Below are 57671 nucleotides of genomic sequence, written 5' to 3' on the forward strand. Positions count from 1 at the left end.
GCCCCGGACGTCCCGGCTGCTCGCCTCGCGCCTTCTTCACCATCTGCCACCTCGTGTCCGCATGCTTCGATCAGAGCATAACGCGCGAGATGTTGTTTTCGTCTACACCCTCTGACGGACAAGGAAACAATCCTCTTCAGCTTTGCCATGGCTCGGGATGGCGTTTGCCTGATCGTCCACAAAGACAACCCGGTCCAGCGTCTTAGCAATCAACAAATCGCCGATATTTTCACCGGCAAGGTGAGCAACTGGAGCCAAGTCGGTGGACGCAACGCGACGATCACCGTGCTGGCCGCTCAAGACGGCTACAGCTCAACCGAGATCTTCACCCATTTCTTCAAAGTCAAATATCCGGACGTCAAGGCCTCCATCGTGCTTGGCGACAATCCCACGCGCATCAAGGCCTTGCTCGAAAATCCGAATGGCATCGCATGGATATCCGTCGGCGAGGCGGAACGCAAGGCGATGGCAGGCGTGGCCATCAAACCGCTTCCCGTGGAAGGCGTGGCCGCCACCAGAAAGAACATCCGCAGCGGCGACTTCCCCATTTCCCGCCCGCTTCTGCTGCTCACCAAGGAGCGCCCGACGGGGCTGGTCAAAGAGTTCATCAACTTCTCTCTGTCCCCACAGGTCACCGACATCATAGAGAAACATGACTTCATTCCCTACGTAGACTGATCTGCTCCTAGGCCGAGGGGAGGCCGGACTCGCGAACAACACAAAAAACGTGATGATCGAGCCACATACAAGAAAAGCCTGGTCCGACCGCTTCAGCCTGCGGGCCCAGTTGGCGGCCGGGTTCCTCGTTGCGATCGGCCTGAGCCTCGCCGTGGGGCTCGCTTCCTGGATGGCTCAAGAGCACTCGGTCAAAGCGGTCGACAAGCTGCTGAAAATAGATAACCGGATTGCCGAGCTCAGCGCGAGAAGCAATGTCGCGATGCTCAAGGCGCGGAACGCGGAAAAGGATTTCCTGCTGTCCCAGAGCGAATTCGGCTTCTCTGAGGCCAGATCCCGCTACCTGACCTTTGTGCGAACCAACGTTGCTGATATCCGGCAGCACATGGCGGAGATTCGCGAGCTGGTCGACGAGGCGGACGCGACCCAGCAGACGCGGGCGATCGAGCAGGCCGTCACTCAATACCAGGCCGGCTTCCTGAGGGTCGTCGATCTATACGGGCAGCTTGGCCAGGTGGATACCGGCTTGGCGGGGAAGTTTCGCACGAAGAGCCACGAGATCGAACCCATCGTCAGCTCCGGCAAGCTCGACCCGCTCATGATCGACCTGTTGACTCTGCGGCGGAACGAGAAGGACTTCATCATGCGCGGCCAGGGCAAATACGCCAAGGCCTTCAGGCAGAGCATCGATCAGTTCAAGGCGGATCTCGACTCGACCAGCGCCGCACCCGCGGTCAAGGGAAAACTCCTGGGCCTGGCCAACGAATACCAGTCCCTGTTCGAACAGTATGTTCAGGCTGTCGATCGGATCGATGTCGAAAAGAAAAATTATCTCGCCGCCACCCAAACCGTCGAGCCTCTGCTGGACAAGCTCCACCTCAATGCCACCCAGCGAGCGCTCGCAACCCGCGAAGGCCTGCAACGGGCAGCGCGGCTCGCCACCTGGACGGTTCTGGGCGCCAGTGTCGCCGCGCTGTTGATCGGACTGAGCATCGCCTCCCTGGTTTCCCGAAGCATCGCCCAATCGGTTTCGGAGTGCCTCGGGTTTGCCGAGCGGGTCGCCGAGGGAGACCTGGGGATCCGCATGCCGCCGCGAGGCGCACATGAATTCGGGACGCTGGCTGTCGCCTTGAACAGCATGACAAGTGCCTTGCAGAGGTGGCGCCAGTCCTCGGCACGGCGGACAGCCGAATTGGCGAAAGCCAATGAAACGCTGCAAGAAGAAGTCGCCGAGCGCCGGCTTGCCGGACAAAGGCTTGCGCGCTTGAACAAGTTCTACGCCGCGCTCAGCGAGACCAATGAAGCCATCGTGCGCACGGCGGATCGCGACGAGCTGTTTGAGAAGGTGTGCCGCATCTGCGTCCAGCTTTGCGGCACAAGACTGGCATATGTGGGGCTGCGCGATGCGCAAGACCGCGAGCTGCGCCCGGTCGCGCGCTTTGGCCCATGGGAAGACACCCTCGGCGCGCTGCCCATGCCCTTGGGTGCGTGGGGGCGGAAAGGCCATGATCCGTCCGTCGCCGCGATTCCCGTGGACAGGCCATATGTCTGCAACGATGTCTTGCAGGATCCCTCGACCCGTCCTTGGCGTGCGGTGACCGAGAAGATAGGAACCCGCGCGGCCGCGTCATTCCCGCTGCATCAGGCCGGCCGCGTGGCGGGTATTTTGTGCCTGCACGCCGCGCAGACGGATTTCTTTGATGCGACGGCAGTGGATTTGCTCACGGAAATGGCGATGGACATCTCGTTCGCCATGGACAACTTCGAGCGCGAAAGAGCGCGCGGACAAGCAGAAGCAGCGCTTCGGCTCAGCCAGCATGCCATAGACTCCAGCGTCAACGCGATCATGATGATCGATCACACGCAATCGGGCAACCCGATTGCGTTTGTCAACCCGGCCTTTGAGCGAATGACCGGTTATTCGCCCGCGGAGGCGCTCGGGCGAAACCCCGCTTTCCTGCTGGGCGGTGACACGGCCCAACCCGGGGCCATGGCGCTTCGTGATGCGCTGAGGGAAGAACGCGAAGCTCATGCATTGCTGCGCAACTATCGCAAGGATGGCAGCCTGTTCTGGAATGATCTGCATATAGCGCCGGTCCGGGACGACACGGGCAAGATCACCCATTTTGTCGGCGTTTTCAACGATCTCACCGAGATCAAGAACTACCAGGAGCAGCTTGAGCGCCATGCGAACTCCGACATCTTGACCGGGCTGGCCAACCGCAATCTCCTGCAGGACCGTCTTAGCCAGGCGATCACCTATGCACACAGGCACAATCACATGGTGACGGTTGCCCTCCTGGACCTGGATCATTTCAAGTTCGTCAACGACAGCCTCGGCCACAGCACGGGAGACGAACTGCTGAAAATGGTGGCCCAGCGCCTGAGCGACTGCGTCCGGGACAGCGACACGGTGGCGCGCCTGGGCGGGGATGAGTTCGTGGTGATTTTCTCGAGTCACGCCGAGGTGGAGAACATTCCCGACATGGCGCGGCGAATCTCCGCCTCGGTCGCCACCGACCCACGCATCATCGACCTGCTCCAAAGGATTCATGAGACGGTTTCACAGGCCGTCGTCCTGGCGGATCGGGAACTCCATATGACCTGCAGCATCGGTCTGAGCCTGTATCCCCAGGATGGGCGGGACGCGGAGACTCTGCTGAAGAATGCGGACGCCGCCATGTACCGCGCCAAGGAGCTGGGCCGAAACAATTTTCAGTTCTACACGGCCGAACTGAATGCCAAGGTCGGTGAGCGGCTCGCGCTGCAAGCTCGCATGCGGCATGCGCTGGAGCGGGGCGAGTTCTTGCTGCATTATCAACCCCGGGTGGAGATCGAAAGCGGACGAATCTCCGGTGCGGAGGCGTTGATCCGCTGGAACAGTCCGGAGTCGGGCTTGGTGCCACCTTCCGAATTCATTCCCATCCTGGAAGACAGCGGGATGATCCTGGACGTTGGCAGGTGGGCCATGGAGGCGGCCATGTCCGACCATGGGCGATGGACGGCACAGGGTCTCCACCCCCCGCGCATCGCGGTGAACGTGTCTCAAGTTCAGCTTGCACATCAAAGCTTCACGGCCATGATTGACCAGGTCGTCTCCACCGTCTCGGGCGACATTCCCTTGGAGCTTGAGATCACGGAGAGCCTGATCATGAAGGATCTCGAGGCGAACATCCCCAAACTCACGGCCGTCGGAAAATTGGGCATCGACATTGCCGTTGACGACTTTGGCACGGGGTACTCGTCCTTGAGCTGCCTTGCCCGGCTGCCTCTGAACGTGTTGAAGATCGATCGGGCCTTCATCACCGATCTAGCGACCAGCGCCGAAGATCAAGCCATCGTCGCGACCATCATATCCCTGGCCCATTCATTGAAGCTGAAAGTCGTCGCGGAGGGGGTCGAAACAAAGGAGCAGGCCCATCTTCTGGAGACGCTCAAATGCGACGAAATCCAGGGTTATTTTTTCAGCAAGCCTTTGCCATTCGAGGAATTTGCACGATTTCTGGAATGGAAAGGCTTGGCCTCGCTCGTTGAATAGCGCGCTCTTCCCGGACCGCGGACTCGATCATCAGCCCGCCGCCTGAGCGAAAACGGTTGCCGCGCGGCCCGCGGCTCGCTTACGATGGCCTTCCCGTTGCTCAAGGGGAAGCGCCATGCCCGTTGCCGCAGAGATCGCCCAGATCCGCACCCTGGCCCTGGTCGGGCCGGCCGCCGCGGGCAAGACCAGCCTGGTCGAGGCCCTGCTGTGCCAGGCCGGCGCGATCGGCGCGCCGGGCAGCGTGGAGAAGGGCAACACCGTCAGCGACCATGACCCGCTGGAGCGGCGCGCGCTGCGCTCGCTCAATGCCTCGCTGCTGCACTTCCGCCATGCCGGCATCCACACCCATCTGATCGACACGCCCGGCTCGCCCGACTTCCTGGGCCAGTCGCTGCCCGCGCTGGAGGCGGTGGAGACGGCGGCCGTGGTAATCGCCGCGCCGAACGGCATCGAGCCCATGGCGCAGCGCATGATGCAGTGGGCCGCGCAGCGCGAACGCGACCGCCTGATCGTGGTCAACAAGATCGACGCGCCGGGCCTGGACCTGCAGGCCCTGGTGGCGCAAATCCAGGCCGCCTTCGGCCGCGAATGCCTGCCGGTGAACCTGCCGGCCGGGCGCGGCGAGCGCGTGGTCGACTGCTTCTACAACCTCGCTGAGGACGGCCCGCCCACCGACTTCTCCTCGGTGGCCGAAGCGCACCGCGCCCTGGTCGAGCAGGTGGTCGAGGTCGACGCGGCCCTGGTCGAGCGCTACCTGAACGAGGGCGACGTCGACCCAAGCGAGCTGCACGCGCCGCTCGAGCAAGCCCTGCGCGAAGGGCATCTGGTGCCGATCTGCTTCGTCTCGGCGCGCACCGGCGCCGGCGTGACCGAGCTGCTGGAAGTGATCGAGCGCCTGCTGCCCGACCCCAGCGAGGCCAACCCGCCGGCCTTTCTGCGCGGCGAGGGCCAGGGGGCCCGGCCCATGCAGGCCCAGCCCGACCCGGCGCGCCATGTGCTGGCCCATGTGTTCAAGATCGCCCAGGACCCCTACGTGGGCAAGCTGGGCATACTGCGCGTGCACCAGGGCACGATCACGCCCGGCAGCCAGCTCTACGTGGGCGACGGCCGGCGCCCGTTCAAGGTCGGCCATCTGTTCATGCTGCAGGGCAAGGACTTCACCGAGGTGCCGCGCGCCTTGCCCGGCGACCTCTGCGCGATCGCCAAGGTGGACGAGCTGCACTACGACGCCGTGCTGCACGACGCCGCCGAGGACGAGCACATCCACCTGCAGCCGCTCGACTTCCCGGTGCCGGTGCACGGCCTGGCCATCGAGCCCAAGCGCCGTGGCGACGAGCAGCGCCTGCACGACATCCTGCTCAAGCTGGTCAGCGAGGACCCCTGCCTGCGCCTCACGCATGTGGCCAGCACCAACGAAAGCGTGGTCTACGGCCTGGGCGAGCTGCACCTGCGAACCCTGCTCGAGCGCCTGACCGAGGTGCACAAATGCGAGGTCGCCACGCGCCCGCCCCGCATCGCCTACCGCGAGACCATCGCCGCGCCGGCCGAGGGCCACCACCGCCACAAGAAGCAGACCGGCGGCGCCGGCCAGTTCGGCGAGGTGTTCCTGCGCGTGGAGCCGCTGCCGCGCGGCGCGGGCTACGAGTTCGTGGACCAGGTCAAGGGCGGCGCGATTCCCTACAACTTCATGCCGGCGGTCGAGAAGGGCGTGCGCCAGGCGCTGGAGACCGGGGTGATCGCCGGCTACCCGGTGGTGGACCTGCGCGTGGTGGTCTACGACGGCAAGCACCACAGCGTGGACAGCAAGGAGATCGCCTTCCTCACGGCCGGGCGCAAGGCCCTGGTCGAGGCCGTGCAGGCCGCCCGCCCCTGCGTGCTCGAGCCCATCGTCGACGTGGAGATCAGCGCGCCGGAGGCCAGCATGGGCGACATCACGGGCGACCTCGCGGCGCGCCGCGGCCAGGTCAGCGGCACCCAGGGTTCGCCCACCGGCGGCCTGGTGGTGCTGGCCCAGGCCCCGCTGGCGGAGCTGGCCAGCTACCAGACGCGCCTGAACGCCCTGACCGGCGGCCAGGGCCGCTACACCCTGGTCTTCAGCCACTACGAGGCCGTGCCGCCCACCCTGCAGGCACAGCTGACCGCGCAGTACAGGATCAGGGACGAGGGCTAGGCCCCGAGCCCGTCGCGCCTGGCCAGGGACGGGAACAGGCGGCGCCACAGCAGGGCCACCAGCACCGTGCCCAGGCCGCCCACGACCACCGAGCCCACGGGCCCAAGCAGGGCCGCCGTGGCGCCGGACTCGAATTCGCCCAGCTGGTTGCTCGCGCCTATGAACAGGCTGTTGACCGCGCCCACCCGGCCGCGCATGGCGTCGGGCGTCTCCAGCTGCACCATGGTCTGGCGCACCACCACGCTCACCATGTCGGCCGCGCCCGAGACCGCCAGCGCCAGCAGCGAGAGCCAGAAGCTGGTCGACAGGCCGAACACCACCATGCACAGGCCGAACAGCGCCACCGCGCCAAGCAAGGTGCGCCCCACGCGCCGGCGCAGCGGCCAGCGGCTGAGCACCACCGAGGTCGCCAGCGCGCCCACGGCCGGGGCGGCGCGCAGCAGGCCCAGGCCCTCGGGCCCCACCTGCAGGATGTCGCGCGCGAACATCGGCAGCAGCGCCGTCGCCCCGCCCAGCAGCACGGCGAACAGGTCCAGCGAGATCGCGCCCAGCACCACCTTGCGCTCGCGTATGAAGTGCACCCCGGCCAGCAGCGTGCCCAGCGTCACCGGCTCGGGCAGCGGCGGCGAGTGCTCGTAGCGCAGGCCGAGCAGCAGCATGACGCCCAGCGCCAGCAGCACGGCGCAGCTCGCGTAGACCGCGCCGGCGCCGGCCGCGTAGATCAGCCCGCCCAGCGCCGGCCCGCCGATCACGGCGGCCTGCATGGCCGAGGCGCTGAAGGCCATGGCCCGCTGCAGCAGGGCCGGCGGCACGAGCAGCGGGGTCAGCGCCTGCTGCGCCGACATCTGGAAGGCGCGCACGCCGCCCAGCACCAGCGACACGCCCAGCAGCAGCTCGCGCGAGGCCCACAGCGCGCTGCTCGCCTGCAGCAGCGCCAGCGCCACCACGGCCTGCACGGCCAGGCAGGCGGCGAGGATGCGCCCGCGGTGCCAGCGGTCGACCGCCTGGCCGGCCGGCAGGGCCAGCAGCAGCGCCGGCACGAACTGGTACAGGCCGATCAGCCCCAGGTCCCAGGCGCTGCCCGTGAGCTCGTACATCTGCCAGCCCACGGCCACCATCAGGATCTGGTTGGCCGCCGTGCCCGCCAGGCGCGCGAACCACAGGCGCATGAACGGCCGCTGGCCCAGCAACTGCGAGAGCGTGGAGACAGCGTCCGCTTCGGTCGAGGCCAGGCCGGAGGATGCGGGGCGCTGGCCCGGGATTGTTTCAGGGGGCGGCATGGCTCAGGCCGACAGCGCGCCCACGCGCGATGCCCCGCCTTCCTCCTCGTCCGCCCCGCGCTCCCCCGCCTGCTGCTGCAAGGCCCACATCTGGGCGTAGCGCCCGCCACGCGCCAGCAGCTCGGCATGGGTGCCGCGCTCGACGATGCGGCCGGCGTCCAGCACCAGGATCTCGTGCGCGTCGACCACGGTGGACAGGCGGTGGGCGATGACCAGGGTGGTCTTGTTCTGTGCGGCGCTCTTGAGTTCGGCCTGGATGGCGCGCTCGTTGGCGCTGTCCAGGGCCGAGGTGGCCTCGTCGAAGATCAGGATGGGCGGGTTCTTGAGCAGAGTGCGCGCGATCGCCACGCGCTGCTTCTCGCCGCCCGAGAGCTTGAGGCCGCGCTCGCCCACCGTGGTCTCGTAGCCCTTGGGCGTGGCGGCGATGAAGTCGTGGATGCGTGCGGCGCGCGCCGCGGCCTCGACCTCGGCGCGGCTGGCGCCGGGGCGGCCGTAGGCGATGTTGTAGGCCACGCTGTCGTTGAACAGCACGGTGTCCTGCGGCACGATGCCGATCGCCTGGCGCACGCTGGACTGGGTCACACTGCGTATGTCCTGGCCGGCGATGGTGATGCGGCCCGCGGGCACCGAGGGATCGCCGGGGATGCCCACGTCGTAGAAGCGGTAGAGCAGGCGCGCCAGCGTGGACTTGCCCGAGCCCGAGGGTCCGACCACGGCCACGGTCCGGCCGGCCGGGATCTCGAAGCTGATGTCGTGCAGGATGGGGCGCGCGGCCTCGTAGGCGAAGTGCACATGCTCGAAGCGCACGCTGGCGTCCGGCCGGCCCAGGCCCTGGCCCAGCGGCGCCGGCAGCAGCGGGAAGGTCAGGGGCCGGGCGCCCGGCGCATCGGCGACCTCGCGCTCCTTTTCCATCAGCACGAACATCTTGTCCAGGTCGGTCAGGCTCTGCTTGATCTCGCGGTAGATCACGCCCAGGAAGTTCAGCGGGATGTAGAGCTGGATCATGAAGGCGTTGACCATGACCAGGTCGCCCAGCGTCATGCGGCCGTCGACCACGCCCTGGGTGGCGCGCCAGAGCATGGCCACCAGGCCGATGGCGATGATGACCTGCTGGCCGGTGTTGAGCAGGGACAGCGTGGTCTGGCTCTTCAGGCGCGCGCGGCGCAGGCGCTCCAGGCTCTCGTCGTAGCGGCTGGCCTCGAAGGCCTCGTTGTTGAAGTACTTGACGGTCTCGTAGTTGAGCAGCGAGTCTATGGCCTTGGTGTGGGCCGCCGAGTCGAACTCGTTGGCCTGGCGGCGGAACTGGGTGCGCCACTCGGTCACCGTGACGGTGAAGGCGATGTAGCAGGCCAGGGCCGCGATGGTGATCCAGGCGAACCAGGCGTCGAACTTCACCGCCAGGATGGTCAGCACCAGCGTGACCTCGATCAGCGTGGGCACGATGCTGTAGAGCGAGTAGGAGATCAGCGACTCGATGCCTCGCACGCCGCGCTCGATGTCGCGCGTCATGCCACCGGTCTGGCGCTCCAGGTGAAAGCGCAGGCTCAGGGCATGCAGGTGCTCGAAGGTGGCCAGCGCGATGCTGCGCGCCGCGCCCTGGGTGGCCTTGGCGAACACCAGCTCGCGCAGCTCGGTGAACAGCGAGGTGCACAGGCGCAAGCCCCCGTAGGCCAGCAGCAGGCTGGCCGGCACCACCAGCAGGGCCTGCGGGTCGCCGGGCCGGATGGCCATGGCGTCGACCAGGGTCTTGAGCAGCATGGGCACGCCCACGTTGGCGAGCTTGGCGCCGACCATGAAGGCCAGGGCGGCGAGCACGCGCCACTTGTAGCGCCACAGGTAGGGGAACAGGCGGCCGAGGGTGCGCCAGTCGGAGCGCGGCGCGCCGGCCAAGGCAGGTGCGGGAGGGGGGGACGAATCGCCGTAGCGGCGCATGGGTGACAATCCTGAAGACTACAGACTCCGAGATTGTGCCCATGTCCAAGGAATCCGGCCGCGCCGCCCACGGCGCCATCCACGCCAACCCCCTGCCCGCGAGCGGCCCCAGGGTGGACCTGCCCGAGGACGAGGAGCTGGTGCTCAAGGTGATTCCCATGCCGGCCGACTGCAACGCCAACGGCGACATCTTCGGCGGCTGGGTCATGGCCCAGGTGGACCAGGCCGGCGCAGTGATCCCGGCGCGCTACGCCAAGGGCCGCATCGCCACCGTGGCGGTCAACGAGTTCATCTTCAAGCAGCCGGTGCGCGTGGGCGACATCCTGTCCTTCTACGCGCGCCTGGTGCGCGTGGGCCGCAGCTCGGTGACGGTCAAGGTCGGCGTCTACGCCGAGCGCTTCAGCACCCAGGGCCAGTACATCAAGGTCACCGAGGCCATGCTGACCTACGTGGCGATCGACGAGCAGGGCCGTCCGCGCGAGCTGCCGCCGGCCTAGGGCTCTGGTGTTGCGCGCCCTCCACGAACCGGGCGCCGAAAACGGGCCTTGCCGCTTGCCTGATTGGCCAGCGGCAAGGATACTTGTGCGCATGCCCAGCGCTCAGGGCATGGCGGGCATGCCATGGGGTGGCCCGGCTGGGTGCCTGAACCGAAAAGAAACGAACCAAGAACAGGTGAAGGGGGGTCCCCATGAAAAGTACTGTATTTCCCGCTGCCAGGAGAAGGCCGGAGGACCGTCCTGCCGCCCTGCCCGGCCGTCTCGCCGTCGCCGCCTGCATGGCGCTGGAGATGTCCGCGGCGGCGGCAGCGAATGCGCCGGCAGACCTGTCGCGCCTGTCGATCGAGGAGCTGGCCAACATCGAGATCTCCTCGGTCTCCAAAAGGCCCGAGCCGCTGAGCGCCGCCGCCGCGGCGGTGTACGTCATCACCAGCGAAGACATCCGCCGCTCCGGCGCCAACAGCCTCCCGGAAATCCTGCGCCTGGCGCCGAACCTGCAGGTCGCACGCGTGGATGCCAGCACTTACGCCATCACGGCGCGCGGCTTCAACGGCAGCAGTTCCAACAAGCTGCTGGTGCTGATCGATGGACGCAGCGTCTACTCCACGCTCCAATCCGGCGTGTTCTGGGATATGCAGGACACGCTGCTCGAAGACATCGAGCGCATCGAGGTCGTCAGCGGCGCCGGCGGCACGCTGTGGGGCGCGAACGCGGTCAACGGTGTGATCAACATCCTCACGCGCAAGTCGGGCGACACGCAGGGCGGGCTGGTCAGCCTGAGCGCGGGGAGCCCGACCGACCGCGATGCGGGCATGCGCTACGGCGGCAAGCTGGGCGAGGACGGAAGCTACCGCGTCTACGGCAAGCGCCTGCAGCGGGACCACACGGTCAGCGCCAGCGGCGCGCCGGTGCCGGACGCATGGGACAAGGGCCAGGTCGGATTCCGCATGGACTGGGCCAGCAGCGGCGACGCGCTGACGCTGCAGGGCGACGCCTATGACGGATCCATCGATCAGCGGGTCAACGACGACAAGACCCTCTCCGGCCACAACCTGATCGGACGCTGGAGCCGCGACTTGCAGGACAGGGGAAACCTGCAGGTCCAGGCCTATTACAACCGCGCCAGGCGAGTCCACCCCGGCACCTTCGGCGAGGTGGTCCATACCTACGACATCGACTTGCAGCATCGCTTCCGCTGGGGCAGCAACCACGACATCGTCTGGGGGGCTGGCCACCGCCAGACACGCGACCAGTTCGCCAACACCGCGGTGCTGGCGTTCTTTCCGGAGCGCTTCACCATGAAATTGTCCAGCGTCTTCATCCAGGACAGCATTGCCCTCAGCGAGCGCCTGGAGCTGACGCTGGGCGCCAAGCTCGAGCACAACAGCTACACCGGGCTCGAAGCCCAGCCCAATGCGCGACTGGCCTGGAAACTGGACAACCAGGCGCTGCTGTGGTCGGCGATCTCGCGCGCGGTGCGCACGCCTTCGCGCCTGGACCGCGACCTGTTTTCCCCGTCCACCCCGCCCTTCCTGATCGCCGGCGGACCGGATTTCAGATCGGAGAAGCTGACCGCGTACGAAGTCGGCTACCGCGCACAGCCCTCGGCCGCGACCTCGTTTTCGGTGTCCGCCTTCTACAACGACTATGACCGCTTGCGCAGCATTGAGCTGCTGCCCGGCGGCACGCCGAAGGGCGGGCCCTTCGTGTTCGGCAACAAGATGCTGGGCCATACCCATGGCCTGGAAATGTGGGGGAGCCACCGGGTGTACGACTGGTGGCGCCTGAGCGCCGGGCTCAGCTATCTCAAGAAGCATCTGAGGCTGGCCGCCGACAGCACCGACATCAGCGGCACGCGGCTCGCCGGCAACGATCCCGAGCACCAGGTGTCGCTGCGCTCGAACATGAGCCTGCCGCACAATATGGACCTCGACGTCGCGCTGCGCGCCATCGGTGCACTGCCCAACCCCAGAGTGCCCAGCTATGTGGCCGTCGATGCGCGGCTGGGCTGGCGGGTCGAAAAGGACCTCGAGCTGTCTCTGGCGGTCACCAACCTGCTGGACAAGGCCCATCCGGAGTACCGGAGCTCGGCGACAGCCACCCCCAACGAACTGCGGCGCGTCGTCAGCGTGAAGATGCTATGGAACTTCTGAACGCCATGCTGCACGCGACCAGCCCTCTGCGCTCGCGCATCCGGGCGGCGATCACGCTTGCCCTGTGTTTCGTGCTGTGGCCGGCATCGGTGGGCGCAGCCGAGACCGAACTGCTCGAATACGACGTCAAGGCGGCCTACCTCTACAAGTTCGGCCTGTTCATCGAATGGCCGAGCGCTGCCTTTGCCTCGCCCGCCAGTCCGCTGAATCTGTGCGTGGTCGGAGAGGGGCCCATCGGTCCGATACTGGACGCGACGGCCGGCAAGCAGCGCGTCAATGAACGCGAAGTGAACGTCCGGCGCCTCAAGACGGTGGGGCGCGACGCTGGCTGCCATATCCTGTACATCCAGGACAGCGACGCTCAGCCGTCTGGCCAGATCGTTGCGGCGCTTCGAGGCAGCTGGGTGTTGACGGTGACCGACAGCCGCGCCGCGTCCGGCGCCGGCAGGGGCATCATCAACTTCGTGCTCAAGGACAACCGCATGCGCTTCGAGATCGACGACGAGGCCGCCGCACAGAACAATCTCGGCATCAGCTCCAAGCTGCTGAGCCTGGCCCTCAGCGTCAAACCCAGACAAGCCCGGGGGGGTGCCAAATGAGACGGTTGAAGGATCTTCCCATCCGGGGGAAGCTGATGCTGTTCACCGCGCTCACCAGCGCGATCGCCCTGCTGCTGGCCGGTTCGATCGTCATCGTCTACGAGAACCTGGCGTACCAGACACAAAAGACCCGGGAAATCTCGGTGCAGGCCGAGATTCTCGCGGCCAGCGTGGTGGCATCGCTGACCTTCAGCGATGCCAAGGCGGCGCAGGAGTATCTGAACGCACTCAAGGCCAACTCTGAAATCGACGCGGCTGCCGTGTACAGCGCGGACGGCGCCCTGTTCGCGAGCTATTCCCGAGCCGGCGCGCCAGCGTCGCCGCTGCCGGCACGGGCCCGCTCCGATGGCCTGCAATTCGAGGGCCATGAGCTGGGGGCATTCTGGCCCGTCAGGGCCGGAACGGGCCAGATGGGCAGCGTCTACCTGCGCATCAGCGTCGAGCCGCTGGCGACGCGCCTTGCGCGCTACGGCGGCATCATGCTGCTGGTGATGGTCTGCTCGCTGCTGCTCACGCTGCCGATTTCCAAGCGCCTGCATGCCACGATCGTCGATCCGATCCGCGACATCGCCGACATTGCCCGCCAGGTGATGGCCGGCGACCTGACGGTCAAGCTGACGGCACAGGAACGCGCCGACGAAATCGGCGTACTGATGGAGGTTCTTGGGCAGATGCTGCAAAGCCTGAGAGAGATCACGCGCCAGATCAGCAGCGGCGCCCAGGTTCTGGTGTCGTCCACGGGCGAGATTCTGATTTCGACGACCCAGGTGGCCGCGAGCTCGGCCGAAACGGCCGCCGCGATCAACGAAACCACCGTGACGGTCGAGGAGGTCAAGCAGACGGCCCAGCTCGCAGAGAAAAAGGCGCGCCAAGTCTCCGAGAGCACGCAGCACACGGCCAAAGTATCGCAAAGCGGCAAGAAGTCGGTGGAGCAGTCGATCGAGGCAATGCAGCGTATTCAGGAGCAAATGGAGTCGATCGCCGAGCGCATCGTGCGCCTGTCGGAGCAGGGCCAGGCGATCGGCGAGATCATCACCACGGTGAGCGACCTGGCCGAGCAGTCGAACCTGCTGGCGGTGAATGCGGCGATCGAGGCGGCCAAGGCTGGCGAACAGGGTATGGGATTTGCCGTGGTGGCCCAGGAAGTGCGAAGCCTGGCTGCGCAGTCCAAGCAGGCGACGGTGCAGGTGCGTTCCATTCTGGGCGACATCCAGAAGGCGACCAGTGCGGCCGTGATGGCCACCGAGCAGGGAAGCAAGGCGGTGGAGGCCGGGGTGAAGCTCTCCGGCGAGGTGGGCGAATCAATAGGCGTGCTCGCCGAGAGCATCAGCGAATCGGCGCAGGCCGCGATGCAGATCGCGGCCTCGGCGCAACAGCAGCTGGCCGGCATGGACCAGGTGGCCATGGCGATGCAGAAGATCGGGCAGGCCAGCGCGCAGAACACCATGAGCACCCGGCAAACCGAAGGCTCCGCCAAGGAAATGCATGAGCTGGGCCTGAAACTGAAGCAGGTGGTGGAGCAGTACCGGGTGTGAGCAGGCGGCGTCCGCGCGAACTGCCGCCAGCCTGAGCGCCACCTCAGGCGCCGCTGCCCAGCTGGGGCCAGCGGCGCTGCTCCCAGTCCGCGACCCAGGCCTGCACGTCCCCGCCCGGCATGGACCGCGCGATGAAGTAGCCCTGGGCCTGCTCGCAGCCGACCTGGCGCAGAAAACTCCAGTCGTCCAGGTCTTCCACGCCCTCGGCCACGGTCTTGATGCCCAGTTGCCGCGCCATGTTCAGGCTGGCCTCCAAGATGCTCTGCAGCGCCGCGCTGCGGCTGGCGCCCTGTACGAAGCTGCGGTCCACCTTGAGCTCGTCGAAGGGAATGTCGCGCAGCTGGGCCAGCGTGGAGTGGCCGGTGCCGAAATCGTCGATCGACAGGCCCACGCGCTTGAGGCGCAGGCGAATGAGGATGTCCAGCGAGGCCAGCGGGTCCTTCATGAGCCGGCTTTCCGTGACTTCGAGCACCAGGGCGCTCAAGGGCACCCCCGCCGCGCGCGCCGTGCGTGTGACGAAGTCCGGAAACTCCAGCACCGCCAGGTTGTCCATCGAAACGTTGACCGCCAGGTGCAGGTCCAGGCCCGCGTCGCGCCAGCGCCGCGCCTGCCGCAGGGCATCGCTCAGCACGACCCGCGTCAGCGCGTCGATCAGCCCGTGCTCCTCGGCCAGGCCGATGAAGCGGTCCGGATAGACCAGACCGTCCTCGGGATGCTGCCAGCGCACCAGGGTCTCGACGCCGGTCACATGGCCGGTGGCGATGTTGACCTTGGGCTGGTAGTGGTTGACCAGTCTCCCCTGCAGGATCGCATCGCGCAATGCCTCGGGCGCATAGGTCTTGGCCGGGGTTGCGGCCGCGACCTCCACATGCGGGCGCTTTCTCGCCAGCAGCATGCCCAGCTGCTTGTTGGTCACGGGCTTGCGCAGTGCGCCCAGCACGTCGAGCCGGTGCACCTGGGCCAGTTTTTCCGCGGTCTGCAGCACGCGCAGGTCCTCGCCGCTGATCAACACCAGCTCGCCCTGGTAGCCGATGCGCGCCAGGTTCCGCAAGCATTCGATGCCGTCCATCTCGGGCATCTGCAGGTCGCACAGGATCAGCTCGGGCTGCAGCTGGCCGGATTCCAGCAAGGCCAGCGCGTCCTGGGCACGCGTCTCGCACTGCACATCGGTAAAGCCCAGGCGCGCCAGCTGGCGCGTCAGCAGCCGCTGCGAGAACGGTTCGTCGTCGATGATCAGAATTTTCATGTTCCCTCCCTTGTTTACTCGGAACGCGTTCAGGATTCGGCCAGCAGCCTGGCGATGTCGGCCTCGACTTCGGCCATGGCGGTCTCGACATGGGCCAGGTCCTGCGCAACGGCCTGGGCACCGCCTGCCCGGCAAGTGTTCTCCAGCCCGGCGCACAGATCGCCCAGCGCCAGCGCGCCGACGGCGCGCGACGAGGACTTGAGCTTGTGGGCCGCGGCACAGGCCTGCTCGGCATCCGCGGCGCCCAGCGCTGCGCGCATGTCAGCGGCCAGCCGACGGGCCGAGGACAGATAGTCCGCCAGGAATTCCCGCCAGGTGGCTGCGTCGTCGCCGACCAGGCTTTGCAGCACGCTGATGTCCACGGCCCGGCCTGGTGGCGACGCGGCGGCACCCGGGAGCGGCTTGGGATCCGTCGCCACTGCGCCGGGCGACCTGGGCAGCCATTTGTCCAGCATGTCGCCGAGCACGCGCAGTTGCACCGGCTTGGTCAGGTAGTCGTCCATGCCCACTGCCTGGGCACGGCGAGCCTCGCCGCGCAGGGCGTTGGCGGTGAGTGCCAGGATGGGCATGCGACTGCGACCCGGATCCTCCTCGCGGCGTATGGCCTCGGTCAGCATGTAGCCGTCCATCTCGGGCATGTGCAGGTCGGTCAGCAGCAGGGCATAGCCGCCCTGGCGCCACAGGCGCAGCGCCTCCGCGCCGTTGTCGGCGATCTCCGCGGCATGGCCGAGCAGCGCCAGCTGGCGCAGGATCACCTTCTGGTTGATCTCGTCGTCCTCGGCCACCAGGACCAGCCGGCCCTGGGCGCGCGCCTCGGCGATGGTCGGCGCCTGCATCGCGGTGGTCCGGGGCGGTTCGGACGCCTCCTGAAAGACTTCGGGCGAGGCGCGGCCCGCGGCCACCGCCACGGCGCGCAGCAGCACGCGCCGACGCAGCACGTCGCCGTCCATGGTCACGGTGTGCGGGTCCTGCACCCGGGGCCAACGGCGCCGGCCGCGCGAGACCAGCAGGACGCGCAGGTCGCCACCGTCGCCGGACGGCGGCCAGGACGGCGACGCCTTCGATCCGCCCAGGATGAGCACCGTGGGCCCGGCCAGGCCGGCCGCGGCGCTGCGGGCCGCGTCGAGGTCGGCCACGCGCTGCACCCTTGCCCCGGCGTGGACCAGGTAGGCCATGAGGTCCTCGGCCTGGAACTCGGGGCTGTCGAGCACCAGGCAGTCCAGCCCCGCGAGCTCGGGTGCACCGCGGCGCGGCTGCGCCTCGGCCCGCTCCATGGGCAGCGCGATGGTGAAGCAGGTGCCCGCGCCCAGTGTGCTCTCGACACGGATCTCGCCCTGCATCACGTCGACCAGGCGCTTGCAGACCGCCAACCCCAGGCCGGTGCCGCCGAAGCGGCGCGTGGTCGACACCTCCCCCTGGGTGAATGGCGTGAACAGCCTGGCCACGGTCTCGGGCGCCATGCCGATGCCGTTGTCGGCGATGCGCAGCGACAGCCGCAGGGGCAGCTCCTGCTCGACGGTTACACGCAACGAGACCTGGCCGCGCTGGCCCGGCCGCCCGCCCGAGAACTTGATGGCGTTGCCAAGCAGGTTGTAGAGCACCTGACGCAATCGCACGTCGTCGGACAGCACCCGTTCGGGCAACTCGGGGTCGATGAACGGCGAGATGTCCACGCCGGCGCGCTCGGCCACCGGGGCCAGCGAATTGCACAGCCCCTCGACCATGTCGGTCAGCGACAGCGGGATGCGCTCGAGCGTCATGCGGCCGGCCTCGATCTTGGAGAAGTCCAGGATGTCGTCGATGATGGTCAGCAGGGCCTGGGCCGACTCGCGTATGGTCTTGACCAGGTCCGCCTGGTAGTCGCTCATCTGGCTCTCGGCCAGCACCTCGGCCATGCCCAGCACGCCATTCATGGGGGTGCGGATCTCGTGGCTCATGGCGGCCAGGAAGGCGCTCTTGGCGCGCGAGGCCTCCTCAGCCACCGCCTTGGCGCGGGTCAGCGCCTCGTTGACTTCGGTCAGCTCGGCCGTGCGCGCCGCCACGCGCTCGGCCAGATGCGCGCGCTCGTCCTGCAGCGCGGCGTTGCTGTCCTTCAACTCGGCGGTCATCTGCTCGAGCTGGTGCAGGCTGCGCTGGCGTTCGGTCAGGTCGCGTGCAATGGTGGAGAAGAACGCCACCTGGCCTTGCGCGTCCTTGTGTGCGATGACGACCTGAGAGACGGGAACCTCCGTGCCGTCGGGACGCAGCAATGCGGTCTCGCCGCTCCAGAAGCCCTGGGCGATGGCCTGCGGAATGCCTTGTTCGAACACCAGCCGGGCCGCCCATTCGGGCAGCGTACCGCGGATGCTGGCACCGTAGACTTTCTCGGCCGTGGCGCCCATCAGCCGCAGGCCCGCCGCGTTGCTGTAGAGCAGGCGCCCGTCGGCGCCGATCGTGGCCACGAGGTCGGGCGTGGCCTCGACGATGGCGGTCAGCCTCGCCTGCGCTTCCTGGAGGCGCTCGCGCTCGGCAATTTCTGCCGTGAGCTTGGCGGTGCGCTCCGCCACTGCCTGCTCGAGATGCTCGTGCAGCATGGCGCGCGCGAGCGCCAGCGCGACCTGGCTGCCGACGCTGGACAGCACCGCCAGGGCCTCCTCGCCGAACAGCCCCTGATCCAGCGCGAACAGGTTGAGCAGGCCCAGCACGCGGCCGTCGCCCTGGCGCAGCGGAATGCTGGCGTGGCTGCCCCGGCCGTGTGCCGCGCCCGTGGCCAGCACCAGGCACTCGCAGCCGACGACATTGGCTGCCGAATCGAGCTCGCCGGCCAGCAGCCGTCGCTGGCAACTGCATGGCTGGGCGAAAGCCGGCGGCTGGTCCCAGGCCGGCGCCATGCGACGCAGGCCCGCGAGCCGGAAACCGCCCTCGGGCTTACACAGGAAGATCCAGCCGGAGTGGACGCCCGGCAGCTCCAGCGTGCGGTCAAGCGTCGTGGCCACGACGGCGCGCTCGGTGGTCACGGCGTTGAGGCCCTGAGCGATGCGGTTGAGCCCCTGCAGCATCAGGTTGGAATTCGCCAGGTCCCTTTCGCGCCGCTTGAGCTCGTCGTTGACATGAACCGCCTGATCGTAGGTCGAGACCAGCAGGTCCAGCATCTGCTGGCGCTCGGCCGTGATGACATGGGTCTGGCCGCCCAGGCGGATCTCCAGCGCCAACTGCATGGCCTGGTTCTTGCGCAGTTCGAGGTTGATCAGCAGGTGCTCGATGCGCGACAGCAGGTATTTCTCGTCGTAGGGCTTGCGCACGAAATTGTCGGCGCCGCAGGCCAGGCCACGGATCACGTCGGCCGGGTCGGACAGCGTGGTCACCAGCATCACCGGCAGATGCTTCAGTGCGTCATCGCCCTTGATCGCCTGGCACAGGCCATAGCCGTCGAGCCGCGGCATCACCACGTCGCTGATGACCAGCGTGAACGGCTGTCGCCGCAGGCGCGCCAGCGCGTCCATGCCGTCGGGCGCCACCGTGACGCGGTAGCCATGCTCCTCCAGCAGGAAGCGCAGCTGCTCGGCCTGCGTCGGGCTGTCCTCGGCGACCAGAATCTCCACCGTGCTGTTGTCGTCCAATCTCATGCTTTCCTCCAACGCGGGTGTCCCGGGCCGGCCAGGCTGGCCAGCACCGCGGCGATTTTTTCCGGTGGCAGCACCAGCTGGGCTGCGTCCAGCCGTATCGCCGCGCCTGGCATGCCATGCACCACCGAGCTGTGCTTGTCCTGGGCCAGGGTGAACGCGCCCTTGTCCCTGAGCAGTCGCAGCTCCTGTGCCCCATCGCGGCCCATGCCGGTGAGCAGGCCCGCGACCGCGTCGGCGCCATAAACCTCGGCGACCGAGCGGAACAGGTAGGACACCGAGGGACGCAGTCCGTGCTCCGGCGCATCGTGGCTGAGCATGACCAGCCCCGGATGCACCAGCTTCATCTGCAGCCCGTCGGGCGCCAGGTAGACGTGGCCGGGCCGCAGCAACTCGCCCTGCGCCGCCAGATGCACCGGCAGCGCGCAGGACTGGGCCAGCCATTCGGCAAAGCCCGCACTGAAACCGGGCGCCATGTGCTGCACGATCACCAGCGGCGCCGGAAAGGCCGCTGGCAGGGCCGCGAGGATGGTCTGCAACACCGGCGGCCCGCCGGTCGAGGCGCCCAGGACCACGATGCGCGCCTGGGACGGCAGGGCCACCGGCCCGATCTCGGCCGGCCGCGCCGCCGGGGGGCTCCCGGGGGGGCGCGGCCAACGGCGCACCACCTTCACCTCGGCCATCAACCTGACCGTCTGCAGCAGCTCGCGCGCCTGCGCCTCGTGCTCGGGGTGGCCTGGGGGCTGCGGCCGGTGCAGCACCGCCAGCGCACCGGCTTCCATCGCGTCGAAGCTGGTCGCGTCATCGCGCGGATGGTCGCTGACGAGGACGATGGGCGTGGGCGCTGCCTCCATGATCTGGCGCGTCACCGCAATCCCGCCAAGCCGGTGCGTGCCCATCAGGATCAGCTGGGGGTGCAGGCGACGCACCGCCTCGAGCGCCCCCTCGCCCTCGCGCAGAACGCCAACCACCCGGATCTGCGGATCGGCTTCCAGCATGGCGGTGAGCAGATCGCGCGCCGCCGAGGAGGCCTCCATCACCAGGACATTGATCACAGGTCGAGCTCCATGCAAGTTGTGGGCCGGTCCGGACATCGTCAGAGCAGGCGGCCAACGGTCTCCAGCAAATTTCCCTGGTCGAACCGACTTTTCACGATATAGGCGCTGGCGCCCACGTCGACGCCCCGCTCACGGTGCTCGCGCGAATCGAGCGCGGTCACCAGCACCACCGGCAGCTCGGCCAGCTGCCGGTCGGCACGGATGCAGGCCGTGAGCTCGAAGCCGTCCATGCGTGGCATTTCGACGTCGGACACCACCAGGTCGAAGTCCGCCGCCTTGAGCTCGGCCAGGGCCTCCAGTCCGTCCACCGCGGTGCTGACCGCATAACCGTCCGACTCCAGGATGCTCTTGAGCAAGGCGCGCGAGGTGACCGAATCCTCCACCACCAGTACCGAGCGCTTGGGGGCGGACGGGGTGCTGCCTGCGGAAGGCGCGGCGCCCGTCGCGGCTGAATGAAGCAGGTCGGCCACGTTCAGCACCGGCACCACCTCGCCGGTACCCAGCAGGCTGGCGCCCGCGACATGGCGCACGCGCGCGAGCTGCGGGCCCAGGGGCTTGAGCAGGATCTCCTGCTCGCCCAGGATGGCATCGACGCGGAATGCGACGCGCGCCGCGCCTTGGCCCAGCACCAGCACCGGCCAGGGGGCTGCGGCGGCGCCGGCCGCGGGCCGCGGCAGCGCGAGCACGTCGGCCATATCCACCAGGGACAGCACCTGGCCCTCGAGCAAGATGGTGGCGCGGTTTTCCACCGTGCGCAACGCCGCCCCGTCCACCCGGGCGACGCGCTCGACGCTGGCCGCGGGCACCGCACAGAGCCGGTCTCCGGCACGCACCAGCACGCCGCGCAGCGTCGCCAGCGTGAGCGGCAGGACCATGCTGAACACCGTGCCGGCACCGGGCTGCGTGTCGATGGCGATACGCCCGCCCAGGCGCTCCACCTTCTCGTGCACGATCGCCAGACCGAGCCCACGCCCCGAAACGTCGGTGATGATCGGACTGGTGGACAGGCCGGAGCGCAGCACCAGCCCAAGGGCTGCCCGATCGTCGAGCTGCTCGACCGCCTCGGCGGACAACATGCCCTTCTGGCAGGCCACGGCCTTTACCCGCGCCACGTCGATACCTGCGCCGTCGTCGGTCATTCGCAGCTCGACCTTGCCGCTGTCGCTCTGCAGTACGGCCAGCGTGACCGTGCCCTGCGCCGGTTTGCCCGCCGCACCGCGCGCCGCAGGCGACTCGATGCCATGGTCGATCGCATTGCGCAGCAGATGAATCAGCGGGTCCTTGAGCTCGTCGAGGATGCGTCGGTCGATTTCGATCTCGCCCCCCTGCAAGCTGAGCGTCACCGCCTTGCCCTGATCGCGGGCGAGGTCGCGCGCCAGCCGCGGCAGAATGTCGAGCAGCGAGGCAATCGGCATCAGCTGCATCTGCTTGATCCCGTCGAGCAGGCTCTCGCTCATGCCCGCCAGCATGCGCTGGTCGTTCGCGGCCGCCTGCTGCAACTTGGACAGACGGGTGTCGAGGGTCGCCATGAACAGCGCCTCGCCCTCCAGGTGCCTGAGCAGTTGCTGCAGGTCCTTGCGCTCCTGCGGCGAGCCGTTGCCCGACACGCGCTCGATGCGCCGCAGCGCCGTCAGCAACTGCGCGCGCTGTTTCTTGCGCGCATGCACCAGGTCCGCCGTCTCACGCAAGGCCTCCACGCGCTGCTGCGCGGCCAGGCGGGGGCCCAGCAGTTCCTCGGCCTGGCGCATCACGGCGTCGAGCTTGGCGGCAGCGATCCGCACGGTGTCCACGGCGGTAATGGGCGCGGCCGCCGGCTGTGGCGCGGCGATTTCTTGCGCCACTCTCGGTGCCACGGCCTCGAACGACGGTTCAGCGCCGCCGGACAGCGCTGAACCGGCAGCCGCCGCCTCCAGCCGTCGGATCAGCCCTGGCAACGCCGCCGGAACGGCGGCCGGTTCCGGCCCACGCAACAGCGCGTCCAGCATGTCCAGGGCCTGGTGCAGCAGATCGAGCAGCGCCGGCGACACCGGCTGGCGGCCCTGCTGCAGCGCCGCGAACACGCTTTCGAGGGCCTGGCACAGCGACTCGACGGACGCGAGGTCCACCGCCCGGGCCGCCCCCTTGAGACTGTGCGCCTCGCGGAAAATGGCCTCGACGATGCGGCCCGCCTCGGACCCCGCTGGCGCTTTCTCCAGCGCCAGCAGGCCGGCGGCCAGCGCCTGGAGGTGCTCGTCCGCCTCGACCCGGAAGGTGGCGAGCAGCCGCTTCAGCAAGGCCTCGTTCTTACTGGCCATGTCCTGGCTCCTTGCCCCGGCCCCCGCATGGGCGGTCGGCTGGCACTGCCCCGTCTTTCGGTGTCATGACGCGTGCCTCCTCGTCACAGCCTGTACAGCGCGACCTGCTGCCTGAGCCGCGCCCCCAGCTCGTGCAGGCCCTGCGCCGCCGTCTCGGCCTGGCGCGTGCCGGCCGCATTCTGCAGGCTCGCCTGCTTGATGCTCTCCATCGCCTGGCCGACCTGGTCCATGCCCACCATCTGCTGCTGGCTCGACGCGGCAATCTGCGTCGCCGCCCGCGCCGCCTCGTCGATGCTCTCGGCCAGCAGGTGTATCGCCTGTGCGGCATCGGCCGACTGCTGGACGCCGGCCGCCACCGCCTTGTGGCCCTGCTCGGTGGCCAGCACCGCCGCGCTGGTCGCCTTCTGGATGTCGCCCAGGATGGTGCGCACCTGCGCCGTCGCCTGCTTGGACTGCTCGGCCAGGCTCCTGACCTCCTGCGCCACCACCGCGAAGCCCTTGCCCTCCTCGCCCGCGCGCGCCGCCTCGATCGCCGCGTTCACCGCCAGCAGGTTCGAGCGCTCGGCCAGTTCGTTCACCGTGGCGATGATCTCGCCTATCGCCTGGCCCTGCTCGCTCAGCCGCACCACGCTGTCGGCAATCGACGCCATCTGCTCCTGGATGCGGTGCATGCCGGCGATCGCATCCTCGACGGCCTGGCGTCCGCCCTGCGACACCTGCGCCGCGCGCTGCGCGCTGTCCGAGACATGGCGCGCCTTCTGGCTCGACAGCTGCGCCGTCTGCTTGACCTCCTCGACCGTGACCGTGGTCTGGCTGACCGCCGCCGCCGTCTGTGCCGCCCCCGCGGCCACCTGCGAGGTGGTGGCCAGGATCTCGTTCGACGACGACGCCAGCACGTTCACGCCCTCGTGGATCTCATGGGTCATCTTGCGCAGGTTGTCCAGCATGGTGGAAAAGGCGTTGCCCAGGGCATCCTGCCCGGACCGCACCTGGACCTGCATGCTCAGGTCGCCGCCGGCAATGCCCTGGGCCACCGCCGCCTTGTCCCTGAGCGAGATGGCCATCTGGTTGAAGCGCTCTTCCAGCTGGCCGATCTCGTCGGTCCGTTGCGCGGTGGAGGCCTGCACCACGATCTCACCGTCGGCAATGCGACTCGCCCGCGCCGCGATGTCCCTGAGCGGGGCAGCAATCATCCGGCTGAACAGGATGACCAGGGTCAAACCGGCAGCCAGCGCCACCGCCCCGCACAGCCCAACGATTCGCAGTGTCTGGAGCGCCTGCGCCTCGGAGTGGGCCACGGCAAGACGCATCTTCTCCTCCACCAACCTGACCAGCTCCTCGTCCAGGGCACGGATCTGCTTCGCGCGCCCCTGCTGCACGCCCACCGCCAGTTGCTGGGCTTCGGCCAGCTTGCCGGCGAGAATCAGCGGGATGATCTCGGCATCCTTGGTCTGAGCAAAGGCGTCCCACACGGATTTGAGTTCCGTCAGCCGCGACGACAGACCGGGGTCGTCCCTGGTCCGCTCCTGCAGGCCACGCAGGGCCTGATCGATCTGCTTCGACCCCTCGGTGGCCTGCCTCAATAAGGGCTCCTGATCGCTGCGGCTCTTCATCAGTTGTGCCTCGAGCATCAGCACCCGGATCTGGTTGAACTGGGTTCTCAGACCCGCCATGTCGCGTACGTTGCGATAGTCGTCTTCGTAGAGTGCCCTCTCGGACGCCAGCATCGACCCCATCCCCCAGTAGGCGCTGCCGATGACACCCAGCAGGAAAGCCAGCATCAGCCCAAAGCCGAAGACCAGCTTGCCGCGAGTGGAGAGATTGAGCAGCCAGTTCATGGTGTTTTTTTCCTTTCAGGCCTTCGGCCGTGCAGCGCCCCGCAAATGCTCGATGTCCTCACAACTGGTACAGCGCGACCTGCTGCCTGAGCCGCGCCCCCAGCTCGTGCAGGCCCTGCGCCGCCGTCTCGGCCTGGCGCGTGCCGGCCGCATTCTGCAGGCTCGCCTGCTTGATGCTGTGCATGGCCTGGCCGACCTGGTCCATGCCCACCATCTGCTGCTGGCTCGACGCGGCAATCTGCGTCGCCGCCTGCGCCGCCTCGTCGATGCTCTCGGCCAGCTGGCGTATCGCCTGTGCGGCATCGGCCGACTGCTGAATGCCGGCCGCCACCACCTTGTGGCCCTGCTCGGTGGCCAGCACCGTCGCGCTGGTCGCCTTCTGGATGTCGCCCAGGATGGTGCGCACCTGCGCCGTCGCCTGCTTGGACTGCTCGGCCAGGCTCTTGACCTCCTGCGCCACCACCGCGAAGCCCTTGCCCTCCTCGCCCGCGCGCGCCGCCTCGATCGCCGCGTTCACCGCCAGCAGGTTCGAGCGCTCGGCCAGTTGGCTCACCATGGCGATGATTTCGCCAATCGTCTGGCCCTGCTCGCCCAGCTGCACCACGCTGTCGGCGATCGACGCCATCTGGTCCTGGATGCGCTGCATGCCGGCAATCGCCCCCTCCACCGCCAGGCGTCCGCCCTGCGACACCTGCGCCGCGCGCTGCGCGCTGTCCGAGACATGGCGCGCCTTCTGGCTCGACAGCTGGGCCGTCTGCTTGACCTCCTCGACCGTGACCGTCGTCTGGCCTACCGCCGCCGCCGTCTGGGCCGCCCCCGCGGCCACCTGCGAGATGGTGGCCAGGATCTCGTTCGACGACGACGCCAGCACGTTCACGCCGGCGTGGATCTCGCGCGTGCTCGTACGCAGCCGGGCGGTCATGGCGTGAAAGGCCTTCAGCAGGTCGCCGACCTCGTCGCCGCGCGGCTCGACGGGCAGCGCGGCGGTCAGGTCGCCGGCCGCGACCCGGCCGGCGATGTCGGCCACATCGCGCAGCGGCCCGGCGATCATGCGGCTCAGCCACAGCGCCATCGCGAGTCCGAACCCCAGCGCCACCAGGCCGAGAACGAGCAGCTCGACCATCGCTGCCTGGCTGCGCTGCTCCGCTGCCGTCTCGGCGGCACGGGCGCGCCGCAAGGCCTCCTCGCCCAGTGCCTGCGCCATCTGGCGCATCTGCAGGTAGCGCTGCTCCTGGGCCCCCAGAATCATCGCCAGGGCCTGCTCGGTCTGGCCCGCCTGGATCAGCGGCATGATCTGGGCATTGCGCGTCCGGTTGAAAACGTTGCGCAAGGCCACGATCTCCTGGATCTGGGCCAAGGGCTGGGCATCGTCGCGTTTGCGCCCCTGCAGCTGGCGCAAGGCCTCGTCGCCCTCCTGTTCACGCTGCCGGATGTCCTGCTGCGCGACCTCGCGCTCGGCGGGCGTCTGGGCCAGCAGCAGGCGCAGCAGCGAGGCGCGGCTGCCGTTGATGTCGGTACGCAGCTCCAGCAGGTCGACGGCGTCGGCGAATTCCTGTTGCAGGACGCGCTGCGAGGCCAGGATCGCCGAAACGCTCTGGTAGGCGGTCAGGCCCGCGCCGGCCAGCAGCGCGAGCATCAACCCGAAGCCTACGAACAGCTTGTTGCGTGTGCTCAGGTCGAGCATCCATGTCATCGCGGTTCTCCTTGCATAGGCTTGGTCACGCGCGGCGCGACAGGCTCGTCCCGCACCACCAGGCTGTCGTCGGCCAGCAGCAAGCCGGCGTCGAGCACCGCCGTGCGCCCGGGCGTCACCCCACGCAGGTATTTCGCGCGGATGCCGGTGAGGGTGGGCAGTGCGGGCTGGATATCGGCCACCGGCAGGCTGAGCATGCCGGTGATGGCGTCGGCCAGGATGCCGAAGCGCATGCCTTCGCCGGCCAGCACGATCAGCTTGTTGAGATCGGTCAGCCCCTGTGCCGGCAGCTCGAAGAAGGTCCTGAGGTCGATGACCGACAGGATCTCGCCATGCAGGTTGACCAGGCCCAGCACGAAGGGCGGGGTGCTGGGTACCGGGGTCAGCTGCTCCAGCACACAGACCTCGCGCACGAAGCGCGATTCGACGGCGTAATCCTCCCAGGCCAGGCGGAACGCCAGCAGGTCGAGCTGCTCGCTCAGCTCCGGCTCGGGTGCCTTCGCCAGGGCCTGGGCGCGCGCCTTCAGGATGCGCTGGGTGGTCTCGGGATCATGCATCCCCGCACGGTCGAATGCCAGGCGCGCAGCCTCCATGCGTTGCCGTACGCTGGACCAGTCGAGCGCGCCCGGCCCCGCCGGGGCGCGCGTGATCGGCGTGTCATCGTTCATGCACTTGCCTCCGCGTCAGAGGTGCGCGGCCCGCCGCACCCTGCGTCTGCTGCAGGTTGGCCAGTGCCAGGCGCACCACCTCGGCCAGCCGGCCGGCATGCAGGCCCTCGGACTCGGGCACGGTCTCGTCCGCGGGGCAGTCCTGCAGCAGGACCAGGGCTCGGCCGAAGTGCCGCGCGGCCTCGCCGGCACGGCCCTGGGCCCGGCGCAGGCTGCCGAGCGCGAAATGGGCCAGGATGAAGTCCGGCTCGAGGTACAGCGCCCGCGCGAGCGACTGCGCCGCGGCGTCGGCCTGGCCCTGCTCCTGTTGGATGGTCGCGAGCAGGTAATGCGCCGCCGGCCTGAGCTTGTCGGCGGCGATCGCCCGCTGGCACCAGGCCAGGGCCTCGTCGAAGCGCCCCTGGTCGGCCAGGGCCCGCGCCGTCAGCGCCAGCCGCCGCGGGTCGCGCGGGGGCTCGACCGCAAGCGACCGCGGCGCGGCCGGCATCCACCGGCCCGGCGAAGGGACGAACGGCGACCGCGCCGGCACCGCCGCGTCACGCAACGCGGGCGCAAGCGCGCTCTTGCGGTACAGCGTCACGCCGTCCAGGGTGACGGGGGTGAAGCCGGTGAACAGGGCGCTGGACATCTCCGCCGGCGTCACCACCAGCCAGCCTCCCGGCCGCAGTGCGCGGTGCAGCCGCTCGACCACCGCTGCGGCCTGCGCAGGGCCGAAGTACATCAACACGTTGCGGCACAAGATCAGATCCGTCGCGAAAGTATTGCTGGCCAGCGAGGGATAGCTGTCCTCGGCCAGGTTGAGCACCGCCCAGGTGACGCACCGGCGGATGCGCTCGTGCAGCCGCAAGCGCCCGTCCGGCCGGCGCTCGAAATAGCGCTCCTGGACCCAGGCCGGCGTGTCCCGGAACGACCAGGCGCCGTACTCGCCTTGCACCGCGCGGCGCAGGAACTCTGGATTGATGTCCGTGCCCAGCAGGCTCACCTGCAGGGGGTCGGCTCGGGGCAGCAGCCGGTCCAGCAGCATGGCGACCGAATACGGCTCCTCCCCGGTGGCGCAGCCCGCACTCCAGATCCGCAGTTGCGGCGCACTGGCGCAACGCGCCTGCAGCAGTTCCGGCAGGATGCGCCCCTCGAGCAGATCGAACAGGGCCCGGTCGCGAAAGAAATAGGTCTCGCCCACGGTCAGGTACGTCGCCAGCCGTTCGACGTCAGCGTCGCTCAGGGGCGCGGACAGCAGCCGTTGCGCGCAGGCCGCCGCGTCCGGCAGGTCGAAGTCGGTCGCGGCGGCGGCCATGCCGCGGGCCAGATCGCTCCAGCGTTCCGGGGGGAAATGCAGGCCCAGACGGGTCCCGACAAGCTCGCTCAGGCGGGCCAGCTGGGTCTCGGACAGGGCCTTGCCCATTTCACGGACCTCCGCTGGCCGCCATGGCCGTGTCGAGGGAGGTCGCTTCGTCGAGCGAGAGAAACCGGTCCAGATCGTGCACCAGCAGCAGGCCGTCACCCTGGCGCAGGACGCCGTCGACCAGTTCGAGCCCGGGCAGGATGCGCGCCGCGTCGATCCAGTCCGGACCGGCGCAGTCGGTCACTCCGCTCACCGCGTCGACGACCAGCGCCACGGAACGCTGACGCGCTCGGGCGATGACGATGTGGTCGCTCAGGGCCTGCGCACGCTCGGGCAGGCCCAGGCGACGACGCAGGTTGACGACCGGGATGACGCGCCCCTGGAGGTTGAGGACCCCGAGCACGATCTCGGGGGCGCCGGGCAGATACGACAGGGCAACAGCCTGGATGACACGCTCGACCACGGCCAGGGGCAGGGCGACGCGCACAGCATCCAACTCGAGAACCACATACGGCCCTCTGCTCCCTGCGCCCATTTCTGGGTCACGGCCCCTTTTTTCCATGCAGCTGTTTCTTTTTGATTTCCATCAAGCATAGCAGCGCGCGCCATTTTTTACGACACTCAGCCCTGGTCGCGCAGGGCGATAAGGGCTCAGGACACGATGTAGGCCCCCGCCCCGGTGGACAGCAGCCTGCCGCCTTCGCCCAGGAACTCCATGCGCGTGGAAGCCACGCGCGAGCCCAGGCGCATGACCTCGGCACGCAGCTCGAAGCGCTCGCCTATGGCCGGACGCAGGTAGTCGATACGCAGGTCTATGGTGCCGAGCTTGGCGAAGCGGTGCAGGCGCTGCGCGGGCGGCTCGTCCATGTGGCGCGCGCCGATCGCGGCCAGCACCGCCAGGCCGCCCATGGCGTCGAGCCCGGCGCTGATCACGCCGCCGTGCAGGCGGTGGTAGCTGAAATGGCCGATCAGTTCGGGCCGCATGGCGATGTGGGCGCCGACCCGATCGGGCTCGAGCGTGTCGATCTTCAGGCCGAGCAGCTGGTTGAAGGCGATGCGCTCTTCGAAGATGCTCTTGAGGCCCGCGATGAACTCGGGTTCGAAGGCCGCGGCTGCGGCCTGGTGCTTGGTATGGGGGGGCGTCAAGGCATGGGCCTCGTGCAGGCGCGAACCGGCTTCAAAGCGCCGAGAAATCGGGCTTGCGCTTGTCCATGAAGGCGGCGAAGGCCTCGCGCGCGGCCGGCTCGCGCAGCATGCGCGAGAAGCTCGCGCCCTCCTCGGCCATGCGCTCGGCCACCTGCGCGGCCTGGCCCTTCTTCAGCAAGCGCTTGGTCTCGACCAGCGACACCAGGGGCTTGGCGGCCAGCTTGCGCGCCTGGGCCTGGGCGTAGGCGTTGACCTCGGTCGGCGGCAGCACGCGGTTGACCAGGCCGACCTCGAGCGCGGCCTCGGCGAAGAAGGGCTCGCCCAGCAGCAGGGCCTCGGCCGCGCGGTGGTAGCCGAACATCTGGGGCGCCAGCAGGCTGGAGGCCGCCTCGGGGCACAGGCCCAGGTTGACGAAGGGCATGGAGAAAGCCGCGTTGTCGCCGGCGTAGACCAGGTCGCAGTGGAACAGCAGGGTGGTGCCCACGCCCACGGCCGGCCCGCAGACGGCGGCGAGCAGCGGCTTGGGGAAGGCGGCGATGCCGCGCAGGAAGCGGAACACCGGCCGGTCGGGCGTGGCCGGCGGCGCATTGAGGAAGTCCCCGATGTCGTTGCCGGCGCTGAACACGGTCTCCTGGCCTTGCAGCAGCACCACGCGCACGCTGGCGTCGGCCTCGGCGCGCGCCAGCGCATCGGCCAGGGCCGCGTACATGTCCGCAGTGAGGGCGTTCTTGCGCTCCGCACGGTTGAGCGTGAGCGTGAGCACGCCGGCGTCGCAGTGTTCTAGGATCTCTGACATCGGGTTCATTCCTTGAAATAGACGATCTGGTGGCTGGTGGCCAGCAGCTGGCCGGCCTGGTTCCAGAGCTCGGCGCTCTGGTCGAAGAAACCGTTGAAGAAGGACTGGGCACGCGCCTGGCCCAGCAGGTAGCCCTCGCCGGTGGCGGCGAGCTCGGCCGCACCGGCGTGGAAGTAGACCGTCATGGAGACCGTGCCCACCGGCGTCATGCGCGCGCGGCGGCGCCACACGCGCGGGTAGAACACGTCGGCCAGGGCCGTGAGGCTGCAGAAATCGAGCGGGCGCGGCGGGTCGTCGCGCATCCACAGCTGGGTCAGGCTGTCGGCCTCGGCATCGTCCCAGGCGGCCGGCAGCTCGCCGGCGCAGGGACGCAGGTCGTAGCGCTGCACCCAGGCCACGCGCCGGGCGGAACTGGCGCGCGCGATGGTCTCGGGCGCCGGCACCTCGGGCATCACCGCATCGGCCGCGCTCCAGGTGCCGCGCCGCTTGGCGGTCACGGCCGTGGCGGTCAGCATCACCGAGTCCAGGCCGGCGTCGTCGGTCTGCAGGATCGCGACGGTCCAGTGCTGGGTCGAGCGGTTGGTGCGCACCGGCCGCGCCTCGACGCGGAAGCTCCCCTCGGCCAGGGCGGCGGCGAAGTTCACGGTGAAGGATACCGGCTCGCCGAGGCGCTCGGGATGCTGCAGCACGGCCTGCAGGGCCTGGGCGGCCGTGAGGCCGCCGAACGGCCCGACCATGTTCCAGTAGGCCGCATGGGTATGGCCCTGCCAGTGGCGCGTAGCCTCGCGGCCATGCTCCTGCGCCGTCACCGCGACCGGCATCAGGGCCAGCGCCTGGTCGAACGGGTGGGCCGTCGACACCGTGGTCTTGCTCATCGCTGTACTCCTCGCTGGGGGCAGGTCTCAGACGCGCTCGAAGATGCCGGCCGCGCCCTGCCCCATGCCCACGCACATGGTGACCATGCCGTAGCGCTTATTGTGCCGCCGCAGCGCGTGCACCACTGTCGCCGAACGGATAGCGCCGGTGGCGCCCAGCGGGTGGCCGAGCGCGATCGCGCCGCCCATGGGGTTGACCCTGGCCGGGTCCAGGCCCAGGCTGCCCATCACGGCCAGCGACTGGGCGGCGAAGGCCTCGTTGAGCTCGATCCAGTCGATGTCGTCCTGCTTCAGGCCAGCCTGGTGCAGCGCGGCCGGGATGGCCGCTATCGGGCCTATGCCCATCAGGTGGGGCGGCACGCCGCGGCTGGCAAAGCTGACGAAGCGCGCCAGCGGCGTGAGGCCGAAGCGCTTGACGGCCGCCTCGCTGGCCAGGATCAGCGCGCCCGCGCCGTCCGAGGTCTGCGAGCTGTTGCCGGCCGTGACCGAGCCGCGCGCGGCGAACACGGCCCGGAGTTTGGCCAGGCCTTCGGGTGTGGTGTCGGGGCGGGCGCCTTCGTCCAGGCTCACGCTGCGGGTCCGGACGGCGACCTCGGCGGTGGCCAGGTCGACGCTGCGCTCGCTGAGCTCGACCGGCGTGATCTCGGCCGTGAACTCGCCGGCCTGCATCGCGGCGACCGCCTTCATGTGCGAGCGGTAGGCAAATTCGTCCTGCGCCTGGCGCGAGACCTTCCACTGCTGGGCCACCTTCTCGGCCGTCAGGCCCATGCCGTAGGCGATGCCGTATTGGTCCACGTCCTCGGTATTGGCGAAGATCGTGGGCGAGAGGCTGGGCGTGTTGCCCATCATGGGCACCATGCTCATGCTCTCGGCGCCGGCCGCGACCATGACCTCGGCCTCGCCCACGCGGATGCGGTCGGCCGCCATCTGCACGGCCGAGAGCCCGGAGGCGCAGAAGCGGTTGACGGTGATGCCGCCCACGCTTTTCGGCAGGCCGGCCAGCACCGCGCCTATGCGCGCCACGTTCAGGCCCTGCTGGCCCTCGGGGATGGCGCAGCCGCAGATCACGTCCTCGATGGCCTGCGGGTCCAGCCCCGGCGCCTGGGCCAGGGCCGAGCGCAGCACGGTGGCCAGCAGCTCGTCGGGACGGGTGTGGCGGAAGTAGCCCTTGTGCGACCTGCCGATCGGCGTGCGCGTCGCGGCGACGATGTAGGCGTCTTGAATTTGTTTCATGAAAAGCTCCTTAGCTGCCTTGCTCCTTCCCCCTCTGGGGGAAGGTGAGGGATCAGTTGCGCAGCGGCTTGCCGGTGGACAGCATGGCCATGATGCGCTCCTGGGTCTTGGGGTGGGCCAGCAGCGCGCAGAAGGCGCGGCGCTCCAGCGTCATCAGGTAGTCCTCGCTGACCAGGGTGCCGGGCTCGACCTCGCCGCCGGTCAGCACGCCGGCGATCAGGTCGGCGATGTGGAAGTCGTGCTGGCTGATGAAACCGCCGTCGCGCATGTTGACCAGCTGGCCCAGGATGGTGGCGCGGCCGTCGCGCCCCGCCACCGGGAACAGGCGCCGGTGCGGCGGCCGCCAGCCGCCCTGGAACAGGGCCCGGGCCTCGTTCAGCGCGACGTACAGCAGTTCGTCCTTGTGCGGCACGATGACGTCGCTGTCCAGCAGATAGCCGAGCTGGCGCGACTCGAGCGCGCTGGTGCCGACCCGGGCCATGGCCGCGGCGGTGAAGCCCTCGGTCAGGAAGGGCAGCAGGTCCTTGCCCGTCGAGCGGGCCGCGTTCTCGGCGGCACGGCGCGCAATATAGGTCAGACCACCCGCGCCGGGCACCAGGCCCACGCCGACTTCGACCAGACCGATGTAGCTTTCCATGTGGGCCACGCGGCGCGCCGAGTGCAGGGCCAGCTCGCAGCCGCCGCCCAGGGCCAGGCCGCGGATGGCCGAGACCACGGGCACGCTGGCGTAGCGCAGCTTGAGCATGATGCGCTGCAGCTCGTGCTCGGCCTCGTCGATGGCCGCGACGCCGCCCATCATGAAGCCCGGCAGCATGGACTGCAGGTCGGCGCCGGCGCTGAAGGGCTCGTCGCCCGACCAGATCACCAGGCCCTGGTAGCCCTGCTCGGCCAGGTCCACCGCGCGCGACAGGCCTTCGGCCACGGCCGGGCTGATCGCGTGCATCTTGGACTTGATGCTCGCGATCAGGAGCTCGCCATCGAGCGTCCACAGGCGGATCGCCGCGTCCTCCTGCAGGGTCTGGCCCGCGCCCTCGAACTTCGGCCCGGCCTCGCCTAGCAGCAACTCGGGAAACAGCTGGCGCGCATGCACCGGCAGCTGGCGGCGCGGCTCGAAGCGGCCGGCGGCCGGGTTCCACGAGCCCTGGGCCTGGTGCACGCCACCGGCCTCGGCCACCGGCCCGGTGAAGACCCAGTCGGGCAGCGGCGCCGAGCACAGCGCCAGGCCGGCGTCTATGTCCTCCTGAACCATGCGGGCCACCGCCAGCCAGCCGGCCTCCTGCCAGAGCTCGAACGGGCCCTGCTGCATGCCGAAGCCCCAGCGCATGGCCAGATCGACGTCGCGCGCGGTCTCGGCGATGCGGTCCAGGTGCAGGGCGGCGTAGTGGAAGCTGTTGCGCAGGATCGCCCACAAGAATCTTCCCTGCGCGCCTTCGCTGCTGCGCAGCAGCTTGAGGCGCTCGGCCGCCGGTTTCTTCAGCATGCGGCCGTAGACCTCGTCGGCCTTCTGGCCGGCCGCCACGTAGTCCTTGGTCCTAGGGTCGTAGCGCAGCACTTCGCGGCCCTGCTTCTTGTAGAAGCCGGCCCCGGACTTCTGGCCCAGCTGCCCGCCCTCGAGCAGGGTCTTAAGCACTTCGGGCGTGCCGAAGCTGGGGTAGAACGGGTCGCTCTGCTCGTCGAGGTTGTCCTGCAGCGTGCGGATCACATGGGCCAGGGTGTCCAGGCCCACCACGTCGGCGGTGCGGAAGGTGCCCGAGCTGGCACGGCCCAGGCGCTTGCCGGTCAGGTCGTCGACCACGTCGAACGCGAGGCCGAAGCGCTCGGCCTCCTTCATGGTCGAGAGCATGCCGGCGATGCCGATGCGGTTGGCGACGAAGTTGGGCGTGTCCTTGGCGCGCACCACGCCCTTGCCCAGGCCGCTGGTGACGAAGCTTTCCAGGTCGTCGAGGATACTGGCCTGGGTGTTCGGCGTGGCGATCAGCTCGACCAGGCTCATGTAGCGCGGCGGGTTGAAGAAGTGGATGCCGCAAAAGCGCGGCTTGAGCGCCTCGGGCAGGGCCTCGGCTAGCCGGGTGATAGCCAGGCCCGAGGTGTTGCTGGCCAGGATGGCGTGCGGCGCGATGAAGGGCGCGATCTTCTGGTAGAGATCGTGCTTCCAGTCCATGCGCTCGGCGATGGCCTCGATGACCAGGTCGCACTCGCGCAGCGATGCCAGGTGCTCCTCGTAGTTGGCGGCCTGGATCAGGGCTGCGTCCTCGGCCACGCCCAGGGGCGCGGGCTTGAGCTTCTTCAGACCCTCGATGGCCTTGAGCACGATGCCGTTCTTGGGCCCTGATGAGGAGGGGGACGGGGCCCCTCCGCCCGTCCCGTTGGCGGGAAGATCGAACAGCAGCACCGGCACCTTGACGTTGACCAGGTGGGCGGCGATCTGGGCGCCCATGACGCCCGCGCCGAGCACGGCGACTTTTTTCACTTGAAAGCGTGACATGGCGTTTCCTCCGCGCCGCTCAAGCCAGGGCCGCGTCGGTGTCCATCAGGACCTTGGCGCCGGCGCGCGCGCTGCGCATCAGCATCGCGGTCTCGGGGAACAGCTTGGCGAAATAAAAGCGCGCGGTCTGCAGCTTGGCCTGGTAGAAGGGATCGGCGCTGCCCTCGGCAATGCGGCGCAGCGCCACCTGGGCCATGCGCGCCCAGAAGTAGCCGAATACCAGATGGCCGGCCACACGCAGGTAGTCCACCGCCGCGGCGCCGACCTCGTCGGCGTTCTGGAAGCCCTTGAAGCCGATCTCGGTGGTGAACTTCGTCATCTGCTCGCCCAGGTAGGCCAGCGGGTTGATGAACTCGGCCATCTTCTCGTTCACGCCCTCCTCCTCGACCAGGGCGGCGACCAGCTTGCCGAACTTCTTGAGCGTGGCGCCGTTGTTGGCCAGCACCTTGCGCGCCAGCAGGTCCAGCGACTGCACGGTGTTCGTGCCCTCGTAGATCATGTTGATGCGGGCGTCGCGCACGTACTGCTCCATACCCGACTCGCGGATGTAGCCGTGGCCGCCGAACACCTGCTGGCACAGCGTGGCGGCCTGGTAGCCGTTGTCGGTGAGGAAGGCCTTGACGATGGGGGTGAGCAGGGCCAGCAGCTCGGCGCTGTCCTGGCGCTGCTTCTCGTCGGGGTGGTGCAGCTCCTTGTCGAGCAGCAGGGCGCAGAAGCTGGCGAGCGCGCGGCCGCCCTCGGCCCAGGCCTTGGCCGTGAGCAGCATCTTGCGCACGTCGGGATGGACGATGATGGGGTCGGCCGGCTGGTCCTTGGCCTTGGGGCCGGTCAGCGAGCGCATCTGCAGGCGCTCCTTGGCGTAGGCCAGCGCGTTCTGGTAGGCCACCTCGGTCAGGCCCAGCGACTGGTTGCCCACGCCCAGGCGGGCGGCATTCATCATCACGAACATGGCCTGCAGGCCCTTGTTGGGCTGGCCGACCAGGCTGCCGACCGCGCCCTCGAGCACCATCTGGCAGGTGGCGTTGCCGTGGATGCCCATCTTGTGTTCCAGGCCGCCGCAGTAGATGCCATTGCGCTCCCCCGGCGAGCCGTCGGCGTTCACCTTGAACTTGGGCACGGCGAACAGGCTGATGCCCTTGCTGCCGGGCGGCGCGTCGGGCAGGCGGGCCAGCACCAGGTGCACGATGTTGGGCGCCAGGTCGTGCTCGCCGGCGCTGATGAAGATCTTGTTGCCGGTGATGCGGTAGCTGCCGTCGGCCTGGGGCTCGGCCTTGCTGCGCAGCAGGCCCAGGTCGGTGCCGCAATGCGGCTCGGTCAGGCACATGGTGCCGGTCCATTCGCCGCTGGTGAGCTTGGGCAGGTAGAGCGCCTTCTGCTCCTCGGTGCCGTGGGCGTGCAGGCATTCGTAGGCACCGTGCGAGAGGCCGGGGTACATGGTCCAGGCCTGGTTGGCCGAGTTCAGCATCTCGTAGAAGCACTGGTTGAGCGCGAAGGGCAGGCCCTGGCCGCCGTATTCGGGGTCGCAGGACAGCGCCGCCCAGCCGCCTTCCACGTACTGGGCGTAGGCCGCCTTGAAGCCCTGGGGCGTGCGCACCTCGTGCGTGGCCTGGTCCAGCTGGCAGCCCTCGGCGTCGCCGCTCAGGTTGAGCGGGAAGGTGACCTCGGCCGCGAACTTGCCCCCCTCCTCGAGCACGGCGTTGATGGTGTCGGCGTCGACCTCGGCGTGGCGCGGCAGCGCGCGCAGCTCGTCGGTGACGTGCAGCAGTTCGTGCAGCACGAACTGCATGTCGCGCAGGGGCGGGGTGTAGCTGGGCATGTCGGGCTCCTTGGGATTTGGACGAATGGTGGGAATCAGGAAGAACGTGAACGGCTGCGCGCACGCGCGGGCTCCGGGCCAGCTGCCGGAGCGGCGCTGCAGCGCGCCAGGATGTTGTCGAAGCCGGCGTGGGCGCGCGCGATGGCGCCGGGCTTTTTCAGAAAGCGCGCCTCGTAGTGCAGGGCCAGGATCATGGCGTGGATCTCGAAGGCGATCTGCTGCTCGTCGGCGTCGGCGCGCAGGTGGCCCTCCTCCTGGGCCTGGACCACGGCGCGGTGCATGGCGGCCAGCCAGGTGTTGACCGAGCTGGCCAGCGCGTCGCGCACCGGCCCGGGCCGGTCGTCGAACTCGACCGCGCCGCCGATGTAGAGGCAGCCCGAGTCGATCTCGGTCGAGGTGCGCTGCATCCAGTTGTCGAACAGGGCGCGCAGGCGCGGCAGGCCGCGCGGCGCCTGCATGGCCGGGTAGAACACCTCGTCCTCGAAGCGCACGTGGTACTCGCGGATCACCGAGATCTGCAGCTCCTCGCGCGAGCCGAAATGGGCGAACACGCCCGACTTGCTCATGCCCGTGACCTCGGCCAGGGCGCCTATGGACAGGCCTTCCAGGCCGATCTGGGTGGCCAGGCCCAGCGCCGCCTCGACGATGACGGCCTTGGTCTGCTGGCCTTTTTGCAGGGCACGGCCGCCACGCTCGGCGGCGCGCGCGGTCTTGGCGGAGGAATCGGTGGCCATGATTGAAAAATAAAACGAACGATCGTGCTATTTTGCAGCATTTCTTGGCCGCTGCCTATCCCCGGCCGATTTGTTTTTTCGAAGGGGAAAAAGAAAACGGGCCGCACAGCAGCCCGTTTTCAAGAGGAAGGCAGCGCTCAGAGCTTGAACGGCACGACGAGCTGGCGCTGCTCGCCCAGGCCTTCTATGCCCAGGGTGATCACGTCGCCCTTCTTCAGATAGACCGGCGCGGCCTCGCCGTTCTTCTTGATGCCCATGCCCACGCCCGGCGGGGTGCCGGTGGTGATCACATCGCCCGGCATCAGCGTCATGAACTGGCTCACGTAGCTGACCAGCTTGGCCACGTTGAAGATCATGGTCCTGGTGTTGCCGGTCTGCATGCGCTCGCCGTTGACGTCCAGCCACATGTCCAGCTTCTGCGGGTTGGCCACCTCGTCGCGCGTGACCAGCCAGGGGCCGATGGGGCCGAAGGTGTCGCAGCCCTTGCCCTTGTCCCAGGTGCCGCCGCGCTCGATCTGGTACTCGCGCTCGCTGACGTCGTTGATGGTGCAGTAGCCGGCCACGTAGTTGAGCGCGTCCTTCTGCGAGACGTACTGGGCCTTGGCGCCGATCACCACGCCGAGCTCGACTTCCCAGTCGGTCTTCTTGGAACCCTTGGGCAGCATCACGTCGTCGTTGGGCCCCTGGATGCAGCTGGTCGCCTTGGTGAAGACGATGGGCTCCTTGGGGATGGGCAGATTGGACTCGGCCGCATGGTCGGCATAGTTCAGGCCGATGGCGATGAACTTGCCGACGCCCGCCACCGGGCAGCCCATGCGCGGCTTGCCCTTGACCAGCGGCAGCTTGTCGGTCTTGAGCTTGGCGAGCTTGGCCAGCGCCTTGTCGCCCAGCTGCTCGGGCGTGATGTCGGCGATCACGCCGCTCAGGTCGCGCAGCTTGCCCTCGGCATCGATCAGGCCGGGCTTTTCCTTGCCCGGCTTGCCATAGCGAACGAGTTTCATCGAATTCCTTTCTTGGTATGCAAGGGTTTGAAATGTAAGTCAGTAGCTGGAGCGCCCGCCCGAGAGGTCGAACACCGCTCCGGTGGAGAACGAGCAGTCCTCGGTGCACAGCCAGCCCACCATGGCGGCGACCTCCTCCGGCAGGCCGAAGCGGCCCATGGGAATCTTGGACAGCATGAACTGGATGTGCTCGGGCGTCATCTGGTCGAAGATCGCGGTCTTCACCGCCGCCGGCGTCACGCAGTTCACGCGTATGCCGGTGTCGGCCAGTTCCTTGCCCAGCGACTTGGTCAGCGCGATCACCGCGGCCTTGCTGGCGCTATAGGCGCTGGCATTGGGGTTGCCGTCCTTGCCGGCCACCGAGGCGATGTTGACGATGCGGCCCCAGTTGCGCTCGCGCATGCGCGGCACGATCTCGCGGCAGCAGTAGAACAGGCCGTTGAGATTCACGTCCAAGACCTGGCGCCAGGCCTCGGGCGGGTAGTCCCACAGCCGCGTGTTCGGGCCGGTCACGCCGGCGCTGTTGACCAGGGCGTCGATCGCGCCCTCGGTCTGCGCCACCGCCTGCACCACGCTGGCGTGCTCGCTCACGTCCACCGCCACGGTGCGCACACCGGCGCCGAGCTGCCCGGCCGCGCACGCCAGCGCCTGCGGGTCGCGGTCCCACAGCGTCACGCGCGCGCCCGAGGCCAGCATGCGCTGCGCGATCGCCAGGCCCAGGCCGGCCGCGCCGCCGGTGATGACGGCGTGGCGGCCGTTCAGGTCGAGCTGGTTCATATGGTGATGCCGCCGTCGATGGCGTAGGCCTGGCCCGTGACGAAGGCCGACTCGTCGCTGGCGAGGAACAGCACCAGGGGCGCGATCTCGTGCGCCTGGGCCAGGCGCCCCATGGGCTGGCGCGCGACGAAGGCCTGGCGCGCCGCCGCCGGATCGGCGTTGGCATTGATGCGTTCGGCCAGCGAAGGCGTGTCCACGGTGCCGGGGCAGACGGCGTTGCAGCGTATGCCCTGGCCCACGTAGTCGGCCGCCACGCTTTTCGTGAGGCCGATCACGGCGGCCTTGGTCGTGCCGTAGACGAAGCGGTTGGGCAGGCCCTTGATGCTGCCGCAGACGCTGGCCATGTTGATGATGCTGCCGCCGCCGGCCGCCAGCATCTTGGGCAGGAAGGCCTGTATGGTCCAGAACTGGGCGCGCACGTTGAGCTGGAAGGCGAACTCCAGGTCCTGGTCCGAGGCCTGCAGCAGCGCGCCGTTGTGCACCACGCCGGCGCAGTTGAACAGCACGTCCAGCGCCGGCAGGTCGGCCGCCAGGCGCTCGATGGCCGCCTTGTCCAGCACGTCGAGCTTGACGGCGCGCACATTGGCCACGCCGTCGTAGTCGTCGAGCAATTTGGGATTGACGTCGGTGGCCCAGACCTGGGCGCCCTCGGCAGCCAGGGCCAGGGCGCTGGCGCGTCCTATGCCCTGCCCCGCGGCGGTGATCAGGGCGGTTTTTCCTTTGAGTCGCATGACGAACGGTTCTCCTTGGTAAGGGTTTTGCCGGATGAAGGCAGTGGGCGTTTCATGGGATTATGAATTGGCCTTACCACTTGACCACTCGTGGCTAACCCTTAAACGCAAACCTCTTTGACGTGCCGATCCAGTCCCTAGAGCCCCAACGCCTGTACCAGCAGATCGCCGCCCAGCTGCGCGCCCTGATCGTCTCGGGCGAGTTCGCCCCCGGCTCGCGGCTGCCGGCCGAGCGCGACCTGGCCAAGCAGCTCGGCGTGAGCCGCCCCTCGGTGCGCGAGGCGCTGATCGCGCTGGAGGTCGAGGGCATGATCGAGGTGCGCACCGGCTCGGGCATCTACGTGCTGCAGCCCGGCGCGCGCAAGCCGCCCGCCGCGCCGCACGACCCCACCGAATGGGGGCCGCTGGAGCTGATGCGCGCGCGCGAGCTGGTCGAGGGCGAGGTCGCGGCCCTGGCCGCGCGCCACGCGCGCAAGGCCCAGATACTCGCGATCGACAGCGCGCTGCAGCAGATGCGCGACCAAGCCGAGGACGGCGCCGCGCCGCGCGCCGGCGACGAGGCCTTCCACAACGCCGTGGCCCAGGCCTGCGGCAACGAGGTGCTGCGCGACACCGTGCAGCGCTACTGGGAGGCGCGCCATGCCCCGCTGTTCGAGCGCCTGGGCGACTATTTCGAGGACGCGGCCTCGTGGAACGCGGCCCTCGCCGAACACCAGGCCGTGCTCGAGGCGATACGCGCGCACGACCCCGGCGCCGCGCGCGAGGCCATGCAGGCCCACCTCAAGCACGCGCACGACCGCTACAACGTGAGCTGGCGCCGCGCGCGCCGCTCCTGACACCGCATTCCGGCTTCCAACCCTGAACCACCCCACCGAGGAGACACCATGAGCAAGCGAACCACCCTCAAGACCCTGGCGCTGTGCGCCCTGCTGGCCGGCGCCGGCCTGCCGGCCCTGGCCCAGGCGCAGAACAAACTCAAGTGGGCCCATGCCTACGAGACCTCCGAGCCCTATCACAAGTGGTCGGTCTGGGCCGGCGAGGAGATCAAGAAGCGCACCAACGGCAAGTACGAGGTCCAGGTGTTCCCCGCCTCCTCGCTGGGCAAGGAGTCCGACATCAACCAGGGCCTGACCCTGGGCACGGTGGACATCATCCTCACCGGCGCCAGCTTCGCCGCGCGCAGCTACCCGCCGCTGGCCGTGTCCTACTTTCCGTTCATCTTCCGCGACGCCGAGCACCAGCTCAAGTACGCCAGGAGCGAGGTGTTCCGCGAGCTGGCCAAGGGCTACGACGACAAGACCGGCAACCACATCACCGCCCTCACCTACTACGGTGCGCGCCACGTCACCTCGAACAAGGCGGTGCAGAAGCCCGAGGACATGAAGGGCCTGAAGATCCGCGTGCCCGACGCCCCCGCCTACCTGGCCTTCCCCAAGGCCCTGGGCGCCAACGCCACGCCGATCGCCTTCGCCGAGGTCTACCTGGCGCTGCAGAACGGCACCGTGGACGCGCAGGAGAACCCGCTGCCCACCATCGAGGCCAAGAAGTTCTTCGAGGTGCAGAAGAACATCTCGCTGACCGGCCACATCGTCGACTCGCTGCTGACCGTGGTCGGCGGCCCGCTGTGGGGCAAGCTCAGCGACGCCGAGAAGAAGATCTTCGCCGAGGTCACACAGGAAGCCGCCGAGAAGGCCAGCCGCGAGATCGCCGCCGCCGAGGTCCGCCTGGCCGAGGAGTTCAAGAAGAAGGGCAACAACGTGCTGACTGTGGACAAGAGCGCCTTCCGCGAGGCCGTGCTCAAGGCCACCCGGCCGACCGACCATGGCTACCGCCAGGCCGACTACGACCGCATCGTCGCCATCAAGTAAGCCGGCAAAGCCATGCAAGACCTTGACGCGCTGCCCCAGGTGATGGGCGAAGACGGCGAGTTCCACACCGAGGACGATGCCGTGGACCTGTCGGGCACCACGCCGGAGGCCTGGGCGGCCCTGGGCCTGTTCTGGCTGCTCGGGGCCACGGTGTTCTACCAGTTCTTCACGCGCTACGTGCTCAACGACTCGGCCGCCTGGACCGAGGAGATCGCGCGCTACCTGCTGATCGGCGTGGTCTTCATCGGCGCCGCCATCGGCGTGGCCAAGAACAACCACATCCAGGTCGACTTCTTCTACCGCTTCATGGCCCCTGCGATGGCGCGCCGCATGGCCGCCGCGGTGGACTGGCTGCGCGTGCTGTTCTTCGCTGCCACCGTGCTGCTCACGCTGCTGATGATGAACAAGCTGGGCAGCAACTCGCGCATGACGCTGATCGACCTGCCCATGAACGTCGTCTACGCGGTCTGCCTGCTCGGCTTCGCGGTCATGACCTGGCGCGCCATCCAGGTGGCGCGCACCCACCGCCGGCGCGGCTACAGCGTACTCGAGCGGCCCGAGAGCGCGATCGAGGACCGCTGAGCGCCCGCCCTCCCCAGCGCCCCCGGCCCGGCCGGGGGCCCTCTACTGAACCCATCCCAAGGCCATGCTCAAAATCATTTTCCTGCTGCTCATGGGCGGCGGCATCCCGGTGGCCATCGCCATGGCCGGCTCGGCGCTGCTCTACATCCTGTGGAGCGGCAACCTGCCCTCCTTCGTCGTGATCCACCGCATGATCAGTGGCATAGACAGCTTCCCGCTGCTGGCCGTGCCCTTCTTCATCCTGGCCGGCAACCTGATGAACAACGCCGGCATCACCAACCGCATCTACAACTACGCCCTGGCCCTGGTGGGCTGGCTCAAGGGCGGCCTGGGCCATGTCAACGTGGTCGGCTCGGTGGTGTTCGCCGGCATGAGCGGCACGGCCATCGCCGACGCCGCGGGGCTGGGCACCATCGAGATCAAGGCCATGAAGGACCATGGCTACGGCACCGAGTTCGCGGTCGGCGTGACGGCCGCCTCGGCCACGCTGGGCCCCATCATCCCGCCCAGCCTGCCCTTCGTGATCTACGGCATGATGGCCAACGTCAGCGTGGGCGCCCTGTTCCTCGCCGGCATCCTGCCGGGCGTGCTGCTGGCCGCGCTGATGATGCTCACGGTGGCGTATTTCGCGCACAGGAACGGCTGGGGCGCCGATATCCGCTTCCAGTGGCCGCGCGTGCTCAAGGCCCTGGGCGAGACCGTGGTGGTTCTCGGCTGGCCGCTCGCGCTGTGGGCGCTGGTGACCAAGCTCGGCCTGCCGGCCCAGCCCACGGTGCTGGCCGGCCTGGCCCTGCTGTTCGCGCTCGACAAGCTCTTCAGCTTCCAGGCCGTGCTGCCCATCATGACGCCGGTGCTGCTGATCGGCGGCATGACCACCGGCATCTTCACGCCCACCGAGGGCGCGATCGCGGCCTGCCTCTGGGCCATGGTGCTGGGCTTCGCCTGGTACCGCACGCTGAACTTCAAGACCTTCGTCAAGGTCTGCCTGGACACGGTGGAGACCACCTCCACCGTGCTGTTCATCGTGGCGGCGGCCAGCATCTTCGGCTGGATGCTCACCGCCACCGGAGTGACCACCGCGATCAGCGAGTGGGTGCTGGGCTTCACCAAGGAGCCCTGGGTGTTCCTGCTGCTGGCCAACCTGCTGATGCTGTTCGTCGGCTGCTTCCTCGAACCCACGGCCGCGATCACCATCCTCGTGCCCATCCTGGTGCCGATCTGCCAGCAGCTGGGCATAGACCTGGTGCACTTCGGCCTGGTCATGGTGCTCAACCTCATGATCGGCCTGCTGCATCCGCCCATGGGCATGGTGCTGTTCGTGCTGGCGCGCGTGGCCAAGCTCTCGGTGGAGCGCACGACCATGGCCATCCTGCCCTGGCTGTTCCCGCTGCTGGGCAGCCTGATCGTGATCACCTACTTCCCCAAGCTGGTGCTCTGGCTGCCCAAGATGTTCTATTGACCCGACCAGACCGTCATGACCCCCTACATCCGACTCCATCCCGCCGACGACGTGGTGATCGCGCGCGCCCAGCTGCTGGGCGGCGCCCGCGTCGAGGCAGTCACCGTGCGCGGCCTGGTGCCGCCCGGCCACAAGATCGCCACGCGCGCCATCGCCGCCGGCGAGCCGGTGCGCCGCTACAACCAGATCATCGGCTTCGCCAGCCAGGCCATCGCGCCGGGCGAGCATGTGCACACGCACAACCTCGACATGGGCCCCGACAAGGGCGACTTTGCGCGCGACTACGCGGTCGGCGCCGACGTCAAGCCCGAGCCGGCGCGGCGCGAGGCCCAGTTCATGGGCATCAAGCGCGCCGACGGCCGCGTGGCCACGCGCAACTACATCGGCATCCTGTCCAGCGTGAACTGCTCGGCCACCGCCGCGCGCGCCATCGCCGACCATTTCTCGCGCCAGACCAACCCGGCCGCGCTGGCGGCCTTTCCCAACATCGACGGCGTGGTCGCGCTGACGCACGGCACGGGCTGCGGCATGGACACCGGGGGCCTGGGCCTGCAGCTGCTCGAGCGCACCCTGGCCGGCTACGCCACGCACGCCAACTTCTGGGGCGTGCTGGTGGTGGGCCTGGGCTGCGAGGGCAACCAGATCAACGCCTGGCTGGCGCACAGCAGCCTGCGCGAAGGCGACACGCTCAAGGTCTTCAACATCCAGGACAGCGGCGGCACGCGCCAGACCGTGGCCAAGGGCATTGCCCTGGTCGAGGCCATGCTGCCGCGCGCCAACGACGTGAGGCGCGAGCCCTGCAGCGCCGCCCACCTGACCGTGGGCCTGCAATGCGGCGGCTCGGACGGCTATTCGGGCATCAGCGCCAACCCGGCCCTGGGCGCCGCGGTGGACCTGCTGGTCGCGCATGGCGGCACCGCCATCCTCAGCGAGACGCCCGAGATCTACGGCGCCGAGCACCTGCTCACGCGGCGCGCCGTGCGCCCCGAGGTGGCCGAGAAGCTGATCTCGCGCATCAAGTGGTGGGAGCATTACACCGCGGTCAACGAAGGCGAGATGAACAACAACCCCTCGCCCGGCAACAAGGCCGGCGGCCTGACCACCATCCTGGAGAAATCGCTGGGCGCGGTGGCCAAGGGCGGCACCAGCAACCTGCAGGCGGTCTACGAGTACGCCGAGCCCGTCGCGGCGCACGGCTTCGTCTACATGGACACGCCGGGCTACGACCCGGTCAGCGCCACCGGCCAGGTGGCCGGCGGCGCCAACCTGATCTGCTTCACCACCGGGCGCGGCAGCGCCTACGGTTGCGCGCCCTCGCCCAGCCTCAAGCTGGCGACCAACTCGGCGCTGTGGCAGCGCCAGGAGGAGGACATGGACATCAACTGCGGCGAGATCGTCGACGGCAAGGCCTCGATCGCCGAGATGGGCCAGCGCATCTTCGAGACGATGCTGGCCGCGGCCTCGGGCCAGCCGACCAAGAGCGAGCAGCATGGCTACGGGCAGAACGAGTTCGTGCCCTGGCAGGTCGGCGCCGTGATGTAGCCCTCTCCTCACTCCCTCTCCCTCTGGGAGAGGGCGGGGGTGAGGGCTCTGCGCGCCGACATGCCCTCACCCTCCCCTCTCCCAGAGGGAGAGGGAAAGACCCCCCTCACCACTGAGCACACACATGTCCATCACACTCTCCGCTTCCGAACTGCGCGCCCGCGTGGCGTCCATCCTCACGGCCGCCGGCAGCACCGAAACCGAGGCCCGCTGCGTGGCCGACAACCTGGTGCTGGCCAACCTCAGCGGCCACGACTCGCACGGCGTGGGCATGGTGCCGCGCTACGTGGACGCGGTGCTCGAAGGCGGCCTCCAGCCCAACGCCGCGGCCAAGGTGCTGCTCGACGCCGGCAGCCTGCTCACGCTGGACGGCCAGCGCGGCTACGGCCAGGTGGTCGGCGAGCAGGCCATGCAGCTGGCGATGCAGCGCGCCAAGGCGCAGGGCAGCTGCATCCTGGCCCTGGGCAATGCCCACCATCTGGGCCGCATCGGCCATTTCGCCGAGATGGCCGTGGCCCAGGGCCTGGTGTCCATCCATTTCGTCAACGTGCTGTCGCGCCCCGTGGTCGCGCCCTGGGGCGGCGCCGACGGGCGCTACGGCACCAACCCCTGCTGCATAGGCGTGCCCATCCAGGGCCGCGCGCCCTTTATTTTGGATTTCGCGACCAGCCGCGTGGCCCAGGGCAAGATGCGCGTGGCGCACAACGAGGGCCGGCACGCCGAGCCCGGCTACCTGATCGACGCGCAAGGCCAACCCACCACCGACCCCGGCGTGGTGGTGGTGCCCCAGGCCGGCGGCCTGTTCGGCGCGCTGATGCCCTTCGGCGAGCACAAGGGCTACGGCCTGGCCGTGGCCTGCGAGCTGCTGGGCGGCGCGCTGACCGGCGGCGGCACCTGGCACCGCGCGCCCGACGCGGCCAGGGCCGTGATCAACGGCATGCTGAGCATCGTGATCGACCCCGTCAAACTCGGCACGCAGGCCGCCTTCGAGCAGGAAGCGCGGGCCTTCGTCGACTGGCTGCAGCAGGGCCCTGCCGCCCCGGGCACGGACCGCGTGCGCGTGGCCGGCGAGCCCGAGCGCGAGGCGCGCGCGCAGCGTGAGCGCGATGGCATCGTGATCGACGACCAGACCTGGGCCGAGATCGAGGCGGCGGGAGCCAAGGTCAAACTCGGACGGTAAGCCTGCCAGCCCTCACCCCGACCCTCTCCCAGAGGGAGAGGGAGGTCAGTCAGAGCATGCGCGCCAGGCTCTCGTCCAGGTGCTCGGTGGGCAGGCGCCTGAAGCCCGAGCGCGCAAAGCGCTGCAGGCGCCCCACGGCGAAGGCCGTGAGCAGCGAGGCCTGCACCTGGGCGTCCACGCTGGGCGTGGCCGAGCCGCCGGCGTCGGCCGCCTGGCGCAGGGCCTGGCGCAGCGCCGCCTCGATCTTGTCGAAGAACTGGTTCATGCGCTGCTGCAGGCGCTCGTTCTCGAACACCAGGGCATCGCCGACCATGACGCGCGCCATGCCGGGATTCTTCTCGCCGAACTGCAGCAGCATGGCGATCAGCCGGGCCGCCTGCGCGGCCCCGGAGGGCTCGCGCTCGGCGATCTGGTTGACCAGGCCGAACACCGACTGCTCGATGAATTCGATCAGCCCCTCGAACATCTGGGCCTTACTCGCGAAATGCCGGTACAGCGCGGCCTCGCTGACCTCCAGCCGCGCGGCCAGCGCGGCCGTGGTGATGCGCTCGGCGCCCGGCTGCTCCAGCATGGTGGCCAGGGCCTGCAGGATCTGCACGCGGCGCTCGCCCGGACGCGGGCGCTTGCGCGCCGGCGCGGCGGCGTCCGGCAGCTCGGGCGCGGGGGACGACAGGGTCTCGGTTTCTGACATGGGGCCCACCAAAATGTGTCGAATTGATTCTCGCACAGCGGCATTTGCCCCCTCGCCCCTTTGGGGAGAGGGGGTGCTCAAGCCGGGAAGACCAGGCGCACGCGCAGGCCGCGCCCGCCGGCACCGCCCTGCAGCTGCAGCTGGCCGTGGTGCACGCGTGCGATCTCGTTCGCGATGGCCAGGCCCAGGCCGCTGCCCTCTCCCTGGGTGCCCGGCAGGCGGTAGAAGCGCTCGAGCACCTTGGAGCGCTCGGGCGGCGGCACGCCCGGGCCGTCGTCCTCGACTTCCAGGTAAGGCGCCGGCCCGTCTGGCGAGCCCTCGGCCTCGGCCATGCCGCAGCGGAGGGTGACCGTGCCGCCGGCCGGCGTGTAGCGCACCGCGTTGTCGACCAGGTTGCCCAGCAGCTCGCGCAGCAGCCATTCGTTGCCCATGGCGTGGGCCGGCCCGGTCTCCAGGCCCAGGTCGATCTGGCGCGCGGTCGCGGCGTCCAGGTGCACCTGCAGCAGGTCCTCGCACAGCGCCTTGAGGTCCACGCGCTGCAGGGCCTGGGCGTCGAGGTTGCGCGCGTCGGCGCGCGACAGGGCCAGCAGCTGGTTGGCCAGCTGCGAGGTGCGGCGCGTGGCGCTGCGCAGCTTGTAGAGCTGCTCGGCCTTGAGCCTGATCTCGCCCTGCGCCTGCCGGGCCGGCTCGGGCGGCTTGTTGGAGACATAGCGCGCGCCCGTGGGCGGCGGGCTCACCGAGGCGTTCAGCGCCTGGGCCCAGGCCTCGACCTGGGCCTGCAGCCCGGCCAGAGGTGTGCGCAGCTGGTGCGCCGCGTCGGCGACGAAGCGGCGCTGGCTCTCGGCCTGGGCATTGACCAGGCCAAACAGGCGGTTGAGCGACTGCACCAGGGGCCGCACCTCGGCCGGCGAGGATTGCTCGTCGATCGGGTCCAGGTCGCGCGGCGAGCGGTGCGCCACCGCCTCGGCCAGGGTGGTCAGCGGGCGCAGGGCCCGGTCTATGGCCCATTTCATGGCCAGCGCCACCATGAGCATCAGGGCCAGGTTGGGCAGCACCACGCGCCACAGCACCGAGCGCACCCAGCCCAGGCGCGGGTCGGAGCCGTCGGCCAGCACCAGCACCAGCTCGCCGGCCGCGGTGGGCACGCGCTGCACCGCCAGCCGGTAGGTCACGTCGCCCTCCTCTAGCGAATGGAATTCCGGCTCGCGCGTGGCCGGCACGATGCCCGCCAGCCAGGGCTCGCCGTGCAGCAGCTGGCCCTGCAGGTCGCTGATCGCGAAGGCGGTGAGGCCGACGCGCAGGCGCAGGAATTCCTCGATCGGCGGCGCCAGCAGCAGCAGGGGCGCATCGCCGTCGCGCCCCGGCGCCACGACCGAGTCGCCGAGCAGGGGCATGAGCTGCAGCAGCTGGCGGTCTTTCTGCGCCGCCGCGTCGCCGGCCAGCTGGTAGTCGAACCAGGCGCTGCCGAAGGACAGCAGGCACAGCGGCAGGAGCAGCAGCAGCATCAGGCGCCGCTGCAGGCCCGAGGCCATGGGACGGACGCTCATGCTCAGAGGTTGAGAGCTCTTCGAAGCGACGGCATGCCGTCCCTCACCCCGCCGTCATCGCGAGGCCGAAGGCCGTGGCGATCCATGGATTGCCGCGTCGGCTGCGCCTCCTCGCAATGACGGTACCCCTTTGGGGAGAGGGAGTGAAATCGAAAAACTCTCATGCTCTCAGCTCGAGCCGGTAGCCGAAGCCGCGTATCGAGCGCAGGGCCACGCCATGCGGCTCGAGCTTGGCGCGCAGGCGCGAGATGTAGACCTCGACCGCGTTGGGCGTGATCTCCTTGTCCCAGCCGGTCAGGGCCTGCAGCAGCTTGTCCTTGCTGGCGGGCTTGGGCGCGTGCACCATCAGGTACTCCATCACCGTCCATTCGCGCGGGCCGAGCTCGACCGCCTGCGGGCCGCCGGGGCCGGCCACGGTGGCGCGGCGCAGCGCCGTGTCGAGCTCGAAGGGGCCGAACTGCAGCACCGCCGAGGTCGCCGCCTGCGAGCGGCGCAGCAGCGCACGCAGGCGCGCCAGCAGCTCGGGCAGCTCGAAGGGCTTGACCATGTAGTCGTCGGCCCCCATGTCCAGGCCCTGCACGCGGTCCTGCAGGGCGTCACGCGCGGTCAGGATCAGCACCGGCATGGCGCGGCTGGGCGAGGTGGAGCGGCGCAGCGCGCGCGTCAGCGCCAGACCGTCCATGCCCGGCAGGCCGATGTCGATGATGGCGGCGTCGAAGGACTCGCTGCGCAGCACCTCCTCGGCGCGCTCGCCGCTGCCCACCCAGTCCACCGCGTAGCCGGCGTCGCTCAGGCCCAGCTTGATGCCGCTGGCCACCATCACGTCGTCCTCGACGAGCAGCAGGCGCATTCCTTCCCAACCTCCAGCTTGAACAGCGTCACACCCGCGGAACGGGGCGCCAACGCAGGATGCCGGGCCGAGTGTAATGCACCGTACCAGGCTCCGGCCCGGCGCGTCAGCCGATTTTCGGCTCTTTAATCTTCTCGAAATGACCCCTGTCTCCAGAGGAAAACAAGGCCTAGAATCTTCTCAAGAATCATTTCATAAAAGAATGCGCAACAGAAATCAAGCCGCGCGCGACCAGCTCGTGCCGGTCCTCGCCAGGCAGGCGGCAGTCAGCGCCACGGACCTGGCGCGCAGCGTGGGTGTCAGCGTTCCCACGCTGCACCGCCTGTTGCAGGAGCTGCAGGGCAGGGTCGTCGTGACCGGCAAGGCGCGCCGCACCAGGTATGCGCTGCGGCGACCGCTGCGCGGAGACCCGTCCGAACTGCCGCTCTACGAGGTCGACGAAGCGGGCCGCGCCGAGCTGGCGGCCACGGTGGCGACCATCCATCCCGCAGGCACCTGGACCAACCTGGCCGATGCCGGCTGGCCCGTGCCCGAGGAATCGCGCGACGGATGGTGGGGCGGCCTGCCGTACCCGCTCTACGACATGCGCCCGCAGGGCTACATGGGACGCCAGCTGGCACGCGCGGAACACCGGCAACTGGGCGTGTCCGCGGATCCGCAGGCCTGGTCCGACGACGACATCCTCTACGTGCTCAGCCGCAGCGGCCCGGACGTCAGCGGCAACCTGATCCTGGGCGACCCCGCGTACGAGCGCTGGCTACAAGCCAAGACCGCCCCGCCGCGAGCGCTGGAGGGTGCGTCCGTCGGCCCCGCCTACGCACGGCTGGCCGAGGAAGCGATTGCCGCAGGCGTCCCGGGCTCGAGCGCGGCAGGTGAGTTCCCCAAGTTCACGACCCTGCGCGAGCTGCCCGGGTGCCAGACGCCTCATGTGCTGGTGAAGTTCTCCGGCGCCGATGGCTCGGCCGCAGTCCAGCGCTGGGCGGATCTGCTGGTCTGCGAGCACCTGGCGCTGGAGAGCGCCGCAACCATGCCGGACATCGCCGCTGCCCGCAGCCGGGTGCTGCAGCATGGCGGGAGGACCTTTCTGGAACTGGAGCGTTTCGACCGCCACGGCCTGTTCGGCAGGAGCCGGCTGAACACCCTGGAAGCGATCAACGCGGCACTGCTGGGCGACGGCTCCAGGGACTGGACCCGGCTCGCTGGGCACCTGGTCCGGCTCGGCCTGCTGGGGCCGGATGACGCGCAGCGCATCCAGCACCTCTGGTGGTTCGGCCGGCTCATCGCGAACACCGACATGCACCTGGACAACCTGAGCTTCAGGCCGCGCGGCACCCTGACCCTGGCGCCCACCTACGACATGCTGCCCATGCTGTATGCGCCGTTGCCGGGCGGCGAAGTGCCGCCCCGGCCGTTCGAGCCCCCCCTGCCGCTGCCGCCGCAACGCGCCGCATGGACGCTGGCGCAGCAGGCCGCGCTGCTGTTCTGGGACCGTGCCGCGCAAGACGCGCGCATCAGCGAGGGTTTTCGCGACATCGCCAAAGCCAATGCGCGCAAGCTGCGCGAGCTGGCCGAGCAGATCTAGGACCGGTTCGCCCTCACCCCTCCGAGGAGAGCGCGTCGTTCAGTGGCTGCGGATCATGGTGCCGTAGGCCTGGTCGCTCAGGATCTCCAGCAGCATGGCGTGCGGCACGCGACCGTCGATGATGTGGACCGCGTTGACGCCGCTCTTGGCCGCGTCCAGCGCACCGGCGATCTTGGGCAGCATGCCGCCGCTGATGGTGCCGTCGGCGATCAGCTCGTCGATGCGCCTCATGGTCAGCTCGGTCAGCAGCTGGCCCTGCTTGTCCAGCACGCCCGGGATGTTGGTCAGCATCAGCAGCTTCTCGGCCTGCAGCACGGTGGCCAGCTTGGCGGCCACCACGTCGGCGTTGATGTTGTAGCTCTCGTTGTGCTCGCCGAAGCCGATCGGGCTGACCACGGGGATGAACTGATCGTCCTGCAGCGCCTTGACCACGCTGGGGTCTATGCCCACGATGTCGCCGACCTGGCCCACGTCGTGCTCCTTGCTCGGGTCGGCGGGGTCGACCATGCGCAGCTTGCGCGCGCGGATCAGGCCGCCGTCGCGCCCCGTCAGGCCCACGGCCTTGCCGCCGGCCTGGTTGATCAGGCCTACGATGTCCTGCTGCACCTCGCCGGCCAGCACCCACTCGACCACCTCCATGGTCTCGGCGTCGGTCACGCGCATGCCCTGCACGAACTGGCCCTTCTTGCCCAGGCGGTTCAGCGCGGTCTCGATCTGCGGGCCGCCGCCGTGCACCACCACCGGGTTGATGCCCACCAGCTTGAGCAGCACCACGTCCTCGGCGAAATCGGCCTGCAGCTCGGGGTCGGTCATGGCGTTGCCGCCGTACTTGATGACCATGGTCTTGCCGTGGTACTTGCGGATGTAGGGCAGCGCCTGGGCCAGGATCTCGGCCTTGTCGCGCGGGGCGATGGAGAGGGTGTCGCTCATGGTGGTGCGGGGGAAGAGGTGGTCAAGCCATAAATTGTGCCGCAAGCCCCATGCCGCCCGAAATTCCGAATACGCGCCGGCCTGAGCATCCGCCTGCCATCAGGGTTGCGCGGCGGCCTGCCAAGGGCGCCGGATCGCAAGGGGCGACACCTCGCCATCCAGCGGCATGTGGGGCGTCAGCTGAAAACGCCCCAAAACCGGCCAGATCACGGATCTGAGGATCGACCGCTCCGCTCGATCAACGTGGCGCGGTTCGTTCAATCGTTGGCGCAGTTGTGGCGCTGTTTATTGAATTGCGCCACTTAACGTCGCGAAATGCATTAGCGCGACATCATTCGTGTCGCGCAATCTTCTTTGGCGACAGCAGGAATGACAAGCTTGCGGCGAATGCATACCTTATATCCGCAATAAACGCGGAGATTGTCTTGATCATGCGGCGCATCCCGGCCACAATCACCGCATGAATAGCGGAGATAAGCCCTACATCTGGCGGCAAGACGACTGGCCGCACTGGCGGTACGACTTGGCGCGCCTTTCTCCCTTGCTCGCGCAGGTGCACCAGTCGCAGGGCCGTCTGCTCGGTCGCATGCACGACCTAGGTGTCGGACTGCGCGACCAGGCGACGCTACAGGTGCTCACCCAAGATGTGCTCAAGAGCAGCGAGATCGAGGGCGAGAAACTCAACCCTGACTCGGTGCGGTCGTCGATCGCACGCCGCCTGGGGGTGGACATCGGCGCACTGGCACCGGCCGATCGGAGCGTTGAGGGCGTGGTCGACATGGTGTTGGACGCCACACAAAATCACCAGAGCCATTTGACCGCCGAACGACTGTTTGGCTGGCATGCGGCCATGTTCCCGACCGGCTACAGCGGGTTGACCAAGATCCGCGTAGGCGCCTGGCGTGATGATGCACAGGGGCCGATGCAAGTGGTCTCAGGGCCGCTGGGCCGGCAGACGGTGCATTACGAGGCCCCACCGGCGCACTTGCTGCCAGCCGAGATGGCGGACTTCCTGTTGTGGTTCAACGTCGCCCAAGTGGCCGATCCGGTGCTCAAGGCCGGTCTGGCACACCTGTGGTTCGTGACCGTCCACCCTTTCGAGGATGGCAATGGTCGCATGGCACGAGCGGTGGGTGATATGGCCCTGGCCCGTGCCGAGCGTTCGGCGCAGCGCTTCTACAGCCTGTCAGCTCAGATCCAGCGCGAACGCAAGGACTATTACGACATGCTCGAGCGCACCCAAAAGGGAACGCTGGACGTGACCGATTGGTTGGAATGGTTCCTGGGCTGCATGCTGCGCGCCATTCATGGGGCCGAGGAAACCCTGGCGGCGGTGCTGACCAAGGCCAGTTTCTGGCGGCGCTGGGCAGGAACACCCATGAACGAGCGACAGATCAAGCTGCTCAACAAACTGCTCGATGGCTTCGAAGGCAAACTGACCAGCAGCAAATGGGCGGCGATGACCAAATGTTCGGCAGATACGGCGCTGCGCGACATCACCGATCTGCTGGACCGGGGTGTTCTGGTGAAGTCGGACGCTGGCGGGCGCAGCACCAGCTATGAATTGAAACCAACGGAATGATCAGAGCGACCGGTTGTCAATGCCCGTCGCGAACCTGCACCCACGCCAGGAACTCGGAACGGCGCAGTCGATAGCGCGCGACGCTGCCCTCGTGCAGTTGCTTGAGGGCCGCCGCCAGCAGGTCCGCAAAGGCCGCCTGATCAGCTGCGGCCGCGTATTCCCGGGAAAGCGCGGTGACCACATCCGGCGTTGGCCGGCGCAAGCCCTTGACGACGGCTTGCACGGCCTGAATGAGGGCCTCCCGGTAGCGGATCTTGAGTGGATCGGGTTCGACCATGGTCTGGGTGATCGCCAGGTAGCGCTGGCAGGAGCGCTCATAGGCCCACACGAACACGTCGCGCAGCAGCTCGATCTGGTTGAGCTCATAGACCCCCAAAGTCCCTTCCACGTAGGCTCGTTCGGGCACGTCGATGAAGGACAAGGGACACAGGTTGTGCTTGATCAGTGGAATATTGGCGCCGATGCGCGAGACCCGCTTGTTGACGTCCTCGAACGGCTGCAGGTAAGGCAGCTGCACCATCAGGAAGAATGCTTGCTCGAAAGGGTCGGCAATGGCGCTCGCCTTCTGCAGAAGCGACAGGAAGCAGCCCTCCAGCACCTGCGGCATCACCAGCGGATGGAAAACGGTCCCCGAGATGTCCACGGGTCGCCGGCGCAGGCGGCCACATGCATCCGGATCACGCATCAAATCCTGCGACAAGACCGCGTGCAGATTCTTGAAGGTGAACGCATCGAAGCCCACCTCGTCGATGTCTTCGACCAGCATTTCGATCGCCGCCTTGTGGTTCAGGATCATCTGCGTTTCGATGGCATCCTTGCCCTTGGCGACCTGCCCGAACTCGATCAGGTTCTGCGTGTCGAGCCGGCTGTAGGTGTTGCCCTCCAATCGGGAGGATGCCCACGACAAGTCGACCAGCAGGCGATTCAGGATTTCACGGGCGTAGGTACCTGCAGGGCGCTCGCCCGCGGGTGTGCGGCCCATCTCGTGGAGTTGAATGCGCAGTTGCTCCGGCAGGTAGAACGTCTCGCCGGGTTGATACCCCTCCAGGAATTCACGCTGGTAGCCGACCGGCCTGCGGTGCATCAAGGGCCGGCGGATCCTGTCCCGGATCGCAGCGCCTTCCGGCGAAAGGGGAACATAGAGCTCCGCCTCTGCGGCCGCGGTGCCGGCCATCCCGGCCACGCCGGCGACTTGCGCCGCCGCCCCATCGGCCAGTTTGTAGACCAGGGCAACGCTCTCGCCCTCAGCGGTGAGCCGTTGGTCACCGATCAGCTTTTGCAGGCGCCGCTGCAGGGTCCGGCGGTTGGGTTTGCCGCCGAGACGCTGCGCCAGTTCTGCCTCCAGCGCCGAAATGCCAATACCGCCCGGATATCCGGCGACGACGGATTCGATGAGGTTGAGATCTTCTATGGGGGTTGGGCGCGCCATGGTTTTTTTCTCCGATCTGGGCTACTGCCACACCATGTCGCGCAAGAGCGACAAAGCGCGACACAATTATGTCGTGCAATGTGTCGCGCTTTCTCGAAAATTGTCATGCCCTGCACCGCCACCGCCAACAATCGCGACATCATTCGTGTCGCGCAATCTTTGGCGACATGAAGACAAGCTCAAGACTTGGTTCCGTGTGATTGGGGTCAGATCCCGTGCAATTGGGAATCAAAGACCCAAGAATGGGGAGCCTTGCATCGCTCCCCGCGCCGTCAGCACCACGCGCACCGTCTTGAGCAGGATCACCCAGTCCACCCAGAGCGACCGGTTGCGCGCACATCAGTCGTCAGGGTGCTGTGGGTGCTCCTTCATGGCGATCCTTCCCAAGGGTTGACGATGGCCACACGGGCAGGCTGGAAGTCAGCCACGTTGCGGGTTACAACCGTCATGCCGTGCACGAGGGCTGTCGCGGCAATGAGCGCGTCACGCTCGCCGCGCTTGTCGGGGACATGCAGCCGGGCGCAGCGTTGCGCCACGGCTGTATCGACAGGCAGGGTTCGCCCGGAAAATTCCGGCAATACATGCTGGTCCAGCCAAGAGCGCAGCATGGCCCCCTGGCTGGCGTCCTTCCGTTCGGTCAGCAGGACGCCAAGTTCCAGTTCCATGATGGTGATGGCCGACACAAAGAGGTCGGCGGCATCGACGCTTTCAGACCATGCCGCGACATTCGGGTCGGCCTTGCCAAGCCGCACCTTTCGCAGCTCAGACACCACGTTGGTGTCGAGGACGTACATCATGAAAAGTCAGCCGGTCGTGGCCCGATGCTCACGCGCGGCGGCTCGAACTCGATGTCCGCAATACCCGGCATCGCCAAGGCATCGGCGATGTTGCGACGTTGCTTTGTAAGCCGCTGGTATTCCTCGATGCTCAACAGCACATGCGCGGGTTTGCCGCGATCCGTGATGAACACGGGGCCATGCTTGGCCGCCTTCTTGGCGCGGGTAACGTCCTGGTTCAGTTCTCGGCTGGATAGGGTCGTGACCGTCATTGCAACACCTCCTGCACGCAATTGAATCATGTAGGTATGTTACTACATAACTCAGGAGTTGCAACCCCTTCGCGTGCGCCTTTGCGGTGGCGGCCGGACCTGCGCTTCGAATTTGGTTTCGTGTGATTGGGAGTCAGATCTCGTGCAATTGGGAATCAAAGACCCAAGAATGGGGAGCCCCCACATCGCCCCCCGCGCCGTCGCGAGCCGCCTGCCGCCTGCCGCCCGCAGGACATAAAATGGCACGTGGACAAGACAAGGGAACACCATGGGCGGCGATGAAATTCACATCACTCTGAGCGGCCCAGCCGCCCAGAAGCTGCGCGCCGCCTTTCCCAGCGCGCACCTGTCTCTCAACCGCAAGGCCGAGAAAATCATTGTCCAGTGGCTGGAAGACAGTGCGGACATCAAGGCGGCCGATGCCTCTGAGCGTCGCAGCAAAGGCAAGCCCAACGTCAAAGCCGAAGACCTGTTCAACCGCGATGGCCAGTCGCGCACTCATGGAGGCTGCCGTGACGACCACCGCCGAAAAATTGTTTGAAACGGCCAAGGACATGCCCGAGCCCCTGGTGGCGGAGTTGCTCGACTTCGCGGAATTTCTGCGCGCCAAAAAGCAGCTCATGCAGCCGCCGACCGCTCCAGGGGATGCGAGCTCCCTGGCAGGTTACCTGGGCCGCCCGGCGTCAATCCATCTCTGCGTCATGCCTCGCGCGAGGTTGTAGCGGGCGCAGTTGTATTGCTCCAGGTGGTCCAGTTCGGTGTTCGCGATGACGCGCAACGCCGCCAGGTCAGCGGCGGCTACGGGCACCTCCGAAAATGCGTCTTCCAGCTTTCGGCCGTAGAAGACGACGAACTGCATGAGCTCATTCAGGGCCTGTCGGTACCGGGCTCGAAGCGGGTCGGGCACGGCCAGGGAGGCTCGCAGCACGCTGTACTTCTGAATCGAGCGACGGTAGATGAATTCAAACAGCTCCACGGCCGCGGCGACGTTGCGCTGTTCGTAGACGCCGAGCATGGCTGTCGCATAGTCCGTGCGCTCCACGTCCAGGAAGGACAGGGGTGCGCAGTTGTACAGCAGGAGCGGCATGTTGGCGCTCAGACGACTCGTGCGCTTGTTGCCATCCTCAAAGGGCTGCAGGTAGGCCACGTTGACCCAAAGGAAGAATGCAGCCTCCACCGGGTTTCGGATGTGGCGGACCTTGTCGATGATGGACTTCAGCGTTTCTTCCAGGAGCGTGGGGATGTTGCTCGGGGAGTAGACAGAGCCGTCGATGTTCACCACGCGCCGGCGGATGCTGCCAATGTCCCGCGAGTCCTTCAAGAGGTCCTTCATCAACTTAGCCTGCAGGTCAACGATGACGGGCACCGTGATTCCCTCTGTCGGCACAGCGTCGACCATGAACTCGATGGCGTTCTTGTGGTTGAGCAGCATCAGGGTGTCTTCGTCGAAGGGGCCTGCTTGCTCCCCGAGCTCGAAGAGTTCCCTGGTGTCGAGCAAGCTCTTGTTGTTGCCCTCCAGGCGCGATGACGACCAGGACAGATCGATGAGCAGCTGCTCCAGAACCTCGCGGGCATAGGTTCCCGCGGGTTGCTGGTCCCGGCTACGGCCGGCGTTGAACAAGTCCGTGGCCAGCTGCGGTGGCAGCAAGCTGGACTGGTTCGGGATG

General features: G+C 68.2%; 46 protein-coding genes (1 of these 46 running past the window's edge). 17 read left to right on the forward strand and 29 right to left on the reverse strand.

Annotation, left to right across the window (positions count from 1 at the left end):
* The first annotated feature begins 147 nt into the window (after window positions 1-147).
* From FFS10_RS01215 to fusA, 3 genes are all read left to right on the forward strand, one after another.
* Entirely contained in the window at window positions 148-678 is a 531-nt protein-coding gene (locus tag FFS10_RS01215) for a substrate-binding domain-containing protein (protein WP_171015996.1), read from the forward strand.
* Window positions 679-730: 52 nt separating this feature from the next.
* On the forward strand, window positions 731-4213 hold the full coding sequence (locus FFS10_RS01220) for an EAL domain-containing protein (protein WP_137890657.1): 3483 nt from the start codon (window positions 731-733) through the stop codon (window positions 4211-4213).
* 115 nt (window positions 4214-4328) lie between these two features.
* The gene (gene fusA, locus FFS10_RS01225) at window positions 4329-6383 is read left to right on the forward strand and encodes an elongation factor G (protein WP_137890659.1); all 2055 of its coding nucleotides are present in this window, start codon (window positions 4329-4331) and stop codon (window positions 6381-6383) included.
* Here fusA and FFS10_RS01230 read toward each other — a convergent pair.
* Window positions 6380-7663 (reverse strand): MFS transporter, encoded by a 1284-nt coding sequence (locus tag FFS10_RS01230; protein ID WP_283957566.1) that lies wholly within the window; start codon window positions 7661-7663, stop codon window positions 6380-6382. The genes fusA and FFS10_RS01230 overlap by 4 nt on opposite strands.
* A gap of 3 nt (window positions 7664-7666) precedes the next feature.
* Window positions 7667-9595, reverse strand: coding sequence for an ABCB family ABC transporter ATP-binding protein/permease (locus FFS10_RS01235; RefSeq protein WP_137890661.1), 1929 nt, complete (start codon window positions 9593-9595; stop codon window positions 7667-7669).
* A 41-nt stretch (window positions 9596-9636) separates the two neighbouring features.
* Between FFS10_RS01235 and FFS10_RS01240 the strand changes: the two genes are divergently transcribed.
* From FFS10_RS01240 to FFS10_RS01255, 4 genes are all read left to right on the forward strand, one after another.
* Window positions 9637-10092: an acyl-CoA thioesterase gene (locus FFS10_RS01240; protein ID WP_137890663.1), complete on the forward strand. Its 456-nt coding sequence runs from the start codon at window positions 9637-9639 to the stop codon at window positions 10090-10092.
* A gap of 191 nt (window positions 10093-10283) precedes the next feature.
* Window positions 10284-12245, forward strand: coding sequence for a TOL_0244 family TonB-dependent receptor (locus tag FFS10_RS01245; RefSeq protein WP_137890665.1), 1962 nt, complete (start codon window positions 10284-10286; stop codon window positions 12243-12245).
* 5 nt (window positions 12246-12250) lie between these two features.
* Window positions 12251-12844, forward strand: coding sequence for a TOL_0243 family YfiR-like periplasmic protein (locus tag FFS10_RS01250; RefSeq protein WP_249931121.1), 594 nt, complete (start codon window positions 12251-12253; stop codon window positions 12842-12844).
* Window positions 12841-14379: a sensor histidine kinase, YfiR-like protein-associated gene (locus FFS10_RS01255; protein WP_137890669.1), complete on the forward strand. Its 1539-nt coding sequence runs from the start codon at window positions 12841-12843 to the stop codon at window positions 14377-14379. The genes FFS10_RS01250 and FFS10_RS01255 overlap by 4 nt, the downstream gene beginning before the upstream one ends.
* Window positions 14380-14422: 43 nt before the next feature.
* Here FFS10_RS01255 and FFS10_RS01260 read toward each other — a convergent pair whose 3' ends face one another.
* From FFS10_RS01260 to FFS10_RS01350, 19 genes are all read right to left on the reverse strand, one after another.
* A complete protein-coding gene (locus FFS10_RS01260) occupies window positions 14423-15625 on the reverse strand; it encodes an EAL domain-containing response regulator (protein WP_137890671.1) in 1203 nt (400 codons plus the stop codon).
* 29 nt (window positions 15626-15654) lie between these two features.
* Entirely contained in the window at window positions 15655-19230 is a 3576-nt protein-coding gene (locus tag FFS10_RS01265) for a response regulator (protein WP_137890673.1), read from the reverse strand.
* Complete coding sequence (locus FFS10_RS01270) at window positions 19227-20282, reverse strand: chemotaxis protein CheB (protein ID WP_137890675.1); 1056 nt, start codon at window positions 20280-20282, stop codon at window positions 19227-19229. Before FFS10_RS01270 ends, FFS10_RS01265 begins: the two co-directional genes overlap by 4 nt.
* Window positions 20283-20323: 41 nt before the next feature.
* A complete protein-coding gene (locus FFS10_RS01275) occupies window positions 20324-22579 on the reverse strand; it encodes a hybrid sensor histidine kinase/response regulator (protein WP_137890677.1) in 2256 nt (751 codons plus the stop codon).
* Between the two features lie 83 nt (window positions 22580-22662).
* Entirely contained in the window at window positions 22663-24417 is a 1755-nt protein-coding gene (locus FFS10_RS01280) for a methyl-accepting chemotaxis protein (protein ID WP_137890679.1), read from the reverse strand.
* Between the two features lie 58 nt (window positions 24418-24475).
* On the reverse strand, window positions 24476-26110 hold the full coding sequence (locus tag FFS10_RS01285) for a methyl-accepting chemotaxis protein (RefSeq protein ID WP_137916415.1): 1635 nt from the start codon (window positions 26108-26110) through the stop codon (window positions 24476-24478).
* Complete coding sequence (locus tag FFS10_RS01290; protein ID WP_249931122.1) at window positions 26107-26778, reverse strand: chemotaxis protein CheW; 672 nt, start codon at window positions 26776-26778, stop codon at window positions 26107-26109. The genes FFS10_RS01285 and FFS10_RS01290 overlap by 4 nt, the downstream gene beginning before the upstream one ends.
* Window positions 26768-28180 carry a CheR family methyltransferase gene (locus FFS10_RS01295; RefSeq protein ID WP_137890681.1) on the reverse strand — a complete coding sequence of 471 codons (1413 nt, stop codon included), beginning with the start codon at window positions 28178-28180 and terminating at the stop codon, window positions 26768-26770. The genes FFS10_RS01290 and FFS10_RS01295 overlap by 11 nt, the downstream gene beginning before the upstream one ends.
* Window position 28181: 1 nt before the next feature.
* Complete coding sequence (locus FFS10_RS01300) at window positions 28182-28628, reverse strand: chemotaxis protein CheW (RefSeq protein WP_249931123.1); 447 nt, start codon at window positions 28626-28628, stop codon at window positions 28182-28184.
* 143 nt (window positions 28629-28771) lie between these two features.
* Complete coding sequence (locus FFS10_RS01305; protein ID WP_137890683.1) at window positions 28772-29266, reverse strand: thioesterase family protein; 495 nt, start codon at window positions 29264-29266, stop codon at window positions 28772-28774.
* A 31-nt stretch (window positions 29267-29297) separates the two neighbouring features.
* On the reverse strand, window positions 29298-30062 hold the full coding sequence (locus FFS10_RS01310) for an enoyl-CoA hydratase (RefSeq protein WP_137890685.1): 765 nt from the start codon (window positions 30060-30062) through the stop codon (window positions 29298-29300).
* A gap of 5 nt (window positions 30063-30067) precedes the next feature.
* Entirely contained in the window at window positions 30068-30937 is an 870-nt protein-coding gene (locus FFS10_RS01315) for an acyl-CoA thioesterase (RefSeq protein WP_137890687.1), read from the reverse strand.
* A gap of 27 nt (window positions 30938-30964) precedes the next feature.
* Window positions 30965-32170 (reverse strand): acetyl-CoA C-acyltransferase, encoded by a 1206-nt coding sequence (locus FFS10_RS01320; protein ID WP_137890689.1) that lies wholly within the window; start codon window positions 32168-32170, stop codon window positions 30965-30967.
* A 52-nt stretch (window positions 32171-32222) separates the two neighbouring features.
* Window positions 32223-34655 carry a 3-hydroxyacyl-CoA dehydrogenase/enoyl-CoA hydratase family protein gene (locus tag FFS10_RS01325; protein ID WP_137890691.1) on the reverse strand — a complete coding sequence of 811 codons (2433 nt, stop codon included), beginning with the start codon at window positions 34653-34655 and terminating at the stop codon, window positions 32223-32225.
* A gap of 19 nt (window positions 34656-34674) precedes the next feature.
* On the reverse strand, window positions 34675-36471 hold the full coding sequence (locus FFS10_RS01330; RefSeq protein WP_137890693.1) for an acyl-CoA dehydrogenase C-terminal domain-containing protein: 1797 nt from the start codon (window positions 36469-36471) through the stop codon (window positions 34675-34677).
* Between the two features lie 35 nt (window positions 36472-36506).
* Window positions 36507-37205 (reverse strand): TetR/AcrR family transcriptional regulator, encoded by a 699-nt coding sequence (locus tag FFS10_RS01335; protein ID WP_137890695.1) that lies wholly within the window; start codon window positions 37203-37205, stop codon window positions 36507-36509.
* Between the two features lie 137 nt (window positions 37206-37342).
* A complete protein-coding gene (locus tag FFS10_RS01340; RefSeq protein ID WP_137890697.1) occupies window positions 37343-38206 on the reverse strand; it encodes a fumarylacetoacetate hydrolase family protein in 864 nt (287 codons plus the stop codon).
* 39 nt (window positions 38207-38245) lie between these two features.
* Entirely contained in the window at window positions 38246-38983 is a 738-nt protein-coding gene (locus FFS10_RS01345) for an SDR family NAD(P)-dependent oxidoreductase (RefSeq protein WP_137890699.1), read from the reverse strand.
* Window positions 38980-39714 carry an SDR family oxidoreductase gene (locus FFS10_RS01350; RefSeq protein WP_137890701.1) on the reverse strand — a complete coding sequence of 245 codons (735 nt, stop codon included), beginning with the start codon at window positions 39712-39714 and terminating at the stop codon, window positions 38980-38982. Before FFS10_RS01350 ends, FFS10_RS01345 begins: the two co-directional genes overlap by 4 nt.
* Window positions 39715-39836: 122 nt before the next feature.
* Between FFS10_RS01350 and FFS10_RS01355 the strand changes: the two genes are divergently transcribed.
* From FFS10_RS01355 to FFS10_RS01380, 6 genes are all read left to right on the forward strand, one after another.
* Complete coding sequence (locus FFS10_RS01355) at window positions 39837-40550, forward strand: FadR/GntR family transcriptional regulator (protein WP_137890703.1); 714 nt, start codon at window positions 39837-39839, stop codon at window positions 40548-40550.
* A 48-nt stretch (window positions 40551-40598) separates the two neighbouring features.
* Window positions 40599-41582 (forward strand): sialic acid TRAP transporter substrate-binding protein SiaP, encoded by a 984-nt coding sequence (locus FFS10_RS01360; RefSeq protein ID WP_137890704.1) that lies wholly within the window; start codon window positions 40599-40601, stop codon window positions 41580-41582.
* 12 nt (window positions 41583-41594) lie between these two features.
* Complete coding sequence (locus FFS10_RS01365) at window positions 41595-42164, forward strand: TRAP transporter small permease (RefSeq protein ID WP_137890706.1); 570 nt, start codon at window positions 41595-41597, stop codon at window positions 42162-42164.
* Window positions 42165-42228: 64 nt separating this feature from the next.
* Window positions 42229-43623 (forward strand): TRAP transporter large permease, encoded by a 1395-nt coding sequence (locus FFS10_RS01370; protein WP_137890708.1) that lies wholly within the window; start codon window positions 42229-42231, stop codon window positions 43621-43623.
* 15 nt (window positions 43624-43638) lie between these two features.
* A complete protein-coding gene (locus tag FFS10_RS01375; protein ID WP_137890710.1) occupies window positions 43639-45165 on the forward strand; it encodes a UxaA family hydrolase in 1527 nt (508 codons plus the stop codon).
* Between the two features lie 124 nt (window positions 45166-45289).
* Window positions 45290-46345: a malate/lactate/ureidoglycolate dehydrogenase gene (locus FFS10_RS01380; RefSeq protein WP_137890712.1), complete on the forward strand. Its 1056-nt coding sequence runs from the start codon at window positions 45290-45292 to the stop codon at window positions 46343-46345.
* 49 nt (window positions 46346-46394) lie between these two features.
* Here FFS10_RS01380 and slmA read toward each other — a convergent pair whose 3' ends face one another.
* From slmA to FFS10_RS01395, 3 genes are all read right to left on the reverse strand, one after another.
* Window positions 46395-47036, reverse strand: a complete 642-nt coding sequence (gene slmA / locus FFS10_RS01385) for a nucleoid occlusion factor SlmA (protein WP_137890714.1) — start codon at window positions 47034-47036, stop codon at window positions 46395-46397.
* A 77-nt stretch (window positions 47037-47113) separates the two neighbouring features.
* Window positions 47114-48568 (reverse strand): sensor histidine kinase, encoded by a 1455-nt coding sequence (locus FFS10_RS01390; protein WP_137891076.1) that lies wholly within the window; start codon window positions 48566-48568, stop codon window positions 47114-47116.
* Window positions 48569-48743: 175 nt separating this feature from the next.
* Complete coding sequence (locus FFS10_RS01395; protein ID WP_137890716.1) at window positions 48744-49433, reverse strand: response regulator transcription factor; 690 nt, start codon at window positions 49431-49433, stop codon at window positions 48744-48746.
* A 202-nt stretch (window positions 49434-49635) separates the two neighbouring features.
* Between FFS10_RS01395 and yjjJ the strand changes: the two genes are divergently transcribed.
* Window positions 49636-51015: a type II toxin-antitoxin system HipA family toxin YjjJ gene (gene yjjJ / locus FFS10_RS01400; protein ID WP_137890718.1), complete on the forward strand. Its 1380-nt coding sequence runs from the start codon at window positions 49636-49638 to the stop codon at window positions 51013-51015.
* A gap of 39 nt (window positions 51016-51054) precedes the next feature.
* On the opposite strand, the gene argB is transcribed toward yjjJ, so the two are convergent.
* Window positions 51055-51945, reverse strand: coding sequence for an acetylglutamate kinase (argB, locus tag FFS10_RS01405; RefSeq protein ID WP_137890720.1), 891 nt, complete (start codon window positions 51943-51945; stop codon window positions 51055-51057).
* Window positions 51946-52405: 460 nt separating this feature from the next.
* Between argB and FFS10_RS01410 the strand changes: the two genes are divergently transcribed.
* Window positions 52406-53527 (forward strand): Fic family protein, encoded by a 1122-nt coding sequence (locus FFS10_RS01410; RefSeq protein WP_137890722.1) that lies wholly within the window; start codon window positions 52406-52408, stop codon window positions 53525-53527.
* Window positions 53528-53543: 16 nt separating this feature from the next.
* Here FFS10_RS01410 and FFS10_RS01415 read toward each other — a convergent pair whose 3' ends face one another.
* The 3 genes from FFS10_RS01415 to FFS10_RS01425 form a co-directional block, all read right to left on the reverse strand.
* The gene (locus FFS10_RS01415) at window positions 53544-54956 is read right to left on the reverse strand and encodes a Fic family protein (protein WP_137890724.1); all 1413 of its coding nucleotides are present in this window, start codon (window positions 54954-54956) and stop codon (window positions 53544-53546) included.
* A 368-nt stretch (window positions 54957-55324) separates the two neighbouring features.
* Window positions 55325-55753, reverse strand: coding sequence for a type II toxin-antitoxin system VapC family toxin (locus FFS10_RS01420; protein ID WP_212744066.1), 429 nt, complete (start codon window positions 55751-55753; stop codon window positions 55325-55327).
* A complete protein-coding gene (locus FFS10_RS01425; RefSeq protein WP_137890726.1) occupies window positions 55750-56004 on the reverse strand; it encodes a type II toxin-antitoxin system Phd/YefM family antitoxin in 255 nt (84 codons plus the stop codon). The genes FFS10_RS01420 and FFS10_RS01425 overlap by 4 nt, the downstream gene beginning before the upstream one ends.
* Before the next feature lie 268 nt (window positions 56005-56272).
* On the opposite strand from FFS10_RS01425, the gene FFS10_RS22905 reads away from it, so the two are divergent.
* Together FFS10_RS22905 and FFS10_RS23815 are read left to right on the forward strand one after the other, a co-directional pair.
* Window positions 56273-56545 carry a hypothetical protein gene (locus FFS10_RS22905; RefSeq protein WP_171015994.1) on the forward strand — a complete coding sequence of 91 codons (273 nt, stop codon included), beginning with the start codon at window positions 56273-56275 and terminating at the stop codon, window positions 56543-56545.
* 13 nt (window positions 56546-56558) lie between these two features.
* Window positions 56559-56726 (forward strand): DUF2281 domain-containing protein, encoded by a 168-nt coding sequence (locus tag FFS10_RS23815; protein WP_502702613.1) that lies wholly within the window; start codon window positions 56559-56561, stop codon window positions 56724-56726.
* On the opposite strand, the gene FFS10_RS01435 is transcribed toward FFS10_RS23815, so the two are convergent.
* Window positions 56669-57671 carry the 3' portion of a Fic family protein gene (locus tag FFS10_RS01435; protein WP_137890730.1) on the reverse strand. It continues 368 nt past the right edge of the window, so only the last 1003 of its 1371 coding nucleotides appear in the window; its start codon lies beyond the right edge, outside the window; it ends in the stop codon at window positions 56669-56671. The two genes, FFS10_RS23815 and FFS10_RS01435, sit on opposite strands and share 58 nt — an antisense overlap.

Source organism: Ramlibacter sp. 2FC, assembly GCF_005503345.1.
In the GTDB taxonomy this organism is placed as follows: Bacteria; Pseudomonadota; Gammaproteobacteria; order Burkholderiales; family Burkholderiaceae_C; genus SCMQ01.

What these genes read in the sequence shown, in the direction of transcription:
- FFS10_RS01215 (WP_171015996.1), top strand. Translation starts at nt 148, where the DNA reads ATGGCTCGGGATGGCGTTTGCCTGATCGTCCACAAAGACAACCCGGTC.
- FFS10_RS01220 (WP_137890657.1), top strand. Translation starts at nt 731, where the DNA reads ATGATCGAGCCACATACAAGAAAAGCCTGGTCCGACCGCTTCAGCCTG.
- fusA (WP_137890659.1), top strand. Translation starts at nt 4,329, where the DNA reads ATGCCCGTTGCCGCAGAGATCGCCCAGATCCGCACCCTGGCCCTGGTC.
- FFS10_RS01230 (WP_283957566.1), bottom strand. Translation starts at nt 7,663, where the DNA reads ATGCCGCCCCCTGAAACAATCCCGGGCCAGCGCCCCGCATCCTCCGGC.
- FFS10_RS01235 (WP_137890661.1), bottom strand. Translation starts at nt 9,595, where the DNA reads ATGCGCCGCTACGGCGATTCGTCCCCCCCTCCCGCACCTGCCTTGGCC.
- FFS10_RS01240 (WP_137890663.1), top strand. Translation starts at nt 9,637, where the DNA reads ATGTCCAAGGAATCCGGCCGCGCCGCCCACGGCGCCATCCACGCCAAC.
- FFS10_RS01245 (WP_137890665.1), top strand. Translation starts at nt 10,284, where the DNA reads ATGAAAAGTACTGTATTTCCCGCTGCCAGGAGAAGGCCGGAGGACCGT.
- FFS10_RS01250 (WP_249931121.1), top strand. Translation starts at nt 12,251, where the DNA reads ATGCTGCACGCGACCAGCCCTCTGCGCTCGCGCATCCGGGCGGCGATC.
- FFS10_RS01255 (WP_137890669.1), top strand. Translation starts at nt 12,841, where the DNA reads ATGAGACGGTTGAAGGATCTTCCCATCCGGGGGAAGCTGATGCTGTTC.
- FFS10_RS01260 (WP_137890671.1), bottom strand. Translation starts at nt 15,625, where the DNA reads ATGAAAATTCTGATCATCGACGACGAACCGTTCTCGCAGCGGCTGCTG.
- FFS10_RS01265 (WP_137890673.1), bottom strand. Translation starts at nt 19,230, where the DNA reads ATGAGATTGGACGACAACAGCACGGTGGAGATTCTGGTCGCCGAGGAC.
- FFS10_RS01275 (WP_137890677.1), bottom strand. Translation starts at nt 22,579, where the DNA reads ATGGCCAGTAAGAACGAGGCCTTGCTGAAGCGGCTGCTCGCCACCTTC.
- FFS10_RS01280 (WP_137890679.1), bottom strand. Translation starts at nt 24,417, where the DNA reads ATGAACTGGCTGCTCAATCTCTCCACTCGCGGCAAGCTGGTCTTCGGC.
- FFS10_RS01285 (WP_137916415.1), bottom strand. Translation starts at nt 26,110, where the DNA reads ATGACATGGATGCTCGACCTGAGCACACGCAACAAGCTGTTCGTAGGC.
- FFS10_RS01290 (WP_249931122.1), bottom strand. Translation starts at nt 26,778, where the DNA reads ATGAACGATGACACGCCGATCACGCGCGCCCCGGCGGGGCCGGGCGCG.
- FFS10_RS01295 (WP_137890681.1), bottom strand. Translation starts at nt 28,180, where the DNA reads ATGGGCAAGGCCCTGTCCGAGACCCAGCTGGCCCGCCTGAGCGAGCTT.
- FFS10_RS01310 (WP_137890685.1), bottom strand. Translation starts at nt 30,062, where the DNA reads ATGTCAGAGATCCTAGAACACTGCGACGCCGGCGTGCTCACGCTCACG.
- FFS10_RS01315 (WP_137890687.1), bottom strand. Translation starts at nt 30,937, where the DNA reads ATGAGCAAGACCACGGTGTCGACGGCCCACCCGTTCGACCAGGCGCTG.
- FFS10_RS01320 (WP_137890689.1), bottom strand. Translation starts at nt 32,170, where the DNA reads ATGAAACAAATTCAAGACGCCTACATCGTCGCCGCGACGCGCACGCCG.
- FFS10_RS01325 (WP_137890691.1), bottom strand. Translation starts at nt 34,655, where the DNA reads ATGTCACGCTTTCAAGTGAAAAAAGTCGCCGTGCTCGGCGCGGGCGTC.
- FFS10_RS01330 (WP_137890693.1), bottom strand. Translation starts at nt 36,471, where the DNA reads ATGCCCAGCTACACCCCGCCCCTGCGCGACATGCAGTTCGTGCTGCAC.
- FFS10_RS01335 (WP_137890695.1), bottom strand. Translation starts at nt 37,205, where the DNA reads ATGGCCACCGATTCCTCCGCCAAGACCGCGCGCGCCGCCGAGCGTGGC.
- FFS10_RS01340 (WP_137890697.1), bottom strand. Translation starts at nt 38,206, where the DNA reads ATGAAACTCGTTCGCTATGGCAAGCCGGGCAAGGAAAAGCCCGGCCTG.
- FFS10_RS01345 (WP_137890699.1), bottom strand. Translation starts at nt 38,983, where the DNA reads ATGAACCAGCTCGACCTGAACGGCCGCCACGCCGTCATCACCGGCGGC.
- FFS10_RS01350 (WP_137890701.1), bottom strand. Translation starts at nt 39,714, where the DNA reads ATGCGACTCAAAGGAAAAACCGCCCTGATCACCGCCGCGGGGCAGGGC.
- FFS10_RS01360 (WP_137890704.1), top strand. Translation starts at nt 40,599, where the DNA reads ATGAGCAAGCGAACCACCCTCAAGACCCTGGCGCTGTGCGCCCTGCTG.
- FFS10_RS01365 (WP_137890706.1), top strand. Translation starts at nt 41,595, where the DNA reads ATGCAAGACCTTGACGCGCTGCCCCAGGTGATGGGCGAAGACGGCGAG.
- FFS10_RS01370 (WP_137890708.1), top strand. Translation starts at nt 42,229, where the DNA reads ATGCTCAAAATCATTTTCCTGCTGCTCATGGGCGGCGGCATCCCGGTG.
- FFS10_RS01375 (WP_137890710.1), top strand. Translation starts at nt 43,639, where the DNA reads ATGACCCCCTACATCCGACTCCATCCCGCCGACGACGTGGTGATCGCG.
- FFS10_RS01380 (WP_137890712.1), top strand. Translation starts at nt 45,290, where the DNA reads ATGTCCATCACACTCTCCGCTTCCGAACTGCGCGCCCGCGTGGCGTCC.
- slmA (WP_137890714.1), bottom strand. Translation starts at nt 47,036, where the DNA reads ATGTCAGAAACCGAGACCCTGTCGTCCCCCGCGCCCGAGCTGCCGGAC.
- FFS10_RS01390 (WP_137891076.1), bottom strand. Translation starts at nt 48,568, where the DNA reads ATGGCCTCGGGCCTGCAGCGGCGCCTGATGCTGCTGCTGCTCCTGCCG.
- FFS10_RS01395 (WP_137890716.1), bottom strand. Translation starts at nt 49,433, where the DNA reads ATGCGCCTGCTGCTCGTCGAGGACGACGTGATGGTGGCCAGCGGCATC.
- yjjJ (WP_137890718.1), top strand. Translation starts at nt 49,636, where the DNA reads ATGCGCAACAGAAATCAAGCCGCGCGCGACCAGCTCGTGCCGGTCCTC.
- argB (WP_137890720.1), bottom strand. Translation starts at nt 51,945, where the DNA reads ATGAGCGACACCCTCTCCATCGCCCCGCGCGACAAGGCCGAGATCCTG.
- FFS10_RS01410 (WP_137890722.1), top strand. Translation starts at nt 52,406, where the DNA reads ATGAATAGCGGAGATAAGCCCTACATCTGGCGGCAAGACGACTGGCCG.
- FFS10_RS01415 (WP_137890724.1), bottom strand. Translation starts at nt 54,956, where the DNA reads ATGGCGCGCCCAACCCCCATAGAAGATCTCAACCTCATCGAATCCGTC.
- FFS10_RS01420 (WP_212744066.1), bottom strand. Translation starts at nt 55,753, where the DNA reads ATGATGTACGTCCTCGACACCAACGTGGTGTCTGAGCTGCGAAAGGTG.
- FFS10_RS01425 (WP_137890726.1), bottom strand. Translation starts at nt 56,004, where the DNA reads ATGACGGTCACGACCCTATCCAGCCGAGAACTGAACCAGGACGTTACC.
- FFS10_RS22905 (WP_171015994.1), top strand. Translation starts at nt 56,273, where the DNA reads ATGGGCGGCGATGAAATTCACATCACTCTGAGCGGCCCAGCCGCCCAG.
- FFS10_RS23815 (WP_502702613.1), top strand. Translation starts at nt 56,559, where the DNA reads ATGCCCGAGCCCCTGGTGGCGGAGTTGCTCGACTTCGCGGAATTTCTG.